This is a genomic window from Yersinia artesiana (assembly GCF_902726545.1).
GTDB lineage: Bacteria > Pseudomonadota > Gammaproteobacteria > Enterobacterales > Enterobacteriaceae > Yersinia > Yersinia artesiana.
On sequence record NZ_CACVAD010000015.1, the window covers coordinates 1 to 57,671 of the forward strand.

The window sequence follows — 57,671 nt, forward strand, 5'->3', positions numbered from 1 at the left end:
TTTCTATGGAGTAAATGACAATATATTAATAAATAACTGACCCAATACGATAAATATCTATCAAGATAATAATAAAAGATGGCATAATGTTTTAAGGATAAGCCACGGTAAATATCGCATCGGCTTTAACACCGCCCGTGCCTAATTCACCTTTGGTGCGAATATATTTTGCGGTTAGGTTTAAAGGAACGGAGCCACCCTCAGATATTGAGGTTCCCACCAAAAATTGGCCGACATTACTGCTACTCACGGTGGTATTTTGCGCCCCTAACTGCACCAGGCTGCTATCACTTTTCTCCAGCACAATACCAACGCCTTTAGCGGTGCTACTTGGTGATAATGATAATATATTGGTGCGATTAGATTTGTTATTACTGTCCGTAAAGGTGATATAGGGTTTCGCATCTTTACCGCAATTTCCCAGCGGGATGCTAAATGACTTACCGCCGCTGATATCTCCTTCTTTGAGTAATGTGGATGATTCTGCTTCCGGTAAGCCCACCTCGATATTGACGCCACCTAAATCACAAGTTGGGTTAGCTGGTGGCGGTAATTCAGGCAGAATATTACCGCCGCCTTCTGGGGCGATAATATCTTGGTTCATCAAAACATGAAAAGCAGTACAGCGACTACCGCCTGGCAGTAGATTCTTATCATTCCAGGTATTGATATTACCAAAAATAATATTCAGCATGGCCCCAGAAATGCCGGTTATTTTGCCACCGTTATAGGTTTTGGCATTGGTGACCACAAACTCCTGTAACCAAGTCTCGGTTGCTATTAAATTACTACCAGCGGTTTGCACCGTCCGGCTATTTAACGTATTGAACGCGGTTGTGTTGACTGACGCGTCACCGATACTGCCCATATTGGTCATACGAAAACCGATACCGCTTGCCCCCAACACCGGGGTAGTTTTATGAGTGCTATTCATTGTCCCCTGAGTATACCAACCGCCAACGATTAATTGGTCAGCTGCCGTCCCTGTCTTGTTATAGGTAAATGAGGTAGTCATCACTCGTTTTGCTATCACAAAACCGTCGGTTAAATTGGTGGGCATAGCCGAAATAATGTAAGGCCCGGCAGTTATGGGGCCGGGTTTACAGCTGGCAGTCACAATCACGGCCTGACTCTGCCCGATATAAGTTATTGTGAGTAACAATGTGCAGACCATTGCGCATAACCGACGGTAAGCTGCTGTTGCTCGGTTTAGTCTCTTCATCTGTTATCCTGCCGATTTCGCGGTTTGACAAGTCGTGCCCTGACAACTGAACGTCAGTGACGGGCGGCCACCAAAATCATCAATATAAGTCAGTACCGGCTGGCTAAAATGAGCCGATTTCAGTTCGCTGCTGGACTTCGGTGCCACCATGGTGGATGGTTCTTCTCCGGTTAATACCGTGCCTTTATTAACTAAACCGATAATGGTCAGGTAATAAGGCGTCGGATTGTCAACCCGGTAGCCCTGAGCTGTTTTGTGTAATACCACTTGCTGTTGCCAGATATCACCTGATTTTGGCGTAATAGCTTGCGGGCGATAGAACAGCTTGATTTTGGTTTGTAACGCAATTTGCATCACGTTAGGCTTTTCGCTACGTGGTGGGATTTCCCGCAAATTGAAATAAAACAGCGACTCGCGATCCTGTGGTAATTTCAGCGCTTCGGGCATGGCGGAAATTCTGACGGCACTTTTCGCACCTGGCTCAATTCGCTGGACTGGCGGGGTGACCACTAATGGTGTGGTGATTTTCTTGCCATCACTGTCTTCAATCCATGATTGGGCGAGATAGGGTAATTCTTTATTTTCATTGCTGATATTCAGGCTGACTGACTTATTTTGACCGTTATAAATCACGCGGGTACGGTCTAATGCAATGGCCGCATTTGCTGCCTGAGCACTCAGTACGAATGTGCAAAATAGAGCGATTTTGTTTATATTTTTCATCTTTGCCTTTACCTATTTAATGAGCTGGCAGGGCAGTAATAAATGCGTCTGCGCCTGTAATTTCTCAGGAATATTCACCTGACATTGTGTGCTGCCATTCCATGCCACATCCAGTGTCTCACCTGGCTGAACACCACTCAGATAAGCAAATCCATCATCACTGACAATCGCCAATTCCTGGCCTTTGGCGTTGAATACGCTGCCACCAAACGGGGGATAACTACCATCATCCCGCCGCAATGTGGCCATGATTTTCGCGCCTTTCATCATGCTAAAACGGCGATAACCAATAGCGCCTTCGGTTAATGAGCTTTCGACTGCTGACTGACGGGCTTCGATATCTTCATCTAACTGATTGATATCAATGCGAGTATCAGTGCGGTAATAGCTGCTCATATCATTCACAACAGCAATGCCGAAAGCATTTGAACGTAAGTTCTGTCCTTCAATGGGAACTCCTGACACGCCATCGGTATCCACCATTAAGCGGGTACCGCCGCTGCTGCCACCGCGGTGCAAGGCTGCGCCCTTGGTGGTCAGAGTTGCCCCGCCTCTGGCAGATAAGCCGTAGGAGGTATAACTGTCCTGTGCGTAGGCGGCGTTAACACTCATCTCTGCGATACTGTTGCGCTGGTTATAAAAACCGCTGAATTGACCTTTGGTGCCATTATCCTGTTGGCTATTCAAACCAGCCGCTAATCTGTAGCTGCTATCTTGCGCATTGTTATTCATGTAACTGACGGTTTGGTTATAACTGTTATTTCTGTGTTGCCCGCTATAACTGATGCTTTGTCTATTTCCTAATGGAACTGACAGGCTCAAATAAATGGCATCATCATTAATGCCATTATTCTTACTGCGGCTGGCCGAAACATTAACGGACAACTCTTTCAGCGACAGCGCATCAAAATATTGGCTGAGAGTCAGGTTATAGTTATCCGCCGCTTGCTGATCCCAATAGGTCTGATGGTTGTACGAAAGATATAAACTGACCCGTGCATCGGGGAAGTTTTTATTCGCCGTAATGGTGTACATCTCTTTGTCCGAACCCGCGATATCGTCTCTATAACGGTTGTTCAGATATTGGTCCATGGTCATGAACTCGCGCTCTGAGAAGCGGTAACCGGCAAAGGTAACCTCGCTGTCAAACTGGTCAAAGCGTTTGGCATAACTCAACCGGAAAGATTTACCTTGTTGCGTCGCTTGTTGTGGCAAATTTGTGGCATAAGATTGAGTAATATCGGCCGACAGTGCGCCAAAAGCATACAAGTCGCGGCCAAGGCCCATAGATAACGCGTTATAATCACCGGCAATAATTGCGCCGCCATATAACGACCAACTGTTACTGATCCCCCAAGACAATTCACTGCTGGCAAAGGCCGGGCCTTCAAGGCCATGACCCAGAGTTGATGGGCGACCAACTGCCGTTTTATAGCGAATGGCGCCTGGGCGAGTCAGATAGGGGATGGTGGCGGTATTCACCTGAAAGGTCTGTACGCTACCGTCTTGTTCTTCTACTTTGACATCCAACAGCCCACTGACTGAGCTATTCAAATCCTGAATTCGAAAAGGCCCAGATGGCACAGTGGTCTGATAGATCAAGTGCCCTTGCTGACTTACGGTAACTTTGGCGTTGGTCCGTGCAATTCCGCTAACTTCTGGTGCATAGCCACGTAAATTGGGCGGCAACATTTTCTCATCGCTGGCCAAACTCAGGCCGGCATAACGAAAAGTGTTAAAAATATCAGAAGAGAAATAGTTCTCCCCCATGGTTAACGTGGCGGCTAATGAGCGTATGGCCCGAAAAGCATAAATCCGGCTCCAGTCAAATTGGCTCTGTTGCTGGCTATTATTGCCGCTGGTATGGCTATAATTGCCTTGATAATCCCCGCGCAGTCGCCACGGGCCATAGTTCAAACCGGTGGTGCCGTTCAAACTGGCATTACGTGTGGTATCCCCTTGATTGGGTTTACTCAGTAAGGTATTCAGGTTGTAATCCAGCATTAGCCCTGGGATACCGTCATCCCAGCGGGACGGGGGCACCCAATTAGCATCGATATATTCGAGCCAGGTCTGTGGGATGGTGATGTAAAGCACCCCTGCGGCGAGGTCAGTTTTCGTCACCATACCTTCCAATGCACTGAGATCTGCACATTGATCCTGATGCCAATACATCACCTTGCTTAATACTTCTGGTTTCAGACCAAATTGCTTAATCACAGCCGGTGCAAGGCAGGGTTCACTGCTATCAGGTCTGCCTTCGCGTGGCATGAAAGGTACTATTTGCTCAGGCAAATTGTGTTGATTAACATTGATTATTAACAAGTATTGCCCTGGCATAATATAATCGGAGGCAGTGAAACGCGATAAATTGATGTTTTGTTTATCTTCTGCATCCATAACATCCATATTGAATTCAACAGCATTTGCTGCCCCAATGAGTCCCATCAATGACGAGGCAATTATAGTTTTATAAATTGTCTTAAGATGGTTCATTGGGATATTCATATAAACAACCGAATTAGTTATCAAATGGCCTGGCAAAGAGGTAAATGAAAAACCTAAATTAAATATGATTACTGATAAGCCAGGAAAAAATAAACCGCAGCATGAAACCGCCCTGACTTGGATAATTCTGACTTCTGAACAAATATCGATTTTTATATTTTCTGGGGAAAAAGCATACGAACAATGCCGTATGCTTTTCGCGATAATTAGTTATAAGCTAAAGTGAAGTTAGCTACGCTGGTGAATTCACCAGGGACGATGCTACCGACAGTAGCGCTGTTGCCTTGCAGATATGCGGAATATATCAGGGTGTTGTTGCCGGTACCCAGTACACGAGCGGCTGAGGCTTGACCCAGTTTGATAGTTGAACCACTACCATCGGTAATGACCACACCTGCGCCTTTAGCAGTACCGGTAATTCCCAGTAATGCAGTATCAACATTGTCAGAAGAACCGGTAAAGGTAATAGCGACGTTTTTCATCGTGGTGATATCACATTTTTCCAGTTCAATACTGAAATTACGTGGCGTAGAAGTGCCTTTATTCGCTAATGTAGCTGAAGAGATCTGTCCCAAATCAACAGTCTGATCACCTGATTCTGGTTTAATTGAGCAAGGCGAATCAATAATCGAACCGGTGAAAGTCACGGTACCAGAACCGCCATCAGCTGCCTGGGTAGTAAATGCAAAAGTAGAGAAAATAGTTGCTGCTAATAATGTTTTATTGAAAAGAGACATAAGATAACCTTTATTTAAATAACTTAATGGAAGTAGACGGTGCCAATATTGGTAACGCGTCAGTTTTATGGCACTGGGCCAAGTTTTTAAACTGAAAAATTTTGATAAAACATGGTGAGTTATATTGCTATGCTTCTGTTTTTGTTAAAGATAAATATTAATTTCTAGAGGTAAATTAATATTAAAATGCACGGGAAATATGTAATGCGTGACTATCTAATAGTGAAGGCTACTGACCATCATTACCATGTCTACAAGCATTAAAAAACAATCCTGATTCGCTGCTAAAACAATATACATGATCTTTTTATCTGGTAAATGCCGATTTTATCGACTTAATTGATCGTTACTGGCTATTGTATTAGTGTTCTATGCTTATTTATGCTCTATCATTAGATCATTACCCCAATCTTCTATTTTTATTTGACTCAATACTTCAAAATCAATGACTATTCCCAGATAGAAATACGATTAATATTTATTGCATTCTTAATCAATAATCTGAAATGTCTACAAACATCGTAGGAATACTCTTGGTGTAAAAAACCAGTAATATCTATAGTGAGGGCTGCCTATATAATCTTCAGGATAGAGCAAATTTGCGCTCATTGGCGTAAACCGGAATCTTTCCGAGCACACTCAATACAAATAAATAAAGCTCTAAATCTGTTTCTATCCCTAGCTTACTCATGGCATTACGTTTATGGTTACTGACAGTTTTGATACTACGTTGAGACTGAACAGCAATCTCAGAAACTGATTCACCGAGTGAAACTCTGTCAAGAATCTCAATTTCATTATTGGTCATCATCCGGTTCGTCGAATTACGCCCAATCGTATTTTTCGTTAATTCCCCATTATAGTTATTATTGCAAAAAAATTCTCCTTTGCTGATCTCAATGATATTATTCTGTAAATTATTTAAGCAATCACTGCGCGATAATATCGCGTCCATCTGCATATATGACAGATACCGTAACACACTAACACTATTGATATCGGTATAGAGCGCGAATTTAATATCGGGCCAACGTTTTTTGAGTTGATAAACCTGTTTTATGCTATGAAATGGTTTGTCATCTACAACTAAAATCCCGAGAAAAACGATATCTATCTTTTTATGGCTTAAGTCATGTTCTAATTGTTTAAAATTATCAGAGATGCTTACCACGTTGATATCAAGATTTTTTTCTTTCAGCCCATGCTCTAATCCCAATACTGCTAATGGCGAACTATCTACTAATGCAATATTCATATTGTAGCCCCTTTAATAGGTTATGATTTCTATGAAAGCGACAGATTAATTCTTATTGTGAGTTATTAAACCTAACGACTATTTTATTGCTTGAAATAATAAAATATTGACTATTATTAAGTAGACGTTAATATTTTTTTGCTGTCTGTGCATTCAGTTTATGCCGCTATATTAGAGGTTGTTTTTATTCTATGTTCGGTAGTTTAGTTGCCTGAGTGTTAGGTTTTGTACAACCTGTTACCAATTGTAAAAGTCCGGTTTTCGCTTGCTACCGGCGTAATAAAATAGGGCTGGAGATAAACCAGCCCTATCGTGTTATTTTAAAATTTAATTATCTGAAATAAAATGAGTGTTCGTGACTCTAATTTTATATTTATAGCCAACGTATCAGGTGGTCGCAGGAGGGCGATATTTACAGGGGAACTCCAGAGTAAATTTCGCTCCTCCTAGCTCCTCAGAGCGAGTAACACTGAGACTACCGCCATGCAAATGAGCGACCTGTTGGGCAATCGATAGACCTAAACCAAAGCCACTGATTCCCGCTTCTTCATCAACTTTACCTCGATAAAACGGTAAAAATATCTTTTTATAATCGGCCTGATTAATACCACGCCCATCATCTTCAACTACGATAAATAAACGTTCTCCCACCCGCTCAGCACTCAGATAAATATTTTTTCTGGCATACTTTTTAGCATTACTGAGCAGGTTTTGCGTAACATAAGGCATGACCTGAGGATCAATCTCTATCCAACCCAAGTCATCACTGACTCGGAGTTTTACATCGATTCTCCGGTCGCTGAGATGGGATATTTTTACCTGTTCTTCTAACCATGTTGATGCGTATTGTTTGCGTGGATGAATGCGAACGCTACCGCTCTCAAAACGTGCATAATTCAATGCCATTGAAATCAGTGTTTCTACTTCATCCAGTTCTTGATAAACCCGATTAATATCAGAAACATCGCCTTTGTCTGAATGATGGTCGAGATAGTTCGCTAAATGAAAGCGAATGCGTGCAATCGGGGTTCGGAGTTCATGGGCCATCGTGTGGCTCATTTCTTGTCGCAAGGCGACAAACTGTTGAACTTTTGCGGCCATGCTATTGAGCGCCGAGGCTATCGGCCTAACCAGATAAGACTGTTTGGGCGATGCGCGTGCAGTGAGATCGCCGGCGCTTAATGCCTGTGCAGTGCTACGCAAATTGTTGACACTGTTCCATACTGGTCTTAGCCATATATAGGAAAAAATAAAACTTAATATGATGGTTCCGCCCCACTCAAACAATAAAAGCTGTATTTCGTAGCCTGATATGCCCTCAGAATTATCATTTAAGGTGGCGATAATAGGGCCAATCAGCAAAACCTCATCAGTGCCTTTGATGCTTTTATAGATAAAGCCGTCATGAACAAAAAGCCCTCCATCTTGGAGCAAAGTTTGATAGTCCTCTTTATTCATACGATTTTTCAAGTTAGAGGTCTTTTCTATGCTCAGTGGAAAAGAAAATAAACTGTTCATTTTTTGCACGTCTTCGTGCCAGTTTTGTGGTGGTTGCATTCGCATATGCTCCTCAATACTGGCGAGGGTTTTCTGCATCATCTGATATTGAATCATATGAGTGAGGGTTTGCGTCACCTGGTTCCGGATAACCAGCACCGAGTAATAAAGAGCTAAAGCGGCTAATAACCAAAACAAGTAAAACCGCAGAAATACACGAAACCGTGGCGTAAATTTTATTTTCATAATCTGCAGTCTCAATCAGTCCCAGCCATGACTGTTAAATAGATAGCCTTTACTTCTTAGGGTTTTAATCCTGTTGGGAATATCAAGGTCATCATCGAGTTTCCGGCGTAATCGGGAAATATGAATATCAATTGTGCGATCAACACCATCAAAATCGATGCCTTTTAAACCTAGCAACAATTCATCCCGACTCAATACCTTACCTGCATCTTTAGCCAGTAGCAGCAGCACATCAAATTCTGCTGTTGTCATCGGAATATCTTGTTCATATAAAGTGACAGTTCGAGAGGCGGGGGCAATTGTCAGTTGACCAAAGATCAGATTTGTTGATTCCGTTGTATGTAGTGTGGCGTTTTGAAGACTGTTTAATGGCTGAGTGAATCGACGTAATTGTGCACGGACTCTTGCCAGTAATACCCGTGGCTCAATGGGTTTAATCACATAATCATCGGCACCTAGCTCAAGCCCCAATATTTCATCCAGACTCTCCCCTAAAGCAGTGATCATTATAATCGGGCCGTGGTAAAACTCGCGGATAACCTTGCAAACATCAAGCCCATTCATGCCTGGTAGCATAATATCCAGTAGAATCAAATCAATAGTGTTATTTCTCACATAATCAGCGACGGTATCGCCACGGCTAATCACTTTTACTTCGAACAGCTGTTTAGCTAAAAATTCAGCGATTAAAGTGGCCAGGCGGTGATCATCTTCTACTAGCAGTATTTTCGTTACCTTCGACATCACGGCCCCAACTCAACGATATAAGCATGAACAGTTTAATACTAAATAATATATCCAAATCGCTTTGTCAGCTTAGGATAAGAGCTATATCACTATTTCTGGTTAATTTTTATCACAAAAATAAGCTGTTACGACAAAATTTGTTCTATGATCGACAGCGCGCCCTCTGATTATTTATTGGGGGACTGTTCATTAAGGAGAACTTTATGTCTCATATGCCATTGATTCAGCTCCCCCATACTCATGGCGAAGGTTGCCTCTGTAATAGCCCAGCATTCATTCGCATCAATACGGTATTTTCCCAAAAAGCGACGCAATCAGCCCCTATTACTGCGGCAACGGTTGCGGCGGCAGTACCGGGAGCAAAATCGCAAAAAAGAGATGTTGCCGCTAATGCGGTACGCGTGATGGCTTTTATTAATGTTCGTGTCTTTGATGGTGTTTCAGACCAACTACGAGACGGGCTGCGAGTATTAGTGGAAGGTAACAAAATAAAGGCGGTAGAGCCTGCGGATACGCCACTTTCACCAGATGTGGAGCTAATTGATGGCGGTGGTGGCGTATTAATGCCGGGGCTGATTGATGCTCACTGGCACGCCATTATGGCTCGCCCGTCAATGATGACCGCCATGACGGCAGATTTTAACTATATTCAGGCGCTGGCCATTGCTGAAGCTGATGCCACCTTAATGCGCGGCTTCACCACGGTACGTGATATGGGCGGGCCGGTTTTTGGCTTGAAACGAGCCATTGATGAACATGTCGCTATTGGCCCACGAATTTTCCCTTCGGGTGCATTTATCACTCAAACCGGTGGACACGGTGATTTTCGCTTGCTGGGTGAATTGCCACATACCCCATCAGATCCCTTAAGTTACGCCGAGCGAGTCGGGATGACGGCGATTGCCGACGGCGCTGATCAGGTACTCTTGCGCGCCAGAGAACAACTCATGCGAGGTGCTTCGCAACTCAAATATATGGCCGGTGGTGGTGTCAGCTCCATGTATGATTCCATTGATGTGACGGAAGGTTCTGTAGCAGAAATCCAGGCCGCAGTCACCGCAGCTGAAAACTGGGGCACCTATGTGACTGTCCATGCCTACACCCCCCGCGCTGTTACTATGGCTATCACAGGCGGAGTTAAGTGTATTGAACATGGTCAGTTGTTGGATGAGAAAACCGTTCAGTTAATGGCGGAAAAAGGCATCTGGTGGAGCTTGCAGCCTTTCCTTGATGATGAAGATGCAGTGCCAACGCCAAGCCCGGCGTCACGAGCCAAGCAACTTGAAATGGTGGCTGGGACAGATACTGCTTATATGTTGGCGAAAAAATACAATATCAAGACAGCATGGGGCACTGACACGCTGTTTGATGCCCGACTAGCAACCCGGCAAGGGGCGCAATTAGCCAAGTTGACGCGGTGGTATTCACCACCTGAAATTCTCAAAATGGCGACCAGTGTTAACGCTGAACTTTGTGCATTCTCTGGCCCGAGAAACCCGTATCCAGGAAAATTGGGTGTAGTGGCAAATGGTGCGCTGGCTGACCTGATTCTGGTTGATGGTAATCCGCTCGATGATATCCAACTCGTAGCCCAGCCAGATAAAGCATTTAGAGTCATTATGAAAGATGGGCAAATTTTCAAAAACACGCTGGGAAGTGATCATTAGCGGTTTTTATGATGGCAAACCCTGCCTTCAGGTGGGGTTCCGCGTATTAATTGAGGTTGTTCAATGAATAATATGACTTCCATCAGGAAGCAGCAGCGGTTTTTCTTCGCGTTTTTAAGTTCGGCAAAACAAAGATTGTGGCGTGGGCCATGGGTTCTGTTATCGGCTATCGCCCTGAGTGGTTGCTCCGGTACCGAGGCTCCCTCATTTTCACTAGTGGGTTCCTATTTTCCTTCCTGGATGGCTTGCGCTTTTATCGGGATAATCGCTGCGGTGATTGCTCGTGTTCTGTTTATTCGCGTTGGTATTGATGAGGTGCTGCCATGGCGGCTATTGGTGTATGTCTGCCTGGCGCTTGCTGTGGCATTCATCTGTTCCCTATTACTGTTTACGCGATGAATAATAAATATGAATAAACTACCAGGGAGTGAGCGTAAGCGGCAACTGGCACTCATTGTTGCTGGCATTATCATTGTTGCCGCCGTGATTTTTGGCTGGCTGTCGGTGCGGCAGACCACACTGAATCCATTGTCGGAGGATGCGGAACTGGGGGCTAGTGTGGTGCATATTGCCAGCTCAGTTCCAGGTCGTATTATCTCAATTAATGTTGAGGAAAACAGCAAAGTGCGGCGTGGCGATTTGTTGTTTTCCATTGAGCCGGATCTCTACCGTTTGCAAGTCGAGCAAGCGCAGGCTGAGTTGAAAATGGCAGAAGCTGCCCGCGATACCCAGCAACGCACTGTGGTCGCAGAGCAGTCCAACGCAGCCATTACCAATGAACAGATTGTTCGGGCGCAAGCCAATCTCAAATTAGCCACTCAGACGTTGGCTCGCTTACAACCGCTACTCCCCAAAGGCTATGTTACCGCCCAGCAGGTAGATGATGCCGCTACGGCGAAACATGATGCTGAAGTCAGCCTAAAACAGGCATTAAAACAGTCATTTGCCGCTGAGGCGTTGGTCAGCAGCACCGCCGCCTCGGAAGCGCTGGTGGTGGCGCGCCGCGCGGCACTGGCTATTGCCGAACGGGAACTGGCGAATACGCAAATCCGTGCGCCCCATGATGGCCGGGTTGTCGGGTTAACTGTCTCTGCCGGGGAGTTTGTCGTCCCGGATCAGGCTATTTTTACGCTTATTAATACCGAACACTGGCATGCTGCGGCATTTTTCCGCGAAACGGAGTTGAAGCATATCAAGGTGGGTGATTGCGCCACCGTCTATGTTATGGCGGACAGACAGCGCGCGATTCAGGGGCGAGTCGAGGGGATTGGTTGGGGCGTAAGTTCTGAAGATATGTTGAATATCCCGCGTGGCCTGCCTTATGTGCCGAAATCATTAAATTGGGTGCGTGTTGTGCAGCGTTTCCCTGTCAGGATTAGTCTGGAAAAACCGCCGGAGGACCTGATGCGAATCGGGGCGACTGCTGTGGTTATCGTGCGAAATGACGAGGGTTGCTGACGGTACGCTTGGCGGCATAATCCGTCAGGCAAAAGTTGATTTAGCCTATTTCCCAGGCAGGGTGGCTCAGGCGTGGCGTGTTGCTGCGCTCTGTGCATTGATGGCGATGATTGCCATGATATATGGCATTCCAGAATCCGCGATTAGCTGTTATCTCATTATTTTCGTGATGAAACCTGATGGCGTCGAGAGCATGGTGATGGCGGTTGCGATCACCATATTGGTGTCACTGGTTGTCGGCTTGGTATTTCTGCTTATCCACTTCACATTGGAAGCCGCGCCACTGCGCATGGCCGCCTTGATTGTCAGCTCATTTTTGTTTCTCTATCTCGGCTCTGCCAGTAAGCTCGGCCCGGTCGGCAGCATTATTGCGTTGGTGATTGCTTTTGTCATGACGTTACTGAGCAATATCCCCATGGGAGAAGTGGCTACGCGGGGGCTGCTGTATGCCTGGCTAATGGCTGTTTCCCCAATGCTGCTGCTGATTGTTTTTAACCTTTTCTTTGGCCGCATGCCACAGCGCTTATTGCGCGACAGCCTATCTGAGCGATTATTGGCGGTGGCCGAGGCATTGCGTCAACCTGATGCTGCCACTATGGATAGGGTTAAGGAATTGCTGCAAGAAGGGCAAAATGAGCATCAACAACGGGCGCTTTTTGTGCGTATCTTTCATCTGCGCCCCTCGGCTGAGGCGGCCTGGCTTGAAAGTGCAGTAAAAAGCAGTTACCGGTTACTGTTGGCTACTTCGGCTTTACCTGCGACTTCAGCGGAGAATGCGCGCCTTGAGCTGGCGGCTTACTGTGATGACGCGGCGCAGGCGATTGCTGCTGGCAATCTTGCGCTTACCCCTCACTTCGCCATTGACGATCCCAGCGATGAAATTAATGAAATCAGAAACGCGCTGACTGCACTGGCAACTGCCGATAATGGGCAAGACCTGAATGCCCCGAAATCCACCTTCTTTGCCGCAGACGCCCTAACCAACCCTGTTCATCAGCAGTTCGCGCTGAAAACTACCGCAGCGGCGCTGATTTGTTATCTGATTTACACCGCGCTGGATTGGCAAGACATTCATACCGCCATGATCACTTGTTATGTTGCTGCATTGGGCACCACCGGTGAGACGGTACATAAGCTGGTCTTGCGGATTATTGGTTGTCTGATCGGGGCATTGATGGGAGTGCTGTCGATTATCTTCATCATTCCTCATATGAACGATATCGGGCAATTGATGGCGCTGGTGTTTGGTTGCATTCTCTTGGCCGCCTGGGTGTCATGTGGCAGTGAACGTATTGCTTATGCCGGTGTACAGGTTGGGCTGGCTTTCCTGCTGACGGTCTTGCAAGGCTTCGGGCCAAGTACCGATTTGGGCGTAGCTCTGGATAGGGTGCTGGGTATTTTGCTGGGTAATCTGGTGGTGTATTTGATTTTCACCCGACTGTGGCCGGTGGCGATTGTAGATGCGGTTCAGGTCCATATTAGTCAGGCCTTGAAGGGGCTGACAAACCTGGCCACATTAGCACCCGATGCCCGACCTGCGGCGCTAAGAGAAGCTACAACTGTCGAGGCGGAGATCACCAGCGCGCAAGAAGAGTTGGTGCTGATCCCCTTTGAACCCGCGCAATTACGCCCCTCGCGAGAAGAGTGCGCGCGCTTACAGGCCATACTGGCAGAGATGGGTAAGTTGTGCCCGGTGCTGTTTCTTCCGACGGAAAAATCGGCCTCTGATGTGGCACAACTACGTCGGCTCTCGACAGGTAGCAGTGCCGCGACATTATCGGATGAGCAAGGAGTGAATAGCGAATCATCACGGCAGGGAGCATCGCCGATTGATCTGACTATTCAACAACGCATAAAGCGGCTTGAGGAACTTCTGGGAATTGAATGACATGATGACGCACGCTGTATTGATGGCCCGGATAGCCAAAAAAAGCCTGACTGGCTCGGTATTGAGTCTGAGCATGTTGGTCGCCGGTTGTGCCACTGATCGCTTGGATCTTGCACCGGCATCTTATACCACCCCCTGGACGGCTGATGGGAATGCCGCCATAGGGAGTGGTAACTATACTGTGCCGCCGAATCCGCTGGTGGCGGAATTAGCCGCACCGCCCAGCATAAAAAGCGAGCATACTTATTCGTTACCTGAATTGATTGATATCGCTCAGAGTCAGAATCCGGATACCCGCATTGCCTGGCAACAAGCACGACAGGCAGCACTGGCGGTCGGAATGGGGGAAGCGATATTTTTACCGATAATTTCTGCCAGTGTGATTGGCGGTTACCAGCGTACGACCACGCCTTTACCTTATGCCATCGGCAACGAAAAGGATTTGAAAACCAGCGGGAGTGCGGTGGTTCCTGCCTTGGCATTACAGTGGCTTATTTTTGATTTTGGTCAGCGCAGCGCGTTGCTTGATGCCGCTAAACAGACTTCTTATGCCGCCAATGTGACCTTTAATGGTATGCACCAGAAGCTAATCTATGATGTCACTCGCACATATTTCCAATATGGTGCTGCACAAACTCAGCGCCAGATAGCAGAGCAAACACTGAAAAATAGCCTTAAAATTCAGGATGCTGCCGAGGAACGGCGCAAAAATGGTATCGCGACGACAGTTGAAGTGGCACTGGCACGCCAGCAGGTTGCACAGTCTGAGTTACGTCGTGTGGTGGCTAAGGGTACTGAACGTGATGCTTATCAGGCATTATTGAGCGCAATGGGAGTTTCTCCGTCATTGGATATTAAAGTCGCTTATGCCGAAGATCGTGCTTTACCGGATGGGATGAGCGCACCAACCGAACAGATGATTCGACTGGCACTCTCCCAGCGGCCAGATGTGTTAGCCAGCTATGCGGCGGTCGAGGCGGCTAAAGCGGGTATCAAAGCAACAGAAGCTGATTTCTTGCCGAAAGTCTATCTGGCCGGGGCGGTAGCAAGCGGTGATGGGCATTTTGATATTCAGGGCCTGCCGGGTATTAGCCCACAAACTTCATCTTCCAGTATTTTAGTCGGTGTCAGTGTTCCTCTTTACGATGGAGGGATACGTGCCGCGCGGGTGAAAGAGGCGGAATCTCGAGCTGCGGTTGCTGCCGAAGGGTTTAAGAAAACGCAAGAATTGGCGGTGCGTGAAATTGTCGTCGCAGCAGATACCTTGCGCTCTGCGCTGGAAGCTAATCAGGCGGCATTAACTCTGGTGAAAACCTCGTTTATTACCTATGACGCCGCACTGGAGTCTTATCGCAATGGTGTCGGCACCATAACGGTCGCCAACGAGGCTGCTAATGGGTTATTGAATGCACAGCAAATGAGCACTGACGCGCATGCCGCATCTTTGGTCGCAGCCGCAAATTTGGCTTTTGTGATGGGTAAAATGACGAATACTTCAGAATCGTTGGCACTGCTGCATTAAATGGGCAGTGAATCATTTGTTAGTTTTTAAAACGGATGAATACCAAATACTATTTTTAGTATAAAGGTAATTTATTGAATTCAGAACGTATGATAAGAAGTGAATAATGGTGCCGGACTCGGAATCGAACCAAGGACACGGGGATTTTCAATCCCTGCGTTTAAGCGTTATAAAATTAGGTAATTAACATTAAATTGTAATTGTTCACCTGAATAACTAATTCGGGTGATTAAGTGCATATAATTCCAGTTATTTCAACCAAAGGTGGTGAGGGTAAATCTACTCAAGCTGCCAATCTGCCCGGTTTTCTTGCCGATGCCGGTCTCAAGGTCCTCCTTATTGATGGGGATTATGCTCAGCCTACGGTAGTGATGGGCAGTATGAACTGCAGGGGTAACTGTCTACGGAGAGGTTCTTCCGCAGCCTGAAAGCTGAGAGGGTAAGCTATCACCCGAAGCCAGGGTATCGCAGATGTTATCGATTACATCGACAGTTATTTATAATCTGAAAAGGCGGTATTATCGGCTGGGAAATATATCGCCGAATGAATATGAATGTCGACTACAGCAATGTCCCTAAATCTGTATCCGGTTTTAGTTGACCGTTAAAGTCGGTACTGTTCGATCTTGTCAGAACATCCTCAGCACGCGCAGGAAATTTCGCGGACACAACGCTGAATGTAATGAAGTTTTTCAATCAGCCACGCTGGCGTGGCTGATTGATCAGAGTTTTCCTGGTGATAACACTGCTAACACTCAACAATACCGATTCATTCGTCCAGTCGACTTTGTCATTGGATTATTCGCATTGATACGAAACCTACGCCAAGAATCCGCCTATCCGAGCTTCCGGTAAGCTGCATAGGCGATACCGGTTTGGGTGGGATGAAGGTGATGCTATCGGCGCTCTCGCCTGCAAGGTCAACATCCAGACGGATTTCAGAGAAAGCTGCAGTGAGCGGAATACGGTATTCACGACTGCCTATCCTGACGAGAGTCGGTTCATGAGCATTCGCGCCAAAAGCCCGGGCTTTCAGTATAAGAGAGAATTTCTGCGGCAGTGGGTCGGTAAATTTGAAGACGGCTTGTTGGGATGACCAGCGTCCCCACGGCTCTAGCCTATAAAGACCTTGGGCGTCGTCTATAAAGTCAGGCATGCCGGCCCGGGTAAAGTCTATTCCACTCATCAGGCTTGCGCTGTAGCGTGGGCCCAGAGCGTCTGCAAAATACCCTGCCTCTCGCTGAATTTGCTTTGGTGTTAGACTTGCCAAGTCTGGATGCGCGCTGTTATCCAGCTTATAGAACACCATTTTTTTGTCGTCACTTTGAAGCAGCGGCGGTTGCTGTAGCAACTGAGATAATTCTTGAATAAGCGCTTCACCGTTGTCTGCATAGCCGCGACGATCAATATAAATGCCATCGAAGCCGAGTCTGCGGATGACCTCAATCTGATGCGATATTGGCTCTTGTCCCAGCGCACGATAGAACAAATCACCTGGCCGTCCCTTCGTACCGCCGTAGCTCCAATGCAGGTCTTTCGAATGTAGCACGCCAGCCATCATTTGGTAACTGCTCAAGTGGTGCATTATCGGTGTTTCAGGAAAGCCCATGTAAGGCAACTGATAAACCGCCCCCCCCGCAGGGAGCGCTTGTTCGATAGAGTGGATAAAGTCTCTGTCGCTATCGAACGAAGCCTTAACGGCCGTATTACAGTTTTTGCAGATTGGCGCGGTCTGGTCGTACAAGCCCACGAACATCAGCACTACTGCAATGGCTACCGACTGATTGGCAAGCCGAGGTGCTTTCTTCTGCAATAAAAGCTGGAGCGAAATGAAGAAGAAAAGCAAGGCGCCGCAAGCGATGAAAATACTGTCTCTGTTCCAACCCCTTATCAACGGGGAAATGACCATGGCAAATAGCGAACCTAAGCCGCCTACAGTTGCAAACAGGAACAGCACAAATATTGTGACCGCCAGAAGGCGAAGCTTATCATCGGATCCCGTCCGTGCAGGGATGAAGATTAGGTAAAGCAACGCCATCATAAAACCGGCAGCACCGATGATACCCAGCGACGAAGTCGCATTTTCGTTGGTTAAAGGGTTACTATGATACTTCTGGGCGACCTGTCTAAATTGCGAAATCCGGTGGTCTAACCGCGGCATCAACAACTGCATCATCTTCAGCCCATACTTTTCAGATTCGGCAATTGAACGCTGAGCCATCTCCTGGTTAGGACCGTCCTGATAAGTCCCTAGCACGTTAGGCGCGAGGTTTAACATCACACCCAAAATGGTTGCGCTGATGAGTAGCGCCGCTTTTTTCGCACCGTGGGAGCGTCGAGATTTGATAGCGCTCATGACACCGGCTGTGGCGAGAATAATCACCCCAAATAAAGCGTAATACACTCCAAAGGAGGCGAGAACCAGCATGCCTGCAGCGGACGCCACGAGTTTGCGAAGCGTCGATTTAAGTCCGGTGTAATAGGTAGGCCCGCAGGTCAGGTATATATCTAATGCCAGATAGAAAAACAGCGGGGCGACAAAATACCAAGTGTAAAAAAGATGCCCTAACCGAAGGAAGTGGAAGGGGACAAATGTGTAAAGGACGCTCATCGCCACGGCAAAGCTGCGATTCAGAGAGAAAGCCCGAGCGGTCACGTAGGTGGCAACGAAGCAGGAAGCAAATCCAAATAAAAAGAATAGATTCACTCCCCCCACCCAGCCGCCACTCATCAAAGCGAATACTTTGATCAATAAGTGAGCGCCCGAATCTGAACCTGGGAAATCCAGGAAGCTTGAACCGAATGGATAACCACTTCGGACGTTATCGAATAGCCAGCCTTCCGTGACTCTTTGCGCCATCCAGGCATGGAACAATCCATCACCCGCATAGGCATAGGGGGTTGTCAGGTTGGGCATCAAGCCGTCGGGTAGGCCACTCATGAAAATGCTTGCGAGGAAGAAAGTCGCAATCGCCCCGATGATTATCAGCTTCCAGTCGGCGGCAAACGTCATCCGCCATGTTGGATAAGCGCTCATTTTAGTATCACTATATGTAATTGGTTTAATTATAGATTTCAATGCATTCCCCAGAGCAGTTAGTCAAAATTCACGCGTTCGCTTTCGATGACTAACGGCATATTGCGGATTTTAGTGTGAACCGAGCCCAAGTACTCCCCAAGCATTCCCAAGAACAGGATCTGTACCGAGCTGAAAAAGAACAGAGAAATGAGCAATGGCGCGATACCCATTTGGAATGAGTCCCAGAATACCAACTTCGCAATCAAGAACCCAAATGCGGCTAACAGGCTGAACCCTGCGAGCATTGCGCCGCCTATCACCATCAACCGTAGCGGCACTTTGGAGTGATTGGTAATACCCAGCATGGCAATGTCATACAACGTGTAGAAATTGTTCTTGGTTATGCCACGCATGCGCCGCGGCTGCTTGAATGGCACGGTCGCGATCGGGAAGCCTATCTCACACAGCAGACCACGGAAATACGGGTAAGGGTCGTCAATCTTCTTCAGTATGTCCAGAACGGCCCGGTCGAATAGACCCGCTCCTGTGGCGTTCTGCACCAATGGCACTTCGGAGATACGCGTGACGAAGCGATAGTAGATACGGCGTGCGATGAACATTAGGCGCGACTCTTCACTCTCCGGTTTCACCGCCATGACTGTCTTGAAACCCTCCTCCCACTTTTTCACGAACTCTTCGATCATTTCGGGCGGGTCTTGTAGGTCAGAGGCAATCAATATTGCGGCGTCGCCCCGAGCCTGAAGCAAAGCATAGTACGGCGAGCGGATATGGCCGAAGTTTCTCGCGTTCAGGATGAGCTTTACCCGCTTGTCTTGGGCAGCCAATGCACGCAACTTGACGATGCTGTTATCAGTCGAGCAGTTATCGATGAAGATATGTTCATAATCGTAATCAAGGCGTACCATAACGTCGACGATGCGCTGGTAAAGTTCATCAATATTGGCTTCTTCGTTGTAGCAAGGTGTCACTATGCTGATGAGTTTACGCATGATTGAATATATACCTGTTATTAATGACAAATGAGAGTAGAGCCATCGGCACAATTAATGCGACGCCAGCTAGATAGGGGGTCGCGCCCAGTGATGTAAGCGCAGCAATACCTGCTACGTTGGCACCGTAGACAACGGTGTACCCGGCCACGAAACGGAAGATGAGACTATTTTTTTTCGAGCCAAACACCAAGGCACCGATGCTTTTAAAGTTGAACAAGACGCCGAGGATCGTGGCCAGTAACAGAGCCATGCTGTAATGCAGACCGAGGTAGAGAAAGGCAGCAAAACAGCCGTAGCCGAACGCCGCATTCATCACCCCCACCAACAAAAAACGGACCAGCTTTACCTCTAGAAGTGCGCTAATCCGTGGGCATGCTTTTTCAGCCTTCTGCATACAGCGCCTGCCTGATCTCATACATCACACCGCTCAGCGAAGAATCGGCGGGCACATATCCGAACAATTGCTCGGCCTTGCGATTGTACGAATAGTAATGAGTCTTTTGGCCTGTGGCATTCACCTGGGGCTGCTTACCTACAATCGTAAAGTTCAGGCCGAACTGCTCGCCCAAAGCTGCGAGCAACTCAAATTTCCCTACGGGCGCGAGGCTGTAACAGTCCACAGCACTGTTACATGCAGGAGCCTGCAGTATTCGGTCGATTAACTGCATGAAGTCAGCCGGGGTAAGGTAGTCCCGCAGCATGTCGTCCGGGGCAACTTCCAGAACCGTCCCTGCATGCAGTGCCCTTAGGATATCGCTAAGGAAGAACCGTGCCTCGCGCGCCTGACGATGACTGAAATAGCTGAATACTCGAACATCGACGATAGCCGCATCCGGCAGTGCTCGATGGCGACATTCGGTCTGGAATTTGGCAGCGCCATACCAGTGCTGGGGCAACAGGGTATTGATTGGAAAAACTGCAGTCGAGGTCTCGGTGATCGGGGCTGTAAAATTGGAGCCATAGGCGGCGCCGCTACTGAGATAGATGTATTTGCACTCAGGGTGGCTGCGCAGATAGGCCAAAGCAAGGTTGTCATAGTGTTCGGTGACGGTAAAAATGGCTTGGCCCATTTGTAACGCTCTGGCCGGATCGCCTACGCCAACAAAGTTGATAATCGCATCGAACTGGTCGCTATCATCAAAGCTGTCGTAGGTGACGACGGTAAATCCCTTGCGCGCCGCAGTCTCTTGAAGCTCGGCATCCAACGTGCTGGTCGCACGGACGAACAGGGTGCACTGATAAGTCGTCGACGGGATGCTGGCTATCAGGTCCTTGGCGATATGGCTGCTCGCTCCCAGGATGGCGAGTTTCATTGACCCAGTTCCAGTAGCGGCGACTGTTCGTTGATGGGGCGGCCGAACTCCAGACGTGGTCGGCACTCCCGCGCATCTGGCATCAACACCTCAATCAGCATCGGCTTTCCATTCGCCAGAAACTCAGACACCGCTGCCTTGAAGGTTTCCAGGTCGCTCAAGCTCCGCGAGTCGATGCCATAGGCAGCACCCAGTGCCTGGAACTGCGATGTGTAGCCATCCCAGTAAGTTGAGGAGTTACGACCCTCAAAGTACATTTCCTGAAAGCCTCGTACCATGCCCAGGGAGTGGTTGTTCAATACCACAGTGAGGATGGGGAGACGCTCACGGGCGATGATATCCAGCTCCTGGATATTCAGTTGGGCGCCGCCATCACCAGTAATCACCACAACTGGCTTGCCGCCAGCGATGCAGATACCCACTGCAGTGGGAATGGCAAAGCCCATTGTACCCAGGCCGCCGGAATGGTGCATGGCCTGACGAGAGCCTAGGCGCAAGGTGTGCGCGGCCCACATCTGGTTGTTGCCCACATCAACGACGTAATCTAGCGCTTGACCTTCAGTCAGTTCGTTGAGGGTACTGAACAATTCGAAAGGGCTGATACTCCAGTCCGTGTACTCGTCCTTGAACGACTGCTCGAACACCTGCGCTAGGTGCGCTTGCCAAGCAGTGGGGGCGGATCGAAGGTTTGGAGCATAGTTGACGAATGAGGCAAATACCGCCTCAAGGTTAGCATTGATCGACTGTTGTGCCTTTACCCTGTTATCCAACTGGGCAGCGTCCAGGTCGAACTGCACAATGCGCGCATTGTGCGCGAAGGTTTCCGTCTTTGCGCCAGTTTGGCGCACATCCATGCGGCTGCCGAACACTATCAGCAGGTCGCAGTTCTGCACTGCATAATTAGCCGCTCTGGTGCCATAGGCCCCGAGCATTCCAAGGTAATGCCCGCTGGCGGGGAGTTTCTCTGCACCCTTAAGGCTTGCGACGTGAGGGATGCCTAGTTTACTGACCTCGCCCAACCATTGGCTGAACCCTGGCATATTCACTGCGCCGCCACCAATAAGGAACACTGGTTGCTGCGCTTTTTCCAACAACGCCCATACATCGTCGTACGGGGCGCTTTGCTCCGAGGCCAACGAAGACTCATAGGCCCAGACGCTTAATAATTCATCCAATACCGCGTCGTCCACCTCGGCTCGCTGGATGTCCATGGGTATGTCCAGCAACACAGGGCCTGGGCGATCTGCTCGAGCGATGGTAATCGCTTTGAGCAAGCAGGGGATCAGTTCATCAATGTGCCCGACTTGATGAGCATACTTGGTGATACTGCTCACCAACGCGACGCTATCGAGCTCTTGAAAACCCTGTTGACGGATGGCCCGTTCCCCTTTGAGCTCATGCGTATTGACCTGGCCGGTCAGGAACAGACACGGGTGGCTGTCCAACCAGCAATCGGCAATTCCCGTGATCAGGTTCGTGGCACCCGGGCCACTAGTGCCCAATGCCACGCCCATCACCTTGTGATTCGTCGCACGTGCGACAGCAGATGCAGCGAAGGCAGCGCCTTGCTCATGGTGCATTGATACCAATCTGGTCTTGCCAAGCAAGTTAATGCTGTCCACCAAATGGGTGATCATTCCACCGATGAGCTCAAAACCATAGATGACTTGGGTGTCCGCTAGGACTTTTGCTACTGCATCCGATGCTTTCATAAGTTAGAAACCGATCCCGAAGAACTCTTCCAGTTTTTCACCAACATAGTCGAAATGTTCCTGGCCCAACGATGGTTGCACGCCAAGCCAGAAGGTCTGGTTCATGGTGCGATCTGTGTTGGTAAGCTCGCCCACCACGCGGTATTCCACATCATGGAAGTACGGCTGGCGAGTCAGGTTGCCTGCGAAAAGAAGCCGGGTACCGATCTTGTTCTGATCAAGAAACTTCAGCAAATCTACACGCTTGACGCCAGCAGTCTCTTTCAAGGTAACCGGGAAACCGAACCAAGATGGCTCACTGTTAGGTGTAGGCTCGGCGATTTCCAAGAAGGCACTGAGGCTGGCCAAACGCTCTTTCAGCAGCTTGAAGTTACGCTTGCGGGTCTCGATGAATTTCGGCGCGCTATCCAATTGGGCCAAGCCGCAGGCGGCTTGCATGTCAGTGATTTTCAGGTTGTAGCCCAAGTGTGCGTACACATACTTGTGATCGTAACCTTGCGGCAGGCTACCGAACTGCTGTCCGAAACGGTTGCCGCAGGTGTCGTCGCAACCTGGCGCGCAGTAGCAGTCACGGCCCCAATCACGGAATGATTCGGCGATCAGTCTCAGTTGGGCGTTGTTCGTAAACACTGCACCACCTTCACCCATGGTGATGTGGTGGGCAGGATAGAAGCTGAGAGTGGCGATGTCGCCAAAGGTGCCGACCATCTTGCCGTCGTATGTCGCGCCCAGCGCGTCACAGCAATCTTCGACCAGCCATAGGTTGTACTTTTCACACAACGCTTTCACCTTGCCCAGATTGAATGGGTTGCCCAAGGTGTGAGCGAGCATGATGGCCTTGGTCTTCGGCGTGATGGCCGCTTCGATCAAGTCTGCATTAATGTTGTGGGTGTTCATTTCAACATCGACGAACACAGGGATCGCACCGAACTGAACGATCGGGTTGACGGTAGTCGGGAAACCCGCAGCGACGCCAATGACTTCGTCGCCTTTTTTGATTGCACGATCACCTAGTTTCGGTGAAGTGAGGGTGCTGAACGCAACCAAGTTGGCCGAAGAACCTGAGTTCACGGTCAGCAAGTAGTTCACGCCAAGGAACGCAGCCAGTTTCTTCTCGAATTCAGCGTTGAAACGACCAGTGGTCAGCCAGCCGTCCAGCGAGGCCTCAACCATCAGTTGCAGTTCACGTACGCCGATTACTTTACCTGATGGAGGGATGACGGTTTCGCCCCCGACAAAAGGTTTAGCCGCCAAGGCAGTTTGGGCGTAGCGCTCAACGAGCTGGCTGATTTCCTGACGGAGCATATCGGGGGTCATAGTATTTCCTGTTCAAGCTAATTATCGGTTAGGTGCCAGTGGCATGGCTGCCATGTAGCTATTGATTTCTTCTATGCAACGGGCATGCATGTCATCGCTCTGCAACCAGGCGCGATGCCAGTTGACGATGCGAGTCAGCGTCGTCTCCAGGTCCCATGTTGGTTCCCACTTCAGGTGAGTGCGGGCCTTGGATATGTCCAGTTTTAAATAGCGTGCTTCGTGCGGTTGCGGGTCGCTGTCAAGCTGCCAGCTAGCGCCATCCCCCCACGCCTGCACCATGTGATCGAGTATCCATTCGACAGGTTGAGCGTCTTCGTCGCGAGGACCGAAGTTCCAGCCCTGAGCAAATGACTGGCCATGCTCCCATAGGTGCTGTGCCAGAACAAGGTAACCGCTTAGCGGCTCAAGTACGTGCTGCCAAGGGCGGGTGGCCTTCGGGTTACGCACGACAGCGGGCTTGCTCTGTTCGACAGCACGCAGGATGTCCGGAATCAGCCGGTCGTCGGCCCAATCGCCCCCCCCGATTACATTGCCGGCGCGCGCCGAGGCCAGCGCAGCAGAGTGTTCGGCATTGAAGAACGAGTTGCGGTAAGCGCTGGTGACCAATTCCACACAGCCCTTACTGTTGCTGTACGGATCGTGGCCACCCATGGGCTCATTCTCGCGATAGCCCCATTCCCATTCCTGGTTCTCGTAACATTTGTCGGTGGTGACATTCACGATGGCACGTAGGCCGGGGCACTTACGCGCGGCCTCCAACACATGAACGGTGCCCATGACGTTGGTGGAGTAGGTTTCGACAGGCTCACGGTACGACAGCCTAACCAGCGGTTGAGCTGCCATGTGAATCAGGATGTCCGGATTGAAGGTAACCATGCTCTCTGTAACGGCATGCAGGTCGCGAATGTCGCCTATCTGCGACTCTATGCTCCGTTCAACCTGTGCCTGTTCGAACAGTGACGGCGTAGTTGGCGGTGCCAAGGCAAAGCCTTTCACCTGAGCACCCATGCCCTGCAGCCATAAAGCTAGCCAGCTACCCTTGAAGCCAGTATGGCCGGTGAGAAAAACCTTTTTGCCTTTCCAGAAGTCAGCGGAGACAGAAGCTTTCATATCGTTCTCAGTCCCAGATTTTCCAAGGCGCGTGACCACTCTGCCACAACTTCTCAAGCAGATTTTTGTCGTGCAGGGTATCCATCGGTTGCCAGAAGCCCGGGTGCTCAAAGGCCATCAGTTGGCCCTGTTCGGCGAGGCTCATCAGCGGGCCCTGTTCCCAGACCGTGCTGTCCCCTTCCAGGTAATCCAGCACCTGAGGAGAAAGTACGAAGAAGCCGCCATTGATCATGGCTCCATCGCCTTTAGGTTTTTCCTTGAAGTTCAGAACCTGGCTTTCACTGATGTCCAGGGCACCAAAGCGGCCTGGCGGAAAGGTCGCGGTGAGCGTGGCAGCTTTGCCGTGGCTCTTATGGAAGGCGATGGCAGCGCTGATGTCCATGCTTCCCACGCCATCGCCGTAGGTGAAGCAAAAAGCCTCATCATCGCGCACATAGTCTGCCACTCGGCGAAGGCGACCACCGGTCATCGACGTTTCGCCCGTGTCGACCAACGTCACATTCCAGTCTTCAGCACGCTGGTCGTGAATCTTCATGGTGTTTTCGCGCATGTTGAACGTGATGTCTGACGTATGCAGGAAGTAATTGGAGAAGTATTCTTTGATGATGTAACCCTTGTAACCACAGCAAATGATGAAATCATTGATGCCGTGGGAGGAGTACATTTTCATGATGTGCCACAGAATCGGCTTGCCGCCGATTTTAACCATAGGCTTGGGCTGCGTACCGGTCTCTTCGCTTAAACGCGTGCCGAGCCCACCTGCTAGAATGACCGCTTTCATAACCGTTCCTTGTTAGTTCGAACTCACGAATGCATCGGAGTAAAAGTGTTTGACAGGTAACCCCGCAATAATCAATGCTTCACGGGCGGAATGAATCATGTTTTCCGAACCACAGGCGTAAACCACCGCCTGGGTGAGGTCGATTCCATCATCCAGCAGGACGGTCTGTACATAGCCTGTACGCCCCTGCCAGTCCGCGCTGGCTCGCGACAATACCGGAATAAACACCGCGTTCAGGCCCTCTAACTGGGGAACCCAATAAATGTCGCCTACGGTACGCCCGCCCCAATATATGAGAATTTTCTTGCCTGCTGCCAGATTCGGGTTGTTTAGCAGTTGCTCAAGCATCGCCTTCACTGGCGCAATGCCGGTGCCGGTAGCGAGAAACACGATTGTGCTGGCGTCTTTGTCTCGCAAGCAGAAGGTGCCGAGTGGGCCCTCAAGACGAAGTAGGTCATTCGGTTTGGCGCTGCCGAACCAGTAGCTTGACATCGCGCCTTGCTTGACTTCGCGGATCTGCAGTTCCAGTTTGCCGTCGGCGCGTGGGGCATTGGCAATAGAGTAGCTGCGGCGCAGACCGCCATCACCGATCACGTCCAGATATTGACCCGGAAGGTAATGCAGCTTGCTGGCGGGAGGAACCCGCAAGATCACTTCCACAACGTTATCGGTCAGACGGGTGATCGTATCGATGCGGCAAGGGAGAGTTTTGACCTCGACGTCGCCCAGAGCGCCAATGTCTTCGGCATCAATCTCTACATTGCTTATGGCATGGCGGCAGCAGGTGAGAATTATTCCGGCTGCAACTTCCTCGGTAGTCAGTGATGTTTCTTCCCTGTGGGCTTCAGTATTACCGCTGAGTACGGTGGCTTTGCACACGCCGCAACGACCCGTGCGACAGCTGTATTCCAAGGTGATGCCTGCTGCTTTGGCACTGTCCAGCAGTGAGGTGCCAAGCTCGGAACTGAATGTCTGCCCGTTGTGAAGTTTTACTGAAACCATGGCTTATAGGATTCGAATTTTGGAAGGCTACTAGAATATACTATCTACTTAGTGTCTGTCATTATCAATGCTAATTATGCGATCTTAACCACCGGTCAGGTACTGCTCAATAATGGCCAGCTATTCCTCTGGCTTCTGACAAACGCTTTCACATGCAGAGCAGGTATGAGTCTTACGCAATACCCCATAGAACTGAGGATTCCCCCCAAAAAATGAGAGGTTGAACAGGCTTCTATCGCAATTAGAGTACCCGACTCAAACTGGCGAAGCGTATCCAGCAATTTCTGACGCGATATTTTTCTGTTCCAGGCAACGGAGCCATCAACCATCCTGACACATACCTGAAAAACAGATTTGGCAATATCGATACCAACAACTCTGATCTTGTTCATGTGATGTTACTCCCAGATTAATGCAGTCAGTAAAAGTATGACATTGGCTATGTTAGGGAGGAGCGTCCATCACATCATTGCACTAAACCGTCATCATTATCGTAACGGTAAGGGTATCTATATTTACCGTAAATATGAAAATGAAAAAAAGGATAGCCGATTTATCAAAATATTCGGTTATATGATCCCGCTTACTCTTATTTTCACTCATGGGATTATTCCCAATGACAGTAAGTGGCTGTCAGCTAATAAATAGATATTTAATAAGGCATTCAATAAATCTATATGGAGATAGAAATGACTTCGGCTAATTATGACGATATTCTTCAGGACTATTTTTTTAGTAAGTCATTGAGGCCAGCAACTGAATGGAGTTATCGCAAGGTAATCAATTCCTTTAGACGTTATACCGGAGATCATCTGTTGCCTGGTGAAGTGAGTCGGCTAATTGTATTGAACTGGCGACGGTATGTTTTAAATGAGTAGGAACTCTCATCTATCACTTGGAACAATAAAGTAGCTCATATGAGAGCTATTTTTAATCATGCACTTTTACATGATTTTGTTTCACATAAAGAAAATCCATTTAATGGTGTTATCGCCAGACCCGATGTAAAACGGAAAAAAACGCTAACTCAATCTGAAATAAAAAAATATATCTGGTAATGGACGCAAGGGAGCGGAAAGAGTGTGTCGGGATAATAGATAAATCTCGATGAGGGATGGATTAATTTACGACCAGAAGCCTCGAAAAATCATAAAGAACATCGGGTACCGATAGTCCGAGTGTTACGTCCGAGACTGGAGCGGCTGGTTGCAGCGACGATAGACAAGGGGGCTAATCAGATGGATCAGTTATTCAATATCAGTCGGTTTGACGGGAGAAAAGAGTCTGTCACTGAAAATATGGATAATCCACCATTACGTTCTTTCTTCCGCAGACTTTCAGTTGAATGCCGCTGTACGATTAGCTCACATCGATTTCGGTATACTATCGCTACTGAGATGATGAAATCATCGGATCGTAATCTGAAAGCAGTTCAGTCTTTGCTCGGGCATTCAAGTGTCGCGGTTACTCTGGAATATATTGAAGGGAGTATAGACAGTCTAAGATTGGCATAGGAAGAGGTTTTTTCAGATTAGAAAATGGTTTTAAGATATTTTAAGCATTGAAAGCAGTAATTACCGTTTTCCTTGAATAGGAAATTGACAGTTACGATAAAAAACTGCCAATCTTTGCAAAGAATCGACATAAAAAAACCGAAGATGCATTAGCACTCTTCGGTTTCTTCGTACTCTATGTTCAACCAAGGTGTAGCGATTACAGCCTACTTTACGATGATGATTCAGGTACTTTGTCATGCCTGTTAAAAATCTTACTTCTTAACAAACAGGTTATGAATAATGGTGCCCGGACTCGGAATCGAACCAAGGACACGGGGATTTTCAATCCCCTGCTCTACCGACTGAGCTATCCGGGCAACGGGGCGCATTAAACCGTATTGGCACCAAATCGTCAATGAGTTTCTCATATAAAGGCGATCAGTTGCTCTCTTTTCATGCGAAACTCGCTAAAAAATGTAGGTGTGATGATTTTTTCATCATAACTCACTGTTTCATCTGCTTGATTTATAGATTTTTTATTTTTCAGTTCGTTAGATAACAACAGCTTAGATATTCACTAAATATGCATTTTTATTAAGTTTCAAGGGTTGAATCGATCCCCTAAACATGTAATTATTGCGCGAATTTAGCGTTACTATTCATTCGGCTAGTTCATACCATTTTGAGAGTTTAAGTGGGGGCGGTTATGACATTTTCACACTATCCAATGCATATTCAGCGCCTCACATGCCACTTCTTCTGCTCCATTTCTATTAAGTCTCTTATCCCTTCCATGCGGTAAGGCTACGTGTTGCTCACTGTTAGGCATTATTAAAAATAGAGCCAACCCTCTGATTTTACTGATGTCTATTGGTCGATGCTGAGACCAGTTCATTCACTATTCTGGCTTTCCTTTGGCCGGGAGACGTGTATGTCTAAGATATCAATTTGCCGGCATCACAAAAGCTACTCAATGTGATGCTACCTACATGCCAAAGTGGCAGCCTCATACCTGACCGTTTGAGAGTAAGTGACATGACACAATTAAAAATAGCAACAAGTGCTCGTTTGGCTTCTTATATAGAAAGCCAGCGTGGAATGGTATATCTCAATCAGACTGATTTTACGGATGTTGCCGCCGTGGTGATGTCGGTAGAAGATGCGAATGCCGGTATATTGTCAAAGCTATATGATCTGGGCTTTGCTATTCCTACTTTTGTTGCTGTCACGGCAGAACAGACGGTTTCTGCGGAGTATTTGCCCCTAATTAAAGGCGTTATCACACTCGGTGAGGCAAATAAGGCATTTTATAATGCTCAGGTAGAGGCTGCCGCCAGTGAATATCAAAAAAATCTGTTACCGCCTTTTTTCTCAACATTAAAGAAATATGTCGAGATGAAAAACTCAACCTTTGCTTGCCCTGGGCATCAAGGCGGTGAGTTCTTCCGAAAACACCCTGCTGGCCGTCAGTTTTTTGAATTCTATGGTGAGACAATTTTCCGGTCAGATATGTGTAACGCTGATGTCAAATTGGGCGACTTACTTATCCATGAAGGTGCGGCAAAAGACGCACAGAAATATGCAGCTAAAGTCTTTAATGCAGATAAAACCTATTTTGTTCTGAATGGGACTTCAGCAGCCAATAAAGTGGTTACTAATGCTTTATTGACCCGTGGTGATTTGGTGTTATTCGACCGAAATAACCATAAATCCAACCACCACGGTGCACTAATTCAAGCAGGGGCAACGCCTGTTTATTTAGAAACTGCCCGTAACCCGTTTGGTTTCATCGGCGGTATTGATGCACACTGTTTCGATGAGCGCTATTTGCGCCAGCAATTGAGTGAGGTTGCCCCTGACCGTGCGGGTGATGCACGGCCATTCAGATTGGCTATCATTCAGTTAGGTACCTATGACGGTACGGTGTATAACGCACGGCAGGTGGTTGATAGTATTGGTCATTTATGTGATTACATTTTGTTTGATTCGGCATGGGTGGGTTATGAACAATTTATCCCAATGATGAAAGATTTCTCGCCGTTATTGCTGGAATTAAATGAAAACGATCCTGGGATTATTGTGACTCAGTCGGTACACAAACAGCAGGCTGGCTTTTCCCAAACTTCACAAGTACATAAAAAAGATAACCACATCAAAGGGCAAAAGCGCCACTGTAACCATAAGCGTTTTAACAATGCATTTATGATGCATGCCTCGACCAGCCCGTTTTATCCATTATTTGCGGCATTGGACATCAATGCGAAAATACACTCTGGCGATAGTGGCCGCCGTATGTGGATGGGTTGTGTCAAACTCGGTATCGAGACCCGTAAATTATTATTAGAGCGCTGCTCAATGTTGCGGCCATTTATTCCACCTACAGTGAGGGGGAAAAATTGGCAGGATTATGATACGGATATTATTGCCAATGATGCTCGCTTCTTTAATTTTGAGCCTAACGAGCGCTGGCATGGGTTTGAAGGATATAACCAAGACCAATATTTGGTTGACCCATGTAAGTTATTGCTGACCACGCCGGGTATTGATGCCAGTACTGGACAATATACCCAGTTTGGTGTGCCAGCAGCGATACTGGCGACTTTCCTGCGCGAAAATGGCATTGTGCCGGAAAAATGCGATCTGAACTCGATCTTGTTCCTGCTGACACCGGCGGAAAATCCAAGCAAAATGGCTCATCTGGTTGATATGTTAGTGCAGTTTGAGCGCTATCTTGAACAAGATGCACTGCTGTGTGATGTATTGCCGACGATATATCGTAAAAATGAAGAGCGTTATTGCGGATATACCTTGCGTCAGTTATGCCAAGAGATGCATGACCTGTATGTTCGTTATGATGTGAAGCAGCTACAAAAGGATATGTTCCGAAAAGCCAGCTTCCCGCAGGTTGCTATGAATCCGCAGGATGCCAATATTCAGTTTGTCCGCGACAATAATATTGAACTGAAACCTATTGCTGAAGCAGAAGGGTGTATTGCTGCCGAAGGTGCGTTGCCCTATCCGCCGGGTGTGTTGTGTGTTGTACCGGGAGAAATATGGGGTGGGGCGGTACAGCGTTATTTCCTCGCATTAGAGGAGGGGATCAATTTATTACCGGGCTTCTCACCGGAATTGCAGGGTGTTTATATCGAAAAAGGTGATGTGGAGTGGCGGCGTATTTTTGGTTATGTCATTATTCAGTAACCTGAAAACAGTATGACAGCCGATGAGAATGTCGGCTGTCATACTATAGTTTATCCCTCTCAGGATAATCAGTAACCGAAATAACGTACCAATAAAACAGTACCTGAAAGCAATAGTAAGATGTTTATGGTCTTAATCAATTGTTCACGACTGATCCCTAAGCTGATTTTATTGGCAATCGCCAATCCGACTAACATCCCAGGGGCTAATAGCAATACCATCCACAGAATTGACAAGTCCATATAGACTCCGGCCAGCGCAAATAAAATCACTCTGGTAAGGGTACTTAGGCCAATAAGTGTCGTCTGCGTAATCCGTAAATTGTCTTTGCTGGCTATCCGTCCGGATAAATAAATAGCATAGATAAACCCGCCGCTCCCAAATAATGCACTGAAGATACCGCCAATTAAGCCAAAAGGAATGGCGGCTATAGGCTTGAACTGCTTTTGTGGTTTGCGTCGGCTGAGGGAATAAATTGCATATAAAATGACAAATATGCCCAACGCCAATAGCAAAATATCGGGGCGGGTTCGCAGCAGTACCGTTGCGCCTATCAGACTGCCAATAATCATCAATGGCACCAGGCGCTTGAGCTCAGCAATATCTGCATGGCGGCTATGACGCGCTACATTGGTGATTGCGGCAACCATATCAATAATGGCTAACAATGGGACAATCTTTGCTACGGGGATAAATAGTGCTAAAACCGGGCTGGCAATTAACGCGGAACCAAAACCAGTAATACCAAAAATAATATAGGCAATGACCATAGTGGAGAAGATAGCCACCATTTCAAAAACGGTAAGTCCAAGGTCCATTTGTTCAATCTGCCAGTAGTGGATCGAAAATAGTGAGCGATACTATAATCTTTTTATTGCGAATGGTTGTTATTCAAATGTACACAGTTATCCGCTGATCACAATTTTAGCCATAAAAATGGGGGGTTAATGACAAAGCTGTTGATAACTCGGTGAGCGAAGGGGCTATCGTACCTAGGGGCACTTCGACGGCTTACGCCGTTACGACCCCAACGGCACGCTTCCCCTTCATTTGATTTTGTCAGCAGTTTGAATGGCACAGCGAACTGTGCCATTGATATCTTTTAGACTAAGGTTGCAGCGGTATTAATGGCGGCGGTAGCTCTTCTGAGCGCTATTCACTTTCACCAGATAACGGCGAGATTCACCAGATGGGTGTTTAGTGGTTAGCGTTTGGAATACATCGCCTGGTGCCATATTGTTAATAATATTAACCGCTTGGTTCTTATCGCTGGAGAATACCCGCAACACGCTACCAGCACCGCCATTATAGGAAGTAATTACCGCATAACGACGTGAAGTGGCATTTTGAATACCGCCTAAATAGGTATTTTGCAAGATAGATAAATAGGCCGTACCTGCGTCGATATTATTTGCAGGGTCAAATAGATAACTGCGGCTAGGTTGACCACTTTTACCTTTCATTTTAAATACATCCCGCCCGGCAGTGTGCTGAACAACCTGCATCAGACCTAGCGCATCAGAGCCACTCACTGCATAAGGGTTGAAGCTCGATTCTGTTTGCATAATTGCCAGAATCAGTGATTCTTCTACACCATATTTTTCGGCTGATTGGCGCACCAGCGGCAGATATTTATGAGCTCGCTTATCCAGATGGTTAGGCACTAATTGCAGGGTCACCGACCAGATAACATGCAAACCAGACGTGCGTTTTTGCATTTTGTTTTGCAGTAAATAATCGGCGAAATGTGCAGCTCGCCATTCCCAACGAATAGGCTCGCCATTGTTATCCAGTACCTGCCCATAAAGGAACGGTTCTTTGCTGATTTGGATATCGTTGGCATCAGAATAGAGGTCGATAGAGCCTGGATCATCGCCCATTAATAATGTGGTAATGATCGCTTGGCGTAGATGAGCCGCCGGATCGGTCGTGGCAATAGTCTCAACTGTAATAGTACCGGCATCAAAGTTGATATGGCTGCGGGTTTGATATTGATCCGTATACTTAACGTAATCTTTCGGACCCGCTATTAAGACTTCTTTTAATCCCCAAATATTTTCAATGTTATGGGCAAACTGACCCATTAAAATTTCAAAACCGTTAGTGTCTTTGATAAAGGCTTCGTTATCTGCCTGATTTTTATTGCCTGAGCAAGACACTAACAAAGGTGCAATGACCAACAAAGCTAAAATTTTCTTCATCTTACAAGCCATATCTTAATGAGGAATTTACCCGCCATATTTCAAGTTACCCGTGCGTTAGCCACCTTTTTGTAACTCGATATATTTAGGGTAATACCCGTCATACGGTACGTTACCAGTGCGTTGGCCCCGAGTGATTACTGACTCGGCGGAGTATAACCTTCAATATGAACATCCTGCCCTTCGAACAGGAAATTGACCATTTCCTGTTCCAACAATTTGCGGTCTTCTACATTCATCATGCTGAGTTTCTTCTCATTAATCAGCATGGTTTGTTTAGCTATCCATTGTGACCAGGCCTCTTTCGAGATTTCGTTATAGATACGTTTGCCGATTTCGCCCGGATACAGCTGAAAATCTTGTCCTTCAGCTTCCTTTTTTAAAAACGTGCAAAAAATCGTTCTGCTCATGCTAAATCCTCTTCTATGACTGACGTCAAATAAAACTGTTTGGGTAGACGGCGGTGTTGCCTGTTATGGTTTTGCTAACTTAGTTTTTGCCAATTCTTCTTTTGCTAGCTCTTCTTTTGCTAACTGAAGTAATAAACGCTCAACTGGGGCGGCCAATCCTACCGACGGTGGCTGTGCTAAGTTATACCAGAGACCTGCTCCATCATCCATGCATCCACGAGTTGATGCCGCATCCAGCCACATTGGAACAATATCCAGATGGAAGTGGCTGAAGGTGTGACGAAAAGCAGTTAACTGCTGCAACTCACTGGCGGCCATGCCCCGTTGTTGCAGCCAGCTATCTAAATCCTCTTGCCCGGCGAATTGCGGGAAACAGAATAATCCGCCCCACAGCCCAACAGGTGGGCGTTGTTCGAGCCATACCTGAGAGCCGTTTTGCAGCAATAGAAAATAGGCCGTTTTTTCCGGTATCGTCTGCTTGGGTTTCTTACCTGGATAGTGCGCCCAGCTATGGTTGGCATAAGCGAGACAACCTATATTCAATGGGCAAAGTTCGCACTTGGGCTTGGAGCGAGTGCAGACAATAGCGCCTAAATCCATCATTGCCTGATTAAATTGGCCCACTCCCTTGGCTGGGGTGACATTCTCACTGATTTGCCACAGTCTCCCTTCGACATCTTTTTTACCCGGCCATCCCTCAACGGCGTAGCAACGAGCCAGAACTCGCTTAACATTTCCGTCCAAAATAGGGAAATGCTGCCCTAAAGAGAGCGATAAAATCGCGCCAGCCGTGGAACGGCCAATGCCGGGTAATGCGAGTATTTCGTCAAAAGTCGTCGGGAATTCACCCTGATGACGTTCAACAACTGTTTGGGCGGCTTTATGTAGGTTTCTGGCGCGGGCGTAGTAACCCAGGCCAGTCCATAAATGCAGAACTTCATCCAACGGAGCAGCGGCCAAAGCACGAATATCGGGGAAACGCAGCATAAAGCGTTGGAAATAGGGAATGACAGTCGCAACCTGCGTTTGTTGCAACATCACTTCTGATAGCCAGACTTGATACGGTGTTTTATCCAATTGCCATGGCAATGTTTTGCGGCCAAAGCGTTGGTACCACTCAAGTACCACGTGCGCGAATTGTTGCGCTTGCATCATAAGCAGGTATCGATATCCGGCAGAGAAATAAATTAGGGCTGGATTGCAGCATAGAGTTATCACGCTGTAAACCCCCATCGTTCCTGACACCACCACGGTGTTAGCTGCTTTTAATGCATATTAATTGGTTATTTACCGCTTAATTTTGTACTTATGGCCGCCAGAGTTGATAAACTGGCGTATCTTTGCATAATGCGCGTTCGTATACGCAACCAACAGACAGAAAGCACCATGATAAATGACGTCATATCTCCGGAATTTGATGAAAACGGCCGCGCGATGCGCCGTATTCGTAGTTTTGTCCGCCGTCAGGGGCGCCTGACCAAAGGCCAACAACTGGCGCTCGATAACTACTGGCCGGTGATGGGCGTAGAATATCAGCCAACCCCTGTTGACTTCACCGCCTTGTTTGGTCGTGAAGCGCCAGTGGTATTGGAAATCGGTTTTGGCATGGGAACCTCGCTGGTCACTATGGCTGCCAGTAATCCACAGCAGAATTTTCTGGGGATAGAAGTACACTCTCCGGGTGTTGGCGCATGCCTGGCTTCAGCACATGAAGCGGGCCTGAATAACTTGCGAGTTATGTGTCATGATGCGGTCGAAGTGCTGGAAAATATGATCCCAGATGCATCGCTGGATATGGTTCAGTTGTTTTTCCCTGACCCATGGCACAAAGCACGCCATAATAAACGTCGTATCGTCCAGACACCTTTTGTCGAATTAGTAAAAAGTAAATTAAAAGTGGGTGGCGTGTTCCATATGGCGACCGACTGGCAGCATTATGCGGAGCACATGCTGGAGGTGATGTCAGGTGCGAGTGGGTACCGCAATCTTTCAGAACAGAATGATTATGTTCCTCGTCCGGACTCGCGTCCGCTGACAAAATTTGAATTACGCGGCCAGCGCCTGGGACATGGCGTTTGGGATCTGATGTTTGAGAGGAAAGAATAATGGCTAAGAATCGTAGTCGTCGTTTACGCAAAAAAATGCATATCGACGAGTTTCAGGAATTAGGTTTTTCTGTGCAGTGGACCTTCCCTGAAGGCACTGGTGTGGATGTTATTGATGAAACTGTCGATGCTTTTATCGATGAAGTCATTGAAGCCAATGGCCTGGCATTTGATGGTAGCGGCTATTTGCAGTGGGAAGGCCTGATTTGCCTGCAAGAGATTGGTCATTGCACCGATGAACACCGTGCACTGGTAACTAAATGGCTGGAAGCTCGTAAATTGAAAAATGTTGAAACCAGTGAACTGTTTGATATCTGGTGGGATTGATCTTCCGTTTTAACGGTAGATAATTGATAAGGGCGCCTAATGCAGGCGCCTTTGTTTTTATCAGACGCAGTTAGCGGAAACGGTTACCGGAGATTGATTGGGAGCATTGTTGTGGCAGCAGCTTTAGGGGTAACAACAGGTTTAGATAATACCTTGCTGGCAGATATCTTGCAGCAGGTGCGCCCGCTGATTGGTCAAGGGAAAGTGGCGGATTATATCCCCGCCCTGGCCGAAGTTTCGGCTGATAAATTGGGTATCGCGGTCTGTACACTGGATGGCACGATATATCAGGCCGGAGATGCTAATGAGCGCTTTTCTATTCAATCGATTTCAAAAGTATTAAGTTTGACGCTGGCATTATCCCGTTATGGCGAGCAGGAAATATGGCAGCGAGTGGGTAAAGAGCCATCAGGCCAGCCGTTTAACTCGCTGGTGCAGCTAGAGTTAGAAAAGGGTAAACCGCGCAACCCGTTTATTAATCCGGGAGCGCTGGTGGTGTGCGATATGCTACAAAGCCGCCTGAGTGCACCGAAGCAAAGGATGTTAGAAGTGGTGCGCCAGTTAGTGAATGACGACAACATTAGTTACGACCCGCGTGTGGCGCGCTCGGAATTTGAGCATTCAGATCGCAATGCTGCTATTGCCTATCTAATGAAGTCTTTTGGTAATTTCAATAACGATGTCCTGACGGTACTGCAGACCTATTTCCACTATTGCGCCATGCGCATGAGTTGTGTCGAACTGGCTCGCTGCTTTGTCTATCTGGCAAATCAGGGGCGCAGTATTAGTGGGCATGGCTCGCTCATCACACCAATGCAAGCGCGGCAAATCAATGCTCTGATGATTACCAGCGGTATGTATGATGGAGCTGGTGAATTTGCTTTCCGCGTCGGTATGCCGGGGAAATCGGGGGTCGGAGGCGGGATTATCGCCATTGTGCCTGAGGAGTTATGTATTGCGGTTTGGTCACCGGAATTAGACCATGCGGGGAACTCTCTGGCCGGAACGGCTGCCTTAGAGCTACTGGCACAGCGGATTGGTCGCTCCATTTTTTAGGACAGCTCCCCTTCATGCCTAAAGTAAATTATGGCAGGGTGGGGATTAGCGCGTTATAAATAGCCATAGAAATGCAGGATGGTACAGTTTCTCAGGAGTCTTATGTTACTTAAAATGAAAGCATTACGAACGGTCGGCCTGGCAGTGTTGATGCTGACTGCTTGGCAGGCACAAGCTGATTATCAATGCAGCGTAAAGCCGCAGGATGATGTGATTATCAGCCCGCAATCCGTACAGGTGGAGGGTGCCAGCGGTAATTTGCAGATTTCGCCCGACGGTGATGTTACCCGTAATGGCAAGACATTAACTCTGACCGATGCGCAGCGCCAGCAGGCTTTCCGCTATCAGACGGCCTTGCGCAAAGATTTACCGTGGATAGACCAAGGGGCGCAGCAGCGCCTGGAAAAAGCGCGGGTTTCATTGGATAAAGTGATTGTTCAGCAACTGGGCAGCAACAGCAATGTGCGCAACCGGCTCACAACGCTGAATGATCAGCTTAAACAACAAATGAGCCGTATTATTGAGAAACGTAGCGACGGCTTAACTTTCCATCATAAAGCTATTGATGAGGTTGAAAAAGACGGTCGTCAGTTGGTGCAACAGAGCATGGGCGGTGTGTTGCAAGACAGTCTCAATGAAATGGGGGTTAAGCAGGCGACCAGTGGCGGTGGCGGTAATAATCCATTGCAGGCCATTATGGGCAATCTGGGTGGATTGCAGCAGGCTATCCAAAACGAATGGAATAATCAGGAGCAGGATTTCCAGCAATTCGGGCACGAGGTATGTGGTCGTGTGACGGCGCTGGAGCAGCAGCGTAAGGATTTACTCAAAGCATTAAACTAATAACATGCTTCGGATTTAACAGGTTCAGGTTGTGAATGTCATCTGAACCTGTTTTTCTCACTTATCGCTATAAAACAGGTAGCGTTACAAGAACAGTTCTAACAGCGAGTTAAGGAATAACTTCCCTTTCTCGGTGATCTGCCAGTATTCCTCTGTTTCGATTAAATATTCTTTCGCTAATGCCTCGTCCAGTTGTGGGCGAATTGTGCTTTCAGCTAATCCGGTAAAATGGGTGAAATCTGTTCGTGGCGCAGCTTCCAGTAAGCGGAAACGGTTCATAAAGAACTCAAAAGGCCGATCAGCGGCTTCTACCTCGTACTGCTTATCCAGATAGTTGCCCTGCATGAAACCACGGGGATGTTTGGTTTTTATCGTGCGTAGGATTCGCCCATCACTAAACGTGATTTTACCGTGTGCACCGCAGCCAATTCCCAGATAATCGCCAAAGCGCCAGTAGTTTAGGTTATGTTGGCATTGATAACCCGGTTTGGCATAGGCCGAGGTTTCATATTGCTGATACCCGGCGGCACTCAATAACTGATGCCCTTGCTGGAAGATATCCCACAACGCGTCGTCATCCGGCAGTATAGGAGGGCGCGAACTAAAGCCGGTGTTTGGCTCAATCGTCAACTGATACCAAGACAGGTGCGGTGGATTTAAAGCGATGGCCTGGCGCAAATCATCCAGTGCTTCTTCCAATGACTGATCCGGCAAGCCGTGCATTAAGTCCAGATTAAAACTGCGCAGCTCCAGTGAGGTTGCCAGTTCTGCGGCCCGCTTGGCCTCATCCGGCCCGTGTATCCGCCCCAGCCGTGTTAATTTCTCGGCACTGAAGCTTTGCACCCCAATTGAGATGCGATTGATACCGGCGCGCTGATAGCCGCTAAAGCGATCCGCTTCCACGGCACCGGGGTTGGCTTCCATGGTGATTTCAGCATCAATTGCCAGTGGCAATCTGGCTCGAACGCCATCAAGTAACTGTTGCATCGCCTCGGCGCTGAGCAAGCTTGGCGTGCCGCCACCAATAAAAATGGTGCTAATCTCACGACCACTGACCAGAGGCACGTCGACATCAAGATCCGCTAGCAAGTGCTCTACATATTCCTGGTGGGGGACATCTCCTTTCAGCGCATGGGAATTAAAGTCACAGTAAGGGCATTTCTGCACACACCAGGGAATGTGAATGTAGAGGCTAAGTGGGGGGAACTTAAGCATTGCGCAGGGCATCCAACATCAGTTTCAGTGCCTGACCACGATGGGAAACCGCGTGCTTTTCTTCTCTGCTCAACTCTGCGGCTGTTTTACCCAGTTCCGGAACATAAAAAATAGGGTCATAACCGAATCCAGCAGCGCCAGCAGGTTGGTGAGCAATCACACCCGGCCATTGACCATGGAATACCAATGGCGTTGGGTCTTCCGCATGGCGCATATAGACCAGCACACAATGGAATTGGGCACCGCGCTGTTCATCAGGAATATCTTTCAACGCGACCAGCAGCTTCTCAAGGTTTTGTTGATCACTGGCATCAGCACCGGCGTAGCGGGCGGAATAAATCCCAGGCGCCCCACCCAAAGCATCAACGGCCAAGCCAGAGTCATCAGCAATCGCCGGTAAACCGGTAGTTTGTGCGGCATGGCGCGCTTTCAATATGGCATTTTCGATAAAGGTTAAGCCGGTCTCTTCGGCAGATTCGACGCCCAGTTCGGTTTGCGCGACGACATCCAAACCAAAATCGGCCAGCAAGGTTGCCAGCTCACGCACTTTGCCGGGGTTACCGGTGGCTAATACTACTTTTTGCATGGAAGAGTCCTGAATTTCATTATTCTAGCGGGAAGTATTTATCATTCGAGCAGCGCCGCAACTTCAGGCGGGATCTGTTGTGGGTTAACGATTTTGATCTGTTTATGCCGCCCCAACTCACCTTTCTCGATAATTACCTGGCTTTTTGCTACCCGGAACTGTTTAGCGATAAACTTGATCAAATGGGCATTAGCTTGACCATCAACGGGTGGGGCGGTAATGGCGACTTTAAGCTCATCACCGTGTAAACCGACTATCTGGTCACGGCTGGCTTTTGGCTGAATATATAGCCTGAGCGCCAGCCCGTCCAGCAATGGGGTAACTGCACTCACAGCACGAACCAAAGCTCGCCTAGCAGATCCATACCTAAATAGTTGATCAGATACAGGATCAGAATAACCACCATCGCCGAGAAATCAATGCCGCCCATCGCGGGCAAAATGCGACGAATCGGTGCCATTAAAGGTTCGGTTAACTGATACAGCAGGTAGTCCATTGGGCTACGACCCTGACTGACCCAGCTCATTAGCGCACGAATGATCATCACCCAGAAAATCAGGTAACCGGCCGCTTTCACTAATGAAATAATACCAAACAGCAAGTTATACAGGCTGAGTGACATTGAACCGCTCTGAATCAGCACAAGCAGCGGGTACTTGATGGTCATCAGCAAGAACGCCAGCAGCAGCGATGCACTGTCGATCGGCCCCAGAGAAGGGATGACCCGGCGCAATGGGCCGACAATCGGTTGGGTTATTTTCACCACAAATTGTGAGAATGGGTTGTAGAAATCGCTGTGAACCCACTGCATCCAGATGCGCAACAGCAGTACCATCACATACAGGTCAATAACCGTTTTGGCCAGAAAAGTCAGCGTTAGCATGAGTTGCCTTAATCCTTAATTCAATAGGTATGCAGGTAAATAGACCGCCTATTTGCCTGCTTTCTCGGCCCCTATCTTAACGGGAAAGTATCAGGGCCAGTGTCGTGTTTTGTAAATTTTGCCGCTGTTAGAACAGCTTTTCCATTTCTTTTGCTCGCACAATGGCAGCTTGCATGGCACTGGAAACAATTTGAGGTAAGTGTTGTTCGTTAAATACCCGGATTGCTTCGGCCGTCGTCCCCCCTTTAGAGGTTACCTGTTCACGCAATGTTGAAAGTGGTAATTGCGGGTTGGCTTCCACTAATGCTGTTGCGCCGGATGCCGCTTGCTGCACCAGCATACGGGCGGTTTCACTGTCAAAACCTAAACGTTCGGCTTCTTGCTGCATCGCTTCCATAAACAGGAAGAAATAAGCTGGAGCACTACCTGCGGCGGCGATAACGCTGTTGATGCCGTTCTCATCATCAACCCAGCAAACTTTACCCACTGAGCTCATCAGTGAAGCTGTGAAATCACGGTCATCCTGTGAGACTTGCAGTGGTGCATACAGGCCGCTCATTCCTTTCCCCACCAGCGATGGTGTGTTGGGCATGATTCGTACCAGATTGAGATTATCGCCCAACAGCGCATAGAAACGGGCTACCTGCACACCAGCGGCGATAGACAGCACCAGCTTACCGGTAAAATCGATATTCTCCTGCAAGGGTTGGCATACCGCAGCCATTAATTGTGGCTTAACGGCTAAAACAACCACTTCTGCTTTTTTCGCTTCAGCAATATTGTTGTCGCTACTGATAACACCAAACTCGGCGGCAAGCGCATCACGGTTTTTAGCTGAAGGCGCACAAACGCTGATCATATTAGCGGGGTAACCACCTGCCACTAAACCCGCGATAATTGCGCGTGCCATATTGCCAGCGCCAATGAATGTAATGTTGCGATGTTGCATTAAATCAGTTCTCCTCATCCCCTGCGTATTTGAAGCCACAACGGTGTTAGCATCTCTCACTCACCCGAATCACTTACTTGTGTAAGCTCATCGGGATTCGCTCCTTTGCTGCCTTGCCGTGACTCCAACTACTTTGGGGCCATCTTTGTATTTGAAGCCACCGGGGGTTAAGCGCGGGCGCGGGAGCCAAAAATCGCGGTACCAATGCGCACCAAAGTACTGCCGGCCGCAATAGCTGCGGCCATATCATCCGTCATCCCCATGGAAAGCGTATCCATCTGAGGGTAGCTGGCTTTTAAAGTCAAGAACGCTTGATTCATTTGCTCAAATACCGCCAGTTGCCGTTGATAATCTGTTTCAGGTGCCGGAATGGCCATTAGCCCGCGCAAATGCAGATGAGGCAGTTCACTGATACTGGCCGCCAAAGCGGGCAGCTCCGCCAGTGCAATACCGGACTTACTCTGCTCATCACTGATATTGACCTGAATGAGGATATTCAGTGCTGGCATTTCTGGCGGGCGTTGAGCACTTAGGCGCTGTGCAATCTTGAGCCTATCGACGGTATGGCACCAGGCAAAATTCTCGGCGACTAATCTGCTTTTATTGGATTGCAGCGGGCCGATAAAGTGCCATTCAAGCTGGGAGACATGGGCGCTTTTCGCGAAATAGTGGATTTTATCCACCCCTTCCTGCACATAGTTTTCACCAAAAGCATATTGCCCAACGGCGATGGCTTCTTCGATAGCGCTCACAGGCTTGGTTTTACTGACTGCAAGCAATGTCACTTCTTCTGGAGAGCGCCCGCAGTTGCGTGCAGCGGCTGCGATTTTCGCTCTGACATCCTGTAGATTCTGCTCAATTGTGCTCATATGGACCCAGGAGTTTGATATGGATTTCACCTGTCTGGATGATAAAAACACAGACTCGGATAACCCTGAATTTAGGGGTGTTTCCACCAAATGCATTGATTTAGAAAAACCTGAACATGCCGATGGTGGCTTCAACGAACAGGATTTTGCTAATAAGGTGGCGGATAGTGTAAATCATAATGCATCGGATCTGCACCTTTGTACCGGTTATCATCCGGTATTGCGCATTGATGGTGAACTGAAAACCTTTACTCACTGGCCGCGCGTCAATGCCAGTTGGCTTAACGGCTTAAGCCAACATTTCTTGAGTGAGGTGCAACAACGGCAGTTGCAGCAAAATGGGCAGGTAGATTGTGCTTGTACCACCAGTGCCGGACAGCGGCTACGGGCGAATGTTTTTCAGCAACAGCACGGGCAATCGATAGCTTTTCGTGTGATTTCTGCAAGTAATCCCTCATTAGATGAATTGGATGCTCCAGATATTATTAGTCAGATAATCGAGCAAGATAATGGTTTAATTTTGGTGACCGGGGCGACAGGCAGTGGGAAATCTACCACATTGAGCGCGATGATCAGTGCGATGAATCAGAAGCAGGCGCGTCATATCATCACGCTGGAGGATCCGATCGAGTTTCTTCATAGCAGTAAATCATGTTTGATTCAGCAGCGGGAGTTGGGCCGTCACACTCATTCTTTCAGTAGCGCACTCACTGGGGCATTGCGCCAGGATCCCGATATCATTTTATTGGGAGAGTTGCGGGATCAAGAGACGATTCGTTTAGCACTGACGGCCGCTGAAACCGGGCACTTGGTATTGGCGACATTACATACTCGCACTGCGACTCAAGCCATCGATCGGCTGGTGGATGTTTTTCCTGTGGCAGAAAAAGCGGTAATTCAGGCGCAATTAGCGGCCAGCCTACGCGCAGTTATCGCACAAAAATTGTGTCATAAAGTGAGCAGCGGACGTATCGCCGTATTTGAGATACTGACGCAAACCACGGCGGTCAGTCATTTGATTCGTGAAGGTAAAACCTACCAGCTACCCTCGGTGATTCAGAGCGGTGGAAAATGGGGAATGCAAACTTTTGAGCAGGGCATGGCGCAGCGACAAATACAGGGTGTATTGGCAGAACATCATGTCAGTTAATGAAGCATGTTAGTCAATGGAGATAGAGCCGCTAACACCGCTGCGGCTCTCATTAAAATAGATGTTACCCAAAGTAATTGGTGTTGCAGCAAGGCAGCAAACGAATGCATCCCGATGAGCTTACAATGGTAAGTGATTCGGGTAAGTGAGAGCCGCTAACACCGCTGCGGCTCCAAGTACGAAGGGTAACTAGGCGGCTGGGATCTGCTGGGTAATACAATGAATATTACCGCCGCCTAAGAGGATCTCGCGAGCAGAGACGCCAACAATTGCATAGTCAGGGAATATCTGCTGCAACAGATCATGCGCCAGCCCATCAGTGCGGCTATCCAACAGCGGATAAATAATCTGTTGATTGCTGATCAGGAAGTTGACGTAAGAGCCGGCTAACCGCTCACCGGCGGTACGCGGCACGGCATCACTGGACAGCACATCGAAAGTCTCGGCTTCGGTGTTATACAGTGGGCCTGGCGCGGGTAGCTTCCAGATTTTTAGCTTACGGCCTTTGGCATCAACTGCATTGGATAAAACTTCAAAGGCGGCAACAGAACGCGCGTATTGCGGATCCTGCTGATCGTCAGTCCAATGCAGGGCGACTTCACCAGGGCGGACAAAACAGCACATATTGTCGATGTGACCATCGGTCTCATCGTTATAAACGCCGTCTTGTAACCAGATGAAATGTGTAACACCAAGGTATTCACGCAGTAACTGTTCAATCTGCACCTGATTCAAGTGCGGGTTGCGGTTAGGGTTCAACAAACACTCTGCGGTAGTCAGTAAAGTGCCTTCGCCATCAGTATGAATAGAGCCACCTTCCAGCACTAAGGGTGCGCTGTAATGGGCATTATTCAAGAAGTCACTCACTTGAACGGCAATTTTTTCATCTTGCTGCCAATTGGCATACAAACCGCCGTTAAGACCGCCCCAGGCATTGAACTGCCAGTCAACCGCGCGGCGTTCGCCTGCACCATTGATGACCATGGTCGGGCCAGTATCACGCATCCAGGCATCATCGCTTGCCATTTCCACCAGTGTGACACTGGCCGGTAGGGTTGCTTTGGCCTGCGCCATAAACTCAGCGGGAACCCCCATAAATACTGGGGTTGTGCGGATGATGGCTTCCGCTACTTTGGCAAAAGTCTGCTGAGCGGGAATACCCTTACCGCGCCAGTTATCCTGACGATATGGCCACAACATCCAGACGGCATCTTGCTTTGCCCATTCGGCTGGCATAAAGAAACCATCCTGCTGCGGAGTACCCGGCAGGGCTTGTGACGCAGCGTTTTGTAACACGGGATCTTTAACAGACATACATTATCTCCGGGTTTTACCGTCAGAAGTGGCAAGTGCCTGATACATTTCTGGACGGCGATCGCGGAATAAGCCCCATGACGCGCGTTGAGCAGCGATTTCCTGCAAATCGAACTGGTGAACCAACACAGCTTCGTCGGTTTTGTTGGCCTGAGCCAGCAGAGCGCCGGTTTGGTCTGCAATAAATGAAGAGCCGTAGAAGGTCATTTCCAAACCATCGATATATTTACTTTTCTCAGTACCAATGCGGTTAGAAGCAATCACTGGTACCAGGTTCGCGGCTGCATGGCCTTGCTGAACACGAGTCCAGTGCGGTTGGCTGTCGATGTCAGGATAAGCAGGCTCAGAACCAATAGCGGTTGGATAGAAAATGATTTCTGCCCCCAGCAATGCCAGGCTACGAGCAGTTTCCGGGAACCACTGATCCCAACAGATACCGACGCCGACTTTGGCATAGCGGGTCTGCCAGACTTTAAAGCCGGTATCGCCAGGGATAAAGAATTGTTTTTCCTGATAAGCCGGGCCATTAGGAATGTGAGTTTTGCGGTACACATCCAGTACGGAGCCATCAGCGTCAATCATGACCAGTGAGTTGTAATAGGCATTGTTGGCTTTCTCAAAGAAACTCAATGGCAATACCACTTCCAGCTCGGCTGCCAGCTTGGAAAAATGTTGGATAAGTGGGCTATTGTCCAGCTCTTGGGCCAGTGCATAGTGCTCAGGGCTTTGATCAATGCAGAAATAAGGTGCGGCAAACAGCTCCTGAATCAGGATGATTTGTGCACCCTTGGCATGAGCCTGACGTACCAGTTTCTCGGCATTTTCAATGTTCTTAGGCAGGTCCCAGGAACAGGCCATTTGAGTCGCAGCAACAGTTACTTTTGTCATGAGAAAACCTCAATAAATGTAAAAAACACCCGCGTAGGGTGTGCAATATTTTGAGCCGCTGATTGGCATCCATCCAGTATACAATTGTGCGGGCATGGGTGCCATTCATGCAGGAAATACTGGGTAGGATTGTGCCGACAGAATATGAAAAGTGAGGTATTTAGCCCGCTTGCTCATCAAACCAACTTTCCAGAATGATGACCGCAGAGGCGGCGTCGACACTGCCTTTGTCCAGCGCGCGATAGCCGCCACTGTCAAACAAATTAGCGCGAGCCTCGACAGTGCTGAGCCGTTCATCCTGTAAGGCAATTTGTACACCGAAACGGCCATGCAGGCGGTTGGCAAACCGGCGCGCGCGCGCCGTTAGCGGCTGCTCGGTGCCATCCATATTCAGTGGCAGCCCAACGACAACTAAATCTGGTTGCCACTCTTTCAACAGTTTTTCAACTTTCTGCCAGTCTGGCGTGCCGTCCTGAGCTTTAAAGGAGGTTAGCGCGCGGGCGGTGCCAGTGACTTCCTGACCAATAGCGACGCCGATACTTTTAGTACCAAAATCAAAGGCGACAATCGTGCGATTAGCCATCAGGCGTGTCCTGCTTGCGGAGCGATATTAAAGATATTGATACCCAGCTTATTGGCCGCAGCTTGCCAGCGCTCAGCAATCGGGGTGTTAAACAGGATATGCGTATCTGCTTCAATGGTCAGCCAGGCGTTATCCAGCAACTCCTGTTCCAATTGCCCCTGCTGCCAACCCGCATACCCCAGGGCTACCAACAAGTTTTTCGGCTGTTCCGGTGTCCCTAACGTCTCCAATACATCTTTAGAGGTCGTTATCATGGTATCTGGTGAGATAGGAATACTGGAGCCAAAACCTTCTTGTGGCGAATGCAGGATAAACCCACGATCTTCTGCCAGCGGGCCGCCAGCCAATACCGGTTTATCCAGCCGAATGGCGGGATCTCGTGGCGTTGGGCTTATTTTTAGTTTTTTCAGTACAGTTTCTACAGTGAACTGTTCCATCGGCTTGTTAATCACCAAACCCATGGCACCCTCTTTGTTATGCTCACAGATATAGATAACCGAGCGCATAAAGTGTGGATCTTGAAGTGAAGGCATAGCTATAAGGAAATGATGCTGTAAATTCATTATGTTATATAGAGGATTCGCTGAGTTAAGGGATAAGTTCTTGCCAGTATGCGGATAAATGCGAATAAAGTCACGGCTCCCCTTCGTCCTTGAAGCTGCAGGGTTGTTAGCTGCGTTCGCGCACCCGAATCACTTACTTGTTGTAGAACTTAAAATAAGCTCATCGGGATTTGCTCTCTTGCTGCCTACCTGCAACGTCAATGACTTTGGGGTTTTCCCTTCGTTCTTGAAGCCGCAGGGTTGTTAGCTGCGTTCATGACACGGCCCATCCTTGGGCCTTACTTCTACGAGGCCGCAGCAAGTAGCGCTCAAATCATTTTTTGGTTTTTCGCTCGTCCAGACGCTTTTGAATTGCATCCATCAGCATGCCGGTAATCGACACATCCGGGAAAGCGGCTTCAATTTCGCATATGCAGGTCGGGCTGGTGACGTTAATTTCAGTCAGGCGATCGCCGATGATATCCAGGCCGACAAAAATCAAGCCTTTTTGCTTCAGTATTGGTGCAACAGCGCGGGCAATTTTCCAATCACTTTCACTCAGTGGGCGGGCTTCGCCACGGCCACCGGCTGCCAAGTTACCGCGAGTTTCACCTTGCGCCGGAATACGTGCCAGGCAGTAAGGCACTGGCTCGCCATCCACCACCAACACGCGTTTATCGCCTTCTTTAATCGCGGGCAGGAAGTTTTGTGCCATGCAGAATCGGCTGCCCAACTCGGTCAGCGTTTCAATAATAACCGACAGGTTAGGGTCATCCTGTTTCACGCGAAATATTGAGGTGCCGCCCATACCATCCAGAGGTTTTAGAATGATATCGCCATGTTCCTGATGGAACTTGCGGATATGATCTTTGCTACGGCTGACCAGCGTATCTGGCGTTAATTCAGGGAACCACGCAGTAAACAGCTTTTCATTACAGTCACGTAGGCTCTGTGGTTTATTCACTACTAGCGTGCCTTTATCTTCCGCACGTTCCAGAATATAAGTGGCGTAGATGAACTCAGTATCAAACGGCGGATCTTTGCGCATCAGAATGACATCAAGGTCATGCAGTGGTACGTCTTGCTCTGCACCAAAACTGAACCAGTCGTTGTTGTCCTGTTTCACACTCAGCAAGCGAGTGTGGGCGCGGCCATCGCCTCCGCGCAGGTAAAGGTCGCCCATTTCCATATAATGCAGTTCCCAACCACGGCGCTGTGCTTCCAATAGCATAGCGAAGCTGGAGTCTTTCTTGATATTGATGGACGAGATTGGGTCCATTACGATGCCGAGCTTGATCATTCTTCTCTCCTAACGGGAACGAATTTTATCCCAGATCGCCAAACCGCACCTGCAAAGCAGTGATTGCGGTAAGGGCAGTAGTTTCGGTACGCAGCACTCGCGGCCCTAGCAGGATATCAGTAAATCCAAGGCGCGAGGTCATGGCAATTTCATCAGCAGAAAGGCCGCCTTCCGGGCCAATCAACAGACGCACTTTGTTGAGTGACGAGGGAAGGGTGTTAATGCTGTTGCTGGCACGCGGATGCAGATTCAACTTAAGGCTGTCATCTTGCTCTGCACACCATTCAGATAGCTGCATTGCTGCGCGGATCTCCGGGATCTTATTGCGCCCGCATTGTTCGCAGGCGGCAATAGCAATTTTCTGCCACTGCTGAATTTTCTTTGCCAGACGTTCGCCATCCAGCTTAACGCCGCAGCGCTCGGAAAACAGCGGAGTAATCACATTGACACCCAGCTCAATAGATTTCTGAACCGTAAACTCCATCTTTTCCCCACGGGAAATGACCTGGCCCAAATGTAGATTTAACGGGGATTCACGGTCTTCCCACTGCCCTTCGGCCAATCGGACAATCAGGTTTTTTTTATCCACCCGGATAATTTCAGCTGCGAAAACCTGATTACTGCCATCAAATAATTGCAGACTTTGGCCTTCAGTCATTCGCAGCACGCGGCCGACATGATTGGCGGCTTCATCACTAAGCGCCAATTCGGTATTTGCCTGTAGAGGCTGCGGGTGATAAATGCGGGGTATGCGCATAAGTTGTTTTGTGCCCTGAAACGAAAACTTTGACCAGTATACTAGATTAGCCTTTTTGCTGCTGGCAAGCGCGTTGTACATAAGGGTTATGATTCCCTTGTGCTTTTGCCACCCGTTCATCACGCAGACATTCCCAGTTGGTCACCGGATATTGACGACTCCACACCTCGAACAGCTTACTTTGTTGGCTGGAGAGCCGAAGTTGATATTGGTCGCGCATATAAAAGTAGGTACGGGCAATTGCACCACGTGCGCGCGCAGGAGGTTCAGCCAGCTTATTTTTGAAGTCGACTTTCATCTCGCACTGACCATATTGACCGTTGCCGCCATTCCACTGGGAATACATGAAGTTATTGCGGTCACCATTCACCTCGCCAATGGCGGGTTGCAGGTTATGCAGATCAGTTTCTATTTGGCGATAGATCGGATCTTTGGTGCAATTTTTGCGCCCACCTTGCTGCCAGCACTGGCGCTGGTGGCCAAATTGCCAAGCCGGGACGACATGTTCCCATTCAATCCGTGCTGCACGTTGGGCATTCTTCCGCGGTTGATAACCACAACTCTTCAGATTCGGAACCCCTTTTTTACCTTGCCAATCAATTTTGCAACCACAATAAAAGGTGCCGGGTGCATCCTGATTAATTTTCGCAGCAACAGCTTTGGCCTGAGAAAAGTTATTAATGCTTTGACTGTAACCGGAGAGTGGAAGTAGTGGCGAGGACAAAACCAGCAGGAATAGAAGTTTGCGTAACATATCTCAAAACAGCCTGATAATGAAAAACAGGCAGGTTATAGATAATAGTCATGAATGGCAAATTAACCTGCTGTTTTATAACAATTAACGTTAATTTTTAACAGCTTTTTGTCGCGATAAATTGCAGTTTTTCACCACATTGGCGGCAGCGGTATTCGCTCTCACCGCGCTGAACTTTATTGTGGCGGCGAATAGTTAAGGTGTGTTGCTGGCATTTGCACTGATAATTAAAAGTCTTACTGCGCACCGAGGTGACTTCAAACTGATGCGTACGGCTGGCCGGGACTTGCAGCACATGCTCCATCATCCAACGCCATTCTTTACCGTGGGGAGGAACCCGACCAAATTGGCGATAAACCAGCAAATGGGCCAATTCATGAGGTACAACTTCATCAATAAAAGGCTGTTGATTTTCCAGTAATAATACTGGATTGAGACGAATTTCGAAGGATTGTAGATAAGCGCTGCCCGCGCTGGTACCACGTTGATGATAGTTGATTTTTGGCTCCGGATAATCGGTACCAAGATGCTGATTTGCCAGCTGCAATTTATGGCGCAAACAGCGCATAACTGCTTGCTGTAGCGCGATGGGGATTCTTAATGAACTCATATCGCGGAAGAATAAAACGGCAGATAGCCAGATGCAAGCCAGTAGGTCGGACAATTTTCAATTGATCATTATGCAAATATATATAATATAAAAATATATAATGAAACTGAAGCATTAGAGATGCATATGAATAACGATAAAACCATCAGTATGGATCTGATGAGATATGCGGCAGGGCAGGCTTGTGATGTGCTGAAAATATTAGCAAATGAAGATCGGTTGTTGTTGCTGTGCCAACTGAGTCAGGGAGAAAAGGCGGTCGGCGAACTGGAAGAGGCTCTGGGTATTCACCAACCGACACTCTCGCAACAACTTGCTGTACTGCGTAGTGATGGGCTGGTGAACACCCGCAGAGAGGGGAAACGCATATTTTATTCGATCGCTGATAGTAAAGTATTGGCACTGCTTGAGGTGCTGTATCAGCTTTATTGCCCACAAGAGAAGGAGGGCGTATGACTATCGATTGGGCTAATTTCACTCCCTTCAGTGCACTGGCTGGTGGCGCGCTATTGGGCATTGCCGTGACAATTTTATGGCTTTGCAATGGCCGTATTGCCGGTATTAGCGGCATTTTAGGCGGATTATTGCCACCCAAAATGGGGGACACTTCCTGGCGCGTTGCTTTCCTCTTAGGCCTGATTATGACCCCTGCCATTTATTCACTTTTTACGGCTCTGCCGGTGATTCAGATTGATGCAGGTTTGCCGGTTCTGATCGTGGCCGGATTATTGGTGGGGATTGGAACTCGCTACGGTGCCGGTTGCACCAGCGGACATGGTGTCTGTGGCTTAGCGCGTTTCTCACCACGTTCATTGCTGGCGACACTAAGCTTTATGCTTACCGGTTTTGCAACCGTGTGGCTTGTTCGCCATCTATTCGCTTAGACGTAGGAAGGGAATATGAATTTACTTTTCTCATTACTTGCCGGGCTGGTTTTTGGTCTGGGGCTGATAATCGCAGGTATGGCGAATCCAGCGAAGGTGCTTGGTTTTCTGGATATTGGTGGCTTGTGGGACCCATCGCTGGCGCTGGTGATGGCCGCCGCAGTGGTGGTCGCGACTCTTGGTTTTGGTTGGGCTAAAAAGCGCAAAACCAGTTTGCTTGGATATCCTCTTCAATTACCAACATCCACCCGTATTGATCGCCGCTTAATCGGTGGCAGTATGTTATTTGGTATTGGCTGGGGGCTGGCGGGGATATGCCCAGGGCCGGCGTTGGTGCTACTGGGCGCTGGGATGTACAAAGGCATTATCTTTACCGCCGCGATGGTGGCAGGAATGGCAATATTCAGCGTGATTGAGCGTTATCGGCAGTCATAAACATCAAGCATAAAAAAACCCCGGCTGGCGGGGTTTTTGCAATTTGAACTGACCGGATGAAACTTATTTCAGGCCGGCAGCATCACGCAACAAGGCGGCTTTGTCGGTTTTTTCCCAAGGGAATTCTTCACGACCAAAGTGACCATAAGCGGCTGTTTTGCGATAGATTGGGTGCAACAGGTCCAGCATCTGAATCAGGCCATAAGGGCGCAGTTCGAAGAACTCACGCACCAGAGCGACCAATTTATCTTCCGCGATCTTACCGGTGCCGAAGGTTTCCACCATGATGGAAGTCGGCTCTGCAACACCAATGGCGTAAGAAACCTGAATTTCGCAACGATCAGCCAGACCAGCCGCGACGATATTTTTTGCCACATAGCGAGCAGCATAGGCAGCAGAACGGTCCACTTTGGATGGATCTTTACCAGAGAATGCGCCACCACCATGACGTGCCATGCCGCCGTAGGTATCAACGATAATTTTACGGCCAGTCAGACCACAGTCGCCCATTGGGCCACCGATAACAAAACGGCCGGTTGGGTTAATATGATATTTGGTCTCTTTGGTGAGCCACTCGGCTGGCAGAACCGGCTTGATGATTTCTTCCATCACCGCTTCTTGTAAATCGGTCAGGCTAATATCATCTGAATGCTGAGTTGACAGAACTACCGCATCAATACCGACAATTTTGCCGTCATCATATTGGAAGGTAATCTGGCTTTTTGCATCTGGGCGTAGCCATGGCAAAGTGCCATTTTTACGTACAGCAGCCTGACGCTCGACCAAACGGTGAGCATAAGTAATTGGCGCGGGCATCAAAACGCTGGTTTCGTTGGTGGCGTAACCGAACATCAAACCTTGGTCACCTGCGCCTTGCTCCAGTGGATCGGCACGGTCAACACCTTGGTTGATATCAGGAGACTGCTTACCAATAGCGCTCAAAACGGCACAAGAGTTAGCATCAAAACCCATCTCAGAATTAACATAGCCGATTTCGCGCACAGTACGACGGGTGATCTCTTCGATATCTACCCACGCGTTAGTGGTGACTTCACCGCCAACTAATACCATACCCGTTTTGACATAGGTCTCGCAGGCAACACGTGCTTTTGGATCTTGTTCAAGAATTGCGTCAAGCACGGCATCGGAAATTTGATCGGCAACTTTGTCAGGGTGTCCTTCGGAAACCGATTCCGACGTAAATAGGTGTTTAGCCATTATTTTCTTTACCTTGAATACAAGTGAAATGTCACTGCATAGCATTGAAGTCAAGCAACCAAAGCCGTGGTTTGCATGGGCTTTTTGTTACATTGCGCTTTACAACGCCCCTTTAGGCAAAGCCTTTAGCAGTCTATCCCTTTAGAAGTCCGTCATAATGATGATAACGACACAGACATTCTAGCAATTAAAATGGATGGATGTATTAACATCTGGACGTCTATTTTAGGTCAGCTTTTGCTATTAATGCCAGCCCTTTTTGCATCAAGATATTTCTTGCTTTGGTTGTCAGTTGATTTATTTACTGCTTGATACACTTGCAGGCCATTTTCATTTTGCATTTTGCTCGCGTTATAGGTATAAACTGCGCGCGCAGCTTATTTGATACGCAATGATGAAGATGGCAGAAGATGACATTAGCTCATTGTGAGGTTTTTAGTGATGGCACTCAATCTTATGAGCGCATTGTTACGATGAGCACTAAAATGGCAGCGTCATCATATTGTTACCTATGTCTATTATATTAAGTCTTGCCCGTTCATCATGAGCGGCATGCGTGGAGGTGGTTGGATTAATGATCCGTTGTCTACTGGTTGCTGCACATCAACAGCTGCGTCGTTCTGACGTTCAATCCCCCCTTGCAACCTTCCTTTCTTGTACACCATCAAGGCGATGTTACACCCATATGGGTGCGACGCAGGATTCGCGGGCCGGTTAATTACCGCCTACAGCACTGAGTCTGGCTAGCTTGAGGACTTTGCGGCTAATCCGATTCACAAAATCTTAATACGTATTTACAGTCAAACGTATTTTACATTTAAACGTGTTTTACCCTGTTTTGGGTAATGAATAGCTGAGATAAACCGTTCGTGGATCGCGCTTTCCAGCGTAATATTCTGCCAATTTGGCATTCACGCGGGTTGTCCTTGTTGGTTGTAGCTGCGATAGTGGCTGACTTTATCGTCAGTATCGCAATAGAGGCGAATTATGTCTGATGATAACTTGATTGGCCGTCCGTCAGCTGCGGGCGCACATGTTTCTTTACGCTCCATGCAGGAGGTTGCCATGAATGATTGTAATGCCAGTAAGATGCTGAGCACGTATAACGTCGCCTACTGGGGTGGCAACTATTATGACGTCAATGAACTCGGTCATATCAGTGTTTGCCCTGATCCCGATAATCGCGAGGCACGTGTCGATCTGGCTGTATTGGTCAAAGAAATGCAGCGTGAAAAGGGACAACGCCTGCCTGCGTTATTCTGTTTTCCACAAATTTTACAGCATCGCCTGCGCTCAATTAATGGTGCATTTAAACGTGCGCGCGAGTCGTTTGGCTATGAAGGTGATTACTTCCTGGTTTATCCGATTAAGGTTAATCAGCATCGCCGGGTTATTGAGTCACTGGTTAATTCCGGTGAACCGTTAGGGCTGGAAGCCGGTTCTAAAGCCGAAATGATGGCGGTTCTGGCACATGCTGGTATGACGCGCTCAGTCATCGTTTGTAATGGCTATAAAGACCGTGAATATATCCGCTTGGCATTAATCGGCGAAAAACTGGGCCATAAGGTTTATCTGGTTATCGAAAAGATGTCAGAAATCAAAATGGTACTGGAAGAAGCCGAACGTCTGAATGTCGTTCCACGCTTGGGTGTCCGTGCGCGTTTGGCATCACAAGGCTCCGGTAAATGGCAGGCGAGCGGTGGTGAAAAATCCAAATTCGGTTTGTCTGCGACTCAGGTGTTGCAGTTGGTTGATATGTTACGTGAAGCCGGTCGTCTGGACAGCCTGCAATTGCTGCATTTCCATTTAGGCTCTCAGCTGTCCAACATCCGTGATATCTCCACAGGTGTGCGTGAATCTGCCCGTTTCTATGTGGAATTACACAAACTGGGTGTCAATATCCAGTGTTTCGATGTCGGTGGTGGTTTAGGTGTGGATTACGAAGGGACGCGCTCCCAATCTGATTGTTCAGTTAACTATGGCTTGAATGAATATGCCAATAACGTTATCTGGGGGATTGGTGATGCTTGTAATGAACATGGTTTGCCACATCCTACCGTGATTACCGAGTCGGGGCGCGCAGTTACCGCGCATCATACCGTGCTGGTTTCCAATGTTATCGGCGTGGAACGTAATGAGTTCAATGAGTCACAGCCACAACCACCAGCGGATGATGCGCCACGCGCGCTGGAAAGTTTGTGGGAAACCTGGCAAGAAATGCAAGAGCCGGAAAATCGCCGTTCTCTGCGCGAATGGCTGCACGACAGCCAGATGGATTTGCATGATGTGCATACTCAATACGCTCACGGTATGTTGGAATTGACACAGCGCGCATGGGCTGAAGAGCTGTATCTAAGCATTTGTAATGAGATCCAAAAGCAGTTGGATCCGAGCAACCGTGCACACCGACCAATCATCGATGAGCTGCAAGAACGTATGGCTGACAAGCTATATGTGAATTTCTCGCTGTTCCAGTCAATGCCGGATGCATGGGGTATTGATCAGCTTTTCCCCGTCTTACCATTGGAAGGGCTAGATAAGCCACCAGAGCGCCGTGCGGTGTTGTTGGATATCACCTGTGATTCCGACGGGACTATCGATCATTATATCGACGGCGACGGGGTGGCTACCACCATGCCGATGCCGCCATATGATGCCGAAAACCCACCGCTGCTGGGCTTCTTTATGGTCGGTGCCTATCAGGAAATTCTGGGCAATATGCACAATTTGTTCGGCGACACCTCGGCAGTCGATGTATTTGTCTTCCCTGACGGTGCGGTAGAGGTCGAGCAGACAGATGAAGGCGATACGGTGGCAGATATGCTGGAATATGTGCAGTTGAATCCAAAGAAATTGCTGCAACAGTTCTCCAAACAAGTGAAAGAAACCGATCTGGATGCCGAGTTACAAGCTCAATTTATGGAAGAGTTTGAAACCGGTCTGTACGGTTACACTTATCTCGAAGATGAATAAGTATTAGTGACTGATTAACAGCACCTTAAGGGCAAACTCAGGTTTGCCCTTTTTGTTTCTACCCCTACTGGTGATTGGCCCAATCTCAACCACACTGATATAAGTGATTTTATCTGTGCTGCATTGGTATGTGGAGGCGTTTAAATGGGGTGGTTAACTGTTTGTAAGGTCAATTACGTCAAGCCGGACTTTCCTTTCTCCGCTCAGGCTGAGGGTAAAAGGATAGGTATCTATCTGGTGGCGGGGGAATACTTTGCCATGGAAGACATTTGCCCGCACGCTTATGCTTTGTTAAGTCAGGGTATTGTTGACGATTCAACCATCGAGTGTCCTTTGCATGGCGCACAGTTTGATATTCGAACCGGGCAATGCTTACGCGAGCCGGGGGATCGTGATCTGAACACCTATCCCGTGCGAGTTAATGGCGATCAGATTGAAGTTAATCTGGCTGGGGATAACGAGTAGCTGCTTTCATATATGAGTTATAGAACTCACGCCCCTGCTGTGGGGCGTTTGTATTTATTGGGCGTAACTGCTTATTTCTCGGCGGCAATGCGCTGGCGGATATGGTCGGCGCGGGCCTGTGAGGAGGGGTGATCATCAAACATACTGCTGGAACGACCGGCTTCCATGGTCGCCAGTTTTTCGAAGCTGGTGACTAAACCGTTTGGATCGATACCGCGCTTTTTCAGCAAATCAAATGAGTAATCATCCGCTTCGCTTTCTTGTTTTTGTGAGAATTGGGCATTCACCAGTTTCTCGCCAATGTCGGCCAACTGAGATTGAGACAGCTGCCCGGCAATACCACCAGCGGAGGCAGCCGCAGTGCGTAGAGCGGTGGTGCCATAGGCCACTTGCATGGCTTTGCGGGTATGGCCTAATGCCACATGACCCATTTCATGGCCGAGTACGCCCTCCACTTCATTATCGGTCATCATGTCCATCAGGCCGCTGTAAACACGGATACAACCATTGGCCATCGCCCAGGCATTCACATCTTTAGTGACGTAAACCTTATAGTTAGCTGGCGTACCATTGATATTATCACCTAATGCGGCCGAGATTTTAGCCAGACGTTTGCCATAATCGCTATCAGCGGAGGCTATTTGGGCCTTTTGATCCATTTCCGCACATGATTTCTCACTGAGATTTTTGACATCAGCATCACTCAGAGTTGCCGCCTGAAAGGCCTGAGCACCGGACTGCATCAAGCCATCGGTATTCATATTTTGGCAGCCGCTAAGTAATGCTGTCAGACTCAGTGCAATCATTGAGGTACGAATTTTCATAACACTTTCTTCCTGTGGTTATGTGGTATTTATTGCTACATTACAGCAATTGCATTAATAGCTATTGCGCCAGCGCGACTTCCACTACTCTTGCGC

Annotated in this window: 54 protein-coding genes, 1 tRNA gene and 2 pseudogenes; 19 read left to right on the forward strand and 38 right to left on the reverse strand. The window is 48.3% G+C overall.

All coding sequences use genetic code 11. The annotated features are described in order from the left end of the window. Window positions 1–91 precede the first annotated feature (91 nt). From HU019_RS06730 to HU019_RS06760, 7 genes are all read right to left on the reverse strand, one after another. Window positions 92–1,222 carry a fimbrial protein gene (locus tag HU019_RS06730; RefSeq protein WP_174847846.1) on the reverse strand — a complete coding sequence of 377 codons (1,131 nt, stop codon included), beginning with the start codon at window positions 1,220–1,222 and terminating at the stop codon, window positions 92–94. 3 nt (window positions 1,223–1,225) lie between these two features. Further along, window positions 1,226–1,945, reverse strand: a complete 720-nt coding sequence (locus HU019_RS06735; protein WP_174847845.1) for a fimbria/pilus periplasmic chaperone — start codon at window positions 1,943–1,945, stop codon at window positions 1,226–1,228. 12 nt (window positions 1,946–1,957) lie between these two features. Then, window positions 1,958–4,441 carry a fimbria/pilus outer membrane usher protein gene (locus tag HU019_RS06740; protein WP_174847844.1) on the reverse strand — a complete coding sequence of 828 codons (2,484 nt, stop codon included), beginning with the start codon at window positions 4,439–4,441 and terminating at the stop codon, window positions 1,958–1,960. A gap of 218 nt (window positions 4,442–4,659) precedes the next feature. After that, window positions 4,660–5,190, reverse strand: coding sequence for a fimbrial protein (locus HU019_RS06745; RefSeq protein WP_174847843.1), 531 nt, complete (start codon window positions 5,188–5,190; stop codon window positions 4,660–4,662). 583 nt (window positions 5,191–5,773) lie between these two features. Further along, window positions 5,774–6,445 carry a response regulator transcription factor gene (locus tag HU019_RS06750; protein WP_174847842.1) on the reverse strand — a complete coding sequence of 224 codons (672 nt, stop codon included), beginning with the start codon at window positions 6,443–6,445 and terminating at the stop codon, window positions 5,774–5,776. Window positions 6,446–6,832: 387 nt separating this feature from the next. Continuing rightward, window positions 6,833–8,188 (reverse strand): ATP-binding protein, encoded by a 1,356-nt coding sequence (locus HU019_RS06755; protein ID WP_174847841.1) that lies wholly within the window; start codon window positions 8,186–8,188, stop codon window positions 6,833–6,835. Window positions 8,189–8,203: 15 nt separating this feature from the next. Beyond that, complete coding sequence (locus HU019_RS06760) at window positions 8,204–8,932, reverse strand: response regulator (protein ID WP_174847840.1); 729 nt, start codon at window positions 8,930–8,932, stop codon at window positions 8,204–8,206. A gap of 206 nt (window positions 8,933–9,138) precedes the next feature. Between HU019_RS06760 and HU019_RS06765 the strand changes: the two genes are divergently transcribed. The 6 genes and pseudogenes from HU019_RS06765 to HU019_RS06790 all read left to right on the forward strand — a co-directional run. Beyond that, a complete protein-coding gene (locus HU019_RS06765; RefSeq protein WP_174847839.1) occupies window positions 9,139–10,602 on the forward strand; it encodes a metal-dependent hydrolase family protein in 1,464 nt (487 codons plus the stop codon). Window positions 10,603–10,665: 63 nt separating this feature from the next. Beyond that, window positions 10,666–11,001, forward strand: coding sequence for a YtcA family lipoprotein (locus HU019_RS06770; protein ID WP_174847838.1), 336 nt, complete (start codon window positions 10,666–10,668; stop codon window positions 10,999–11,001). A gap of 9 nt (window positions 11,002–11,010) precedes the next feature. Beyond that, window positions 11,011–12,060 carry a multidrug transporter subunit MdtN gene (gene mdtN / locus HU019_RS06775; protein WP_174847837.1) on the forward strand — a complete coding sequence of 350 codons (1,050 nt, stop codon included), beginning with the start codon at window positions 11,011–11,013 and terminating at the stop codon, window positions 12,058–12,060. Then, the gene (locus HU019_RS06780) at window positions 12,044–13,948 is read left to right on the forward strand and encodes an FUSC family protein (RefSeq protein ID WP_174847836.1); all 1,905 of its coding nucleotides are present in this window, start codon (window positions 12,044–12,046) and stop codon (window positions 13,946–13,948) included. Before mdtN ends, HU019_RS06780 begins: the two co-directional genes overlap by 17 nt. 1 nt (window position 13,949) lies before the next feature. Next, entirely contained in the window at window positions 13,950–15,470 is a 1,521-nt protein-coding gene (locus HU019_RS06785) for a TolC family protein (protein ID WP_174847835.1), read from the forward strand. Between the two features lie 233 nt (window positions 15,471–15,703). After that, a pseudogene (locus HU019_RS06790) lies at window positions 15,704–15,835 on the forward strand (ParA family protein); the annotation flags it as partial. 425 nt (window positions 15,836–16,260) lie between these two features. On the opposite strand, the gene HU019_RS06795 reads toward HU019_RS06790, so the two are convergent. From HU019_RS06795 to HU019_RS06840, 10 genes are all read right to left on the reverse strand, one after another. Beyond that, window positions 16,261–18,507, reverse strand: coding sequence for a DUF7024 domain-containing protein (locus HU019_RS06795; RefSeq protein ID WP_174847834.1), 2,247 nt, complete (start codon window positions 18,505–18,507; stop codon window positions 16,261–16,263). Window positions 18,508–18,566: 59 nt separating this feature from the next. Beyond that, window positions 18,567–19,499, reverse strand: a complete 933-nt coding sequence (locus tag HU019_RS06800) for a glycosyltransferase family 2 protein (RefSeq protein ID WP_174847833.1) — start codon at window positions 19,497–19,499, stop codon at window positions 18,567–18,569. Continuing rightward, the gene (locus HU019_RS06805; RefSeq protein ID WP_174847832.1) at window positions 19,492–19,896 is read right to left on the reverse strand and encodes a GtrA family protein; all 405 of its coding nucleotides are present in this window, start codon (window positions 19,894–19,896) and stop codon (window positions 19,492–19,494) included. The genes HU019_RS06800 and HU019_RS06805 overlap by 8 nt, the downstream gene beginning before the upstream one ends. Next, the gene (locus HU019_RS06810) at window positions 19,883–20,815 is read right to left on the reverse strand and encodes an NAD-dependent epimerase/dehydratase family protein (RefSeq protein ID WP_174847831.1); all 933 of its coding nucleotides are present in this window, start codon (window positions 20,813–20,815) and stop codon (window positions 19,883–19,885) included. The genes HU019_RS06805 and HU019_RS06810 overlap by 14 nt, the downstream gene beginning before the upstream one ends. Then, the gene (locus HU019_RS06815) at window positions 20,812–22,527 is read right to left on the reverse strand and encodes a thiamine pyrophosphate-binding protein (protein ID WP_174847830.1); all 1,716 of its coding nucleotides are present in this window, start codon (window positions 22,525–22,527) and stop codon (window positions 20,812–20,814) included. Before HU019_RS06815 ends, HU019_RS06810 begins: the two co-directional genes overlap by 4 nt. A gap of 3 nt (window positions 22,528–22,530) precedes the next feature. Next, on the reverse strand, window positions 22,531–23,844 hold the full coding sequence (rfbH, locus tag HU019_RS06820; RefSeq protein WP_174847829.1) for a lipopolysaccharide biosynthesis protein RfbH: 1,314 nt from the start codon (window positions 23,842–23,844) through the stop codon (window positions 22,531–22,533). Window positions 23,845–23,865: 21 nt separating this feature from the next. Beyond that, the gene (rfbG, locus tag HU019_RS06825; RefSeq protein ID WP_174847828.1) at window positions 23,866–24,954 is read right to left on the reverse strand and encodes a CDP-glucose 4,6-dehydratase; all 1,089 of its coding nucleotides are present in this window, start codon (window positions 24,952–24,954) and stop codon (window positions 23,866–23,868) included. Between the two features lie 7 nt (window positions 24,955–24,961). Continuing rightward, a complete protein-coding gene (gene rfbF / locus HU019_RS06830; RefSeq protein ID WP_174847827.1) occupies window positions 24,962–25,735 on the reverse strand; it encodes a glucose-1-phosphate cytidylyltransferase in 774 nt (257 codons plus the stop codon). Between the two features lie 12 nt (window positions 25,736–25,747). Next, window positions 25,748–26,737 carry an FAD-binding oxidoreductase gene (locus HU019_RS06835; protein ID WP_174847826.1) on the reverse strand — a complete coding sequence of 330 codons (990 nt, stop codon included), beginning with the start codon at window positions 26,735–26,737 and terminating at the stop codon, window positions 25,748–25,750. A 95-nt stretch (window positions 26,738–26,832) separates the two neighbouring features. After that, window positions 26,833–27,129: an IS110 family transposase gene (locus HU019_RS06840; RefSeq protein WP_227739219.1), complete on the reverse strand. Its 297-nt coding sequence runs from the start codon at window positions 27,127–27,129 to the stop codon at window positions 26,833–26,835. 297 nt (window positions 27,130–27,426) lie between these two features. On the opposite strand from HU019_RS06840, the pseudogene HU019_RS06845 reads away from it, so the two are divergent. After that, window positions 27,427–28,251: pseudogene (locus tag HU019_RS06845) on the forward strand (tyrosine-type recombinase/integrase). Between the two features lie 283 nt (window positions 28,252–28,534). Here HU019_RS06845 and HU019_RS06850 read toward each other — a convergent pair. Continuing rightward, window positions 28,535–28,610, reverse strand: a tRNA-Phe gene (locus HU019_RS06850). 658 nt (window positions 28,611–29,268) lie between these two features. Here HU019_RS06850 and speF point away from each other — a divergent pair. After that, the gene (gene speF, locus HU019_RS06855) at window positions 29,269–31,434 is read left to right on the forward strand and encodes an ornithine decarboxylase SpeF (RefSeq protein ID WP_174847825.1); all 2,166 of its coding nucleotides are present in this window, start codon (window positions 29,269–29,271) and stop codon (window positions 31,432–31,434) included. A 68-nt stretch (window positions 31,435–31,502) separates the two neighbouring features. Here speF and HU019_RS06860 read toward each other — a convergent pair whose 3' ends face one another. From HU019_RS06860 to mutY, 4 genes are all read right to left on the reverse strand, one after another. Continuing rightward, window positions 31,503–32,252, reverse strand: a complete 750-nt coding sequence (locus HU019_RS06860; protein WP_174847824.1) for a sulfite exporter TauE/SafE family protein — start codon at window positions 32,250–32,252, stop codon at window positions 31,503–31,505. A 306-nt stretch (window positions 32,253–32,558) separates the two neighbouring features. Beyond that, window positions 32,559–33,635, reverse strand: a complete 1,077-nt coding sequence (mltC, locus tag HU019_RS06865) for a membrane-bound lytic murein transglycosylase MltC (RefSeq protein WP_005157159.1) — start codon at window positions 33,633–33,635, stop codon at window positions 32,559–32,561. 137 nt (window positions 33,636–33,772) lie between these two features. Further along, the gene (locus HU019_RS06870; protein WP_050078903.1) at window positions 33,773–34,045 is read right to left on the reverse strand and encodes an oxidative damage protection protein; all 273 of its coding nucleotides are present in this window, start codon (window positions 34,043–34,045) and stop codon (window positions 33,773–33,775) included. 63 nt (window positions 34,046–34,108) lie between these two features. Further along, window positions 34,109–35,200 (reverse strand): A/G-specific adenine glycosylase, encoded by a 1,092-nt coding sequence (mutY, locus tag HU019_RS06875; RefSeq protein WP_174847823.1) that lies wholly within the window; start codon window positions 35,198–35,200, stop codon window positions 34,109–34,111. Between the two features lie 231 nt (window positions 35,201–35,431). Between mutY and trmB the strand changes: the two genes are divergently transcribed. The 4 genes from trmB (at window position 35,432) to HU019_RS06895 (ending at window position 38,376) form a co-directional block, all read left to right on the forward strand. Continuing rightward, entirely contained in the window at window positions 35,432–36,151 is a 720-nt protein-coding gene (gene trmB / locus HU019_RS06880; protein ID WP_174847901.1) for a tRNA (guanosine(46)-N7)-methyltransferase TrmB, read from the forward strand. Further along, window positions 36,151–36,477, forward strand: a complete 327-nt coding sequence (locus tag HU019_RS06885) for a YggL family protein (protein WP_005173625.1) — start codon at window positions 36,151–36,153, stop codon at window positions 36,475–36,477. Before trmB ends, HU019_RS06885 begins: the two co-directional genes overlap by 1 nt. Before the next feature lie 39 nt (window positions 36,478–36,516). Then, on the forward strand, window positions 36,517–37,533 hold the full coding sequence (gene glsB / locus HU019_RS06890) for a glutaminase B (protein ID WP_227739217.1): 1,017 nt from the start codon (window positions 36,517–36,519) through the stop codon (window positions 37,531–37,533). A gap of 102 nt (window positions 37,534–37,635) precedes the next feature. Next, window positions 37,636–38,376, forward strand: coding sequence for a YggN family protein (locus HU019_RS06895; RefSeq protein ID WP_174847821.1), 741 nt, complete (start codon window positions 37,636–37,638; stop codon window positions 38,374–38,376). Between the two features lie 84 nt (window positions 38,377–38,460). Here HU019_RS06895 and hemW read toward each other — a convergent pair whose 3' ends face one another. From hemW to HU019_RS06925, 6 genes are all read right to left on the reverse strand, one after another. Then, complete coding sequence (hemW, locus tag HU019_RS06900) at window positions 38,461–39,591, reverse strand: radical SAM family heme chaperone HemW (protein ID WP_174847820.1); 1,131 nt, start codon at window positions 39,589–39,591, stop codon at window positions 38,461–38,463. After that, window positions 39,584–40,177, reverse strand: coding sequence for an XTP/dITP diphosphatase (locus HU019_RS06905; protein WP_174847819.1), 594 nt, complete (start codon window positions 40,175–40,177; stop codon window positions 39,584–39,586). The genes hemW and HU019_RS06905 overlap by 8 nt, the downstream gene beginning before the upstream one ends. A 41-nt stretch (window positions 40,178–40,218) precedes the next feature. Beyond that, window positions 40,219–40,509, reverse strand: coding sequence for a DUF167 family protein YggU (gene yggU / locus HU019_RS06910; protein WP_005157143.1), 291 nt, complete (start codon window positions 40,507–40,509; stop codon window positions 40,219–40,221). Further along, a complete protein-coding gene (locus tag HU019_RS06915; RefSeq protein ID WP_005157142.1) occupies window positions 40,506–41,060 on the reverse strand; it encodes a YggT family protein in 555 nt (184 codons plus the stop codon). The genes yggU and HU019_RS06915 overlap by 4 nt, the downstream gene beginning before the upstream one ends. A 127-nt stretch (window positions 41,061–41,187) precedes the next feature. Then, window positions 41,188–42,009 (reverse strand): pyrroline-5-carboxylate reductase, encoded by an 822-nt coding sequence (gene proC / locus HU019_RS06920; protein ID WP_174847818.1) that lies wholly within the window; start codon window positions 42,007–42,009, stop codon window positions 41,188–41,190. Window positions 42,010–42,176: 167 nt separating this feature from the next. Next, on the reverse strand, window positions 42,177–42,878 hold the full coding sequence (locus HU019_RS06925) for a YggS family pyridoxal phosphate-dependent enzyme (protein WP_174847817.1): 702 nt from the start codon (window positions 42,876–42,878) through the stop codon (window positions 42,177–42,179). Window positions 42,879–42,897: 19 nt separating this feature from the next. Here HU019_RS06925 and HU019_RS06930 point away from each other — a divergent pair, with 19 nt between their 5' ends. Further along, the gene (locus tag HU019_RS06930) at window positions 42,898–44,028 is read left to right on the forward strand and encodes a type IV pilus twitching motility protein PilT (RefSeq protein ID WP_174847816.1); all 1,131 of its coding nucleotides are present in this window, start codon (window positions 42,898–42,900) and stop codon (window positions 44,026–44,028) included. 189 nt (window positions 44,029–44,217) lie between these two features. On the opposite strand, the gene aguA is transcribed toward HU019_RS06930, so the two are convergent. The 8 genes from aguA to HU019_RS06970 all read right to left on the reverse strand — a co-directional run bounded on the left by aguA (window position 44,218) and on the right by HU019_RS06970 (window position 50,776). Further along, window positions 44,218–45,342, reverse strand: coding sequence for an agmatine deiminase (aguA, locus tag HU019_RS06935; protein WP_174847815.1), 1,125 nt, complete (start codon window positions 45,340–45,342; stop codon window positions 44,218–44,220). Between the two features lie 3 nt (window positions 45,343–45,345). Beyond that, entirely contained in the window at window positions 45,346–46,230 is an 885-nt protein-coding gene (gene aguB, locus HU019_RS06940) for an N-carbamoylputrescine amidase (RefSeq protein ID WP_174847814.1), read from the reverse strand. A gap of 160 nt (window positions 46,231–46,390) precedes the next feature. Then, window positions 46,391–46,813 (reverse strand): Holliday junction resolvase RuvX, encoded by a 423-nt coding sequence (gene ruvX, locus HU019_RS06945; protein ID WP_005157116.1) that lies wholly within the window; start codon window positions 46,811–46,813, stop codon window positions 46,391–46,393. Then, window positions 46,813–47,376, reverse strand: coding sequence for a YqgE/AlgH family protein (locus HU019_RS06950; RefSeq protein ID WP_174847813.1), 564 nt, complete (start codon window positions 47,374–47,376; stop codon window positions 46,813–46,815). Before HU019_RS06950 ends, ruvX begins: the two co-directional genes overlap by 1 nt. 313 nt (window positions 47,377–47,689) lie before the next feature. Continuing rightward, window positions 47,690–48,655, reverse strand: coding sequence for a glutathione synthase (gene gshB, locus HU019_RS06955; protein ID WP_174847812.1), 966 nt, complete (start codon window positions 48,653–48,655; stop codon window positions 47,690–47,692). Window positions 48,656–48,680: 25 nt separating this feature from the next. After that, window positions 48,681–49,412, reverse strand: coding sequence for a 16S rRNA (uracil(1498)-N(3))-methyltransferase (rsmE, locus tag HU019_RS06960; protein WP_174847811.1), 732 nt, complete (start codon window positions 49,410–49,412; stop codon window positions 48,681–48,683). 46 nt (window positions 49,413–49,458) lie between these two features. Beyond that, window positions 49,459–50,166, reverse strand: a complete 708-nt coding sequence (gene endA / locus HU019_RS06965; protein WP_174847810.1) for a deoxyribonuclease I — start codon at window positions 50,164–50,166, stop codon at window positions 49,459–49,461. Between the two features lie 97 nt (window positions 50,167–50,263). Then, window positions 50,264–50,776: a SprT family zinc-dependent metalloprotease gene (locus HU019_RS06970; protein WP_174847900.1), complete on the reverse strand. Its 513-nt coding sequence runs from the start codon at window positions 50,774–50,776 to the stop codon at window positions 50,264–50,266. 126 nt (window positions 50,777–50,902) lie between these two features. Here HU019_RS06970 and HU019_RS06975 point away from each other — a divergent pair, with 126 nt between their 5' ends. From HU019_RS06975 to HU019_RS06985, 3 genes are read left to right on the forward strand one after another with little or no spacing between them, the layout of a single operon-like run. Next, a complete protein-coding gene (locus tag HU019_RS06975; protein ID WP_174847809.1) occupies window positions 50,903–51,232 on the forward strand; it encodes an ArsR/SmtB family transcription factor in 330 nt (109 codons plus the stop codon). Beyond that, entirely contained in the window at window positions 51,229–51,660 is a 432-nt protein-coding gene (locus tag HU019_RS06980) for a YeeE/YedE family protein (protein WP_174847808.1), read from the forward strand. The genes HU019_RS06975 and HU019_RS06980 overlap by 4 nt, the downstream gene beginning before the upstream one ends. Window positions 51,661–51,675: 15 nt before the next feature. Continuing rightward, a complete protein-coding gene (locus HU019_RS06985) occupies window positions 51,676–52,095 on the forward strand; it encodes a DUF6691 family protein (protein WP_174847807.1) in 420 nt (139 codons plus the stop codon). 63 nt (window positions 52,096–52,158) lie between these two features. Here the strand turns inward: HU019_RS06985 and metK are convergent, their stop codons facing one another. After that, window positions 52,159–53,313, reverse strand: coding sequence for a methionine adenosyltransferase (gene metK / locus HU019_RS06990; protein WP_050078921.1), 1,155 nt, complete (start codon window positions 53,311–53,313; stop codon window positions 52,159–52,161). A 574-nt stretch (window positions 53,314–53,887) separates the two neighbouring features. Between metK and HU019_RS20575 the strand changes: the two genes are divergently transcribed. The 3 genes from HU019_RS20575 to HU019_RS07000 all read left to right on the forward strand — a co-directional run bounded on the left by HU019_RS20575 (window position 53,888) and on the right by HU019_RS07000 (window position 56,751). Continuing rightward, a complete protein-coding gene (locus tag HU019_RS20575) occupies window positions 53,888–54,031 on the forward strand; it encodes a hypothetical protein (protein WP_418394564.1) in 144 nt (47 codons plus the stop codon). Window positions 54,032–54,300: 269 nt separating this feature from the next. Beyond that, window positions 54,301–56,286 carry a biosynthetic arginine decarboxylase gene (speA, locus tag HU019_RS06995; protein ID WP_174847806.1) on the forward strand — a complete coding sequence of 662 codons (1,986 nt, stop codon included), beginning with the start codon at window positions 54,301–54,303 and terminating at the stop codon, window positions 56,284–56,286. 144 nt (window positions 56,287–56,430) lie between these two features. Next, window positions 56,431–56,751, forward strand: a complete 321-nt coding sequence (locus tag HU019_RS07000) for a non-heme iron oxygenase ferredoxin subunit (protein ID WP_174847805.1) — start codon at window positions 56,431–56,433, stop codon at window positions 56,749–56,751. A 71-nt stretch (window positions 56,752–56,822) separates the two neighbouring features. Here HU019_RS07000 and loiP read toward each other — a convergent pair whose 3' ends face one another. After that, a complete protein-coding gene (gene loiP / locus HU019_RS07005; RefSeq protein WP_174847804.1) occupies window positions 56,823–57,575 on the reverse strand; it encodes a metalloprotease LoiP in 753 nt (250 codons plus the stop codon). Between the last annotated feature and the right edge of the window lie 96 nt (window positions 57,576–57,671).

Coding starts and splice junctions, on each gene's coding strand:
- HU019_RS06975 (WP_174847809.1), top strand. CDS start 50,903: ATGAATAACGATAAAACCATCAGTATGGATCTGATGAGATATGCGGCA.
- HU019_RS06970 (WP_174847900.1), bottom strand. CDS start 50,776: ATGAGTTCATTAAGAATCCCCATCGCGCTACAGCAAGCAGTTATGCGC.
- HU019_RS20575 (WP_418394564.1), top strand. CDS start 53,888: ATGATCCGTTGTCTACTGGTTGCTGCACATCAACAGCTGCGTCGTTCT.
- mltC (WP_005157159.1), bottom strand. CDS start 33,635: ATGAAGAAAATTTTAGCTTTGTTGGTCATTGCACCTTTGTTAGTGTCT.
- HU019_RS06770 (WP_174847838.1), top strand. CDS start 10,666: ATGAATAATATGACTTCCATCAGGAAGCAGCAGCGGTTTTTCTTCGCG.
- HU019_RS06860 (WP_174847824.1), bottom strand. CDS start 32,252: ATGGACCTTGGACTTACCGTTTTTGAAATGGTGGCTATCTTCTCCACT.
- HU019_RS06915 (WP_005157142.1), bottom strand. CDS start 41,060: ATGCTAACGCTGACTTTTCTGGCCAAAACGGTTATTGACCTGTATGTG.
- HU019_RS06840 (WP_227739219.1), bottom strand. CDS start 27,129: ATGAACAAGATCAGAGTTGTTGGTATCGATATTGCCAAATCTGTTTTT.
- loiP (WP_174847804.1), bottom strand. CDS start 57,575: ATGAAAATTCGTACCTCAATGATTGCACTGAGTCTGACAGCATTACTT.
- HU019_RS06810 (WP_174847831.1), bottom strand. CDS start 20,815: ATGAAACTCGCCATCCTGGGAGCGAGCAGCCATATCGCCAAGGACCTG.
- HU019_RS06925 (WP_174847817.1), bottom strand. CDS start 42,878: ATGAGCACAATTGAGCAGAATCTACAGGATGTCAGAGCGAAAATCGCA.
- HU019_RS06735 (WP_174847845.1), bottom strand. CDS start 1,945: ATGAAAAATATAAACAAAATCGCTCTATTTTGCACATTCGTACTGAGT.
- HU019_RS06870 (WP_050078903.1), bottom strand. CDS start 34,045: ATGAGCAGAACGATTTTTTGCACGTTTTTAAAAAAGGAAGCTGAAGGA.
- speF (WP_174847825.1), top strand. CDS start 29,269: ATGACACAATTAAAAATAGCAACAAGTGCTCGTTTGGCTTCTTATATA.
- HU019_RS06795 (WP_174847834.1), bottom strand. CDS start 18,507: ATGAGCGCTTATCCAACATGGCGGATGACGTTTGCCGCCGACTGGAAG.
- HU019_RS06755 (WP_174847841.1), bottom strand. CDS start 8,188: ATGAAAATAAAATTTACGCCACGGTTTCGTGTATTTCTGCGGTTTTAC.
- HU019_RS06905 (WP_174847819.1), bottom strand. CDS start 40,177: ATGCAAAAAGTAGTATTAGCCACCGGTAACCCCGGCAAAGTGCGTGAG.
- HU019_RS07000 (WP_174847805.1), top strand. CDS start 56,431: ATGGGGTGGTTAACTGTTTGTAAGGTCAATTACGTCAAGCCGGACTTT.
- HU019_RS06750 (WP_174847842.1), bottom strand. CDS start 6,445: ATGAATATTGCATTAGTAGATAGTTCGCCATTAGCAGTATTGGGATTA.
- gshB (WP_174847812.1), bottom strand. CDS start 48,655: ATGATCAAGCTCGGCATCGTAATGGACCCAATCTCGTCCATCAATATC.
- HU019_RS06885 (WP_005173625.1), top strand. CDS start 36,151: ATGGCTAAGAATCGTAGTCGTCGTTTACGCAAAAAAATGCATATCGAC.
- HU019_RS06930 (WP_174847816.1), top strand. CDS start 42,898: ATGGATTTCACCTGTCTGGATGATAAAAACACAGACTCGGATAACCCT.
- HU019_RS06745 (WP_174847843.1), bottom strand. CDS start 5,190: ATGTCTCTTTTCAATAAAACATTATTAGCAGCAACTATTTTCTCTACT.
- HU019_RS06785 (WP_174847835.1), top strand. CDS start 13,950: ATGATGACGCACGCTGTATTGATGGCCCGGATAGCCAAAAAAAGCCTG.
- rfbF (WP_174847827.1), bottom strand. CDS start 25,735: ATGAAAGCGGTCATTCTAGCAGGTGGGCTCGGCACGCGTTTAAGCGAA.
- rsmE (WP_174847811.1), bottom strand. CDS start 49,412: ATGCGCATACCCCGCATTTATCACCCGCAGCCTCTACAGGCAAATACC.
- HU019_RS06730 (WP_174847846.1), bottom strand. CDS start 1,222: ATGAAGAGACTAAACCGAGCAACAGCAGCTTACCGTCGGTTATGCGCA.
- HU019_RS06985 (WP_174847807.1), top strand. CDS start 51,676: ATGAATTTACTTTTCTCATTACTTGCCGGGCTGGTTTTTGGTCTGGGG.
- rfbH (WP_174847829.1), bottom strand. CDS start 23,844: ATGACCCCCGATATGCTCCGTCAGGAAATCAGCCAGCTCGTTGAGCGC.
- rfbG (WP_174847828.1), bottom strand. CDS start 24,954: ATGAAAGCTTCTGTCTCCGCTGACTTCTGGAAAGGCAAAAAGGTTTTT.
- aguA (WP_174847815.1), bottom strand. CDS start 45,342: ATGTCTGTTAAAGATCCCGTGTTACAAAACGCTGCGTCACAAGCCCTG.
- HU019_RS06980 (WP_174847808.1), top strand. CDS start 51,229: ATGACTATCGATTGGGCTAATTTCACTCCCTTCAGTGCACTGGCTGGT.
- HU019_RS06760 (WP_174847840.1), bottom strand. CDS start 8,932: ATGTCGAAGGTAACGAAAATACTGCTAGTAGAAGATGATCACCGCCTG.
- HU019_RS06740 (WP_174847844.1), bottom strand. CDS start 4,441: ATGAACCATCTTAAGACAATTTATAAAACTATAATTGCCTCGTCATTG.
- metK (WP_050078921.1), bottom strand. CDS start 53,313: ATGGCTAAACACCTATTTACGTCGGAATCGGTTTCCGAAGGACACCCT.
- endA (WP_174847810.1), bottom strand. CDS start 50,166: ATGTTACGCAAACTTCTATTCCTGCTGGTTTTGTCCTCGCCACTACTT.
- aguB (WP_174847814.1), bottom strand. CDS start 46,230: ATGACAAAAGTAACTGTTGCTGCGACTCAAATGGCCTGTTCCTGGGAC.
- HU019_RS06835 (WP_174847826.1), bottom strand. CDS start 26,737: ATGGTTTCAGTAAAACTTCACAACGGGCAGACATTCAGTTCCGAGCTT.
- glsB (WP_227739217.1), top strand. CDS start 36,517: ATGCAGGCGCCTTTGTTTTTATCAGACGCAGTTAGCGGAAACGGTTAC.
- mutY (WP_174847823.1), bottom strand. CDS start 35,200: ATGATGCAAGCGCAACAATTCGCGCACGTGGTACTTGAGTGGTACCAA.
- trmB (WP_174847901.1), top strand. CDS start 35,432: ATGATAAATGACGTCATATCTCCGGAATTTGATGAAAACGGCCGCGCG.
- HU019_RS06765 (WP_174847839.1), top strand. CDS start 9,139: ATGTCTCATATGCCATTGATTCAGCTCCCCCATACTCATGGCGAAGGT.
- HU019_RS06895 (WP_174847821.1), top strand. CDS start 37,636: ATGTTACTTAAAATGAAAGCATTACGAACGGTCGGCCTGGCAGTGTTG.
- proC (WP_174847818.1), bottom strand. CDS start 42,009: ATGCAACATCGCAACATTACATTCATTGGCGCTGGCAATATGGCACGC.
- HU019_RS06805 (WP_174847832.1), bottom strand. CDS start 19,896: ATGCAGAAGGCTGAAAAAGCATGCCCACGGATTAGCGCACTTCTAGAG.
- hemW (WP_174847820.1), bottom strand. CDS start 39,591: ATGCTTAAGTTCCCCCCACTTAGCCTCTACATTCACATTCCCTGGTGT.
- HU019_RS06800 (WP_174847833.1), bottom strand. CDS start 19,499: ATGCGTAAACTCATCAGCATAGTGACACCTTGCTACAACGAAGAAGCC.
- mdtN (WP_174847837.1), top strand. CDS start 11,011: ATGAATAAACTACCAGGGAGTGAGCGTAAGCGGCAACTGGCACTCATT.
- speA (WP_174847806.1), top strand. CDS start 54,301: ATGTCTGATGATAACTTGATTGGCCGTCCGTCAGCTGCGGGCGCACAT.
- HU019_RS06780 (WP_174847836.1), top strand. CDS start 12,044: ATGACGAGGGTTGCTGACGGTACGCTTGGCGGCATAATCCGTCAGGCA.
- ruvX (WP_005157116.1), bottom strand. CDS start 46,813: ATGGCTAATCGCACGATTGTCGCCTTTGATTTTGGTACTAAAAGTATC.
- HU019_RS06815 (WP_174847830.1), bottom strand. CDS start 22,527: ATGAAAGCATCGGATGCAGTAGCAAAAGTCCTAGCGGACACCCAAGTC.
- HU019_RS06950 (WP_174847813.1), bottom strand. CDS start 47,376: ATGAATTTACAGCATCATTTCCTTATAGCTATGCCTTCACTTCAAGAT.